Annotated in this window: 54 protein-coding genes (2 of these 54 only partly in view); 37 read left to right on the top strand and 17 right to left on the bottom strand. The window is 66.2% G+C overall.

All coding sequences use genetic code 11. The features are described 5' to 3' along the window. From AABA51_RS08830 to AABA51_RS08820, 3 genes are all read right to left on the bottom strand, one after another. On the bottom strand, positions 1-221 hold the beginning of the coding sequence (locus AABA51_RS08830) for a DUF5930 domain-containing protein (protein WP_338271392.1). Its footprint begins 1,120 nt before the window's first position; 221 of the gene's 1,341 nt are visible here — the first part of the coding sequence; its start codon is at positions 219-221; its stop codon lies beyond the left edge, outside the window. A gap of 180 nt (positions 222-401) precedes the next feature. Then, positions 402-1,217: a ferritin-like domain-containing protein gene (locus AABA51_RS08825; RefSeq protein WP_338276500.1), complete on the bottom strand. Its 816-nt coding sequence runs from the start codon at positions 1,215-1,217 to the stop codon at positions 402-404. Positions 1,218-1,287: 70 nt separating this feature from the next. Then, positions 1,288-1,749, bottom strand: a complete 462-nt coding sequence (locus AABA51_RS08820; RefSeq protein ID WP_338271391.1) for a peroxiredoxin — start codon at positions 1,747-1,749, stop codon at positions 1,288-1,290. A 127-nt stretch (positions 1,750-1,876) separates the two neighbouring features. On the opposite strand from AABA51_RS08820, the gene AABA51_RS08815 reads away from it, so the two are divergent. The 5 genes from AABA51_RS08815 to lpdA all read left to right on the top strand — a co-directional run bounded on the left by AABA51_RS08815 (position 1,877) and on the right by lpdA (position 9,758). Then, positions 1,877-5,167 (top strand): AsmA-like C-terminal region-containing protein, encoded by a 3,291-nt coding sequence (locus AABA51_RS08815; protein ID WP_338271390.1) that lies wholly within the window; start codon positions 1,877-1,879, stop codon positions 5,165-5,167. Beyond that, positions 5,168-6,223, top strand: coding sequence for a tRNA preQ1(34) S-adenosylmethionine ribosyltransferase-isomerase QueA (gene queA / locus AABA51_RS08810; protein ID WP_338271389.1), 1,056 nt, complete (start codon positions 5,168-5,170; stop codon positions 6,221-6,223). Positions 6,224-6,284: 61 nt separating this feature from the next. Then, the gene (locus tag AABA51_RS08805) at positions 6,285-7,598 is read left to right on the top strand and encodes an MFS transporter (RefSeq protein ID WP_338271388.1); all 1,314 of its coding nucleotides are present in this window, start codon (positions 6,285-6,287) and stop codon (positions 7,596-7,598) included. 14 nt (positions 7,599-7,612) lie between these two features. After that, positions 7,613-8,194 (top strand): DUF924 family protein, encoded by a 582-nt coding sequence (locus tag AABA51_RS08800; RefSeq protein ID WP_338271387.1) that lies wholly within the window; start codon positions 7,613-7,615, stop codon positions 8,192-8,194. 172 nt (positions 8,195-8,366) lie between these two features. After that, positions 8,367-9,758, top strand: a complete 1,392-nt coding sequence (lpdA, locus tag AABA51_RS08795; protein WP_338271386.1) for a dihydrolipoyl dehydrogenase — start codon at positions 8,367-8,369, stop codon at positions 9,756-9,758. Between the two features lie 64 nt (positions 9,759-9,822). Here lpdA and AABA51_RS08790 read toward each other — a convergent pair whose 3' ends face one another. Next, entirely contained in the window at positions 9,823-10,692 is an 870-nt protein-coding gene (locus AABA51_RS08790; protein WP_338271385.1) for a Hint domain-containing protein, read from the bottom strand. A gap of 172 nt (positions 10,693-10,864) precedes the next feature. On the opposite strand from AABA51_RS08790, the gene AABA51_RS08785 reads away from it, so the two are divergent. Beyond that, positions 10,865-12,001 carry an MFS transporter gene (locus AABA51_RS08785; RefSeq protein WP_338271384.1) on the top strand — a complete coding sequence of 379 codons (1,137 nt, stop codon included), beginning with the start codon at positions 10,865-10,867 and terminating at the stop codon, positions 11,999-12,001. A gap of 73 nt (positions 12,002-12,074) precedes the next feature. Next, complete coding sequence (uvrA, locus tag AABA51_RS08780; protein ID WP_338271383.1) at positions 12,075-15,008, top strand: excinuclease ABC subunit UvrA; 2,934 nt, start codon at positions 12,075-12,077, stop codon at positions 15,006-15,008. Positions 15,009-15,145: 137 nt separating this feature from the next. Here uvrA and AABA51_RS08775 read toward each other — a convergent pair whose 3' ends face one another. The 3 genes from AABA51_RS08775 to AABA51_RS08765 form a co-directional block, all read right to left on the bottom strand. Further along, complete coding sequence (locus AABA51_RS08775) at positions 15,146-16,207, bottom strand: YeeE/YedE family protein (protein ID WP_338271382.1); 1,062 nt, start codon at positions 16,205-16,207, stop codon at positions 15,146-15,148. 45 nt (positions 16,208-16,252) lie between these two features. Then, positions 16,253-16,555: an ArsR/SmtB family transcription factor gene (locus AABA51_RS08770; protein ID WP_338276498.1), complete on the bottom strand. Its 303-nt coding sequence runs from the start codon at positions 16,553-16,555 to the stop codon at positions 16,253-16,255. A gap of 157 nt (positions 16,556-16,712) precedes the next feature. Then, positions 16,713-17,093, bottom strand: coding sequence for a hypothetical protein (locus AABA51_RS08765; protein ID WP_338271381.1), 381 nt, complete (start codon positions 17,091-17,093; stop codon positions 16,713-16,715). A gap of 105 nt (positions 17,094-17,198) precedes the next feature. On the opposite strand from AABA51_RS08765, the gene AABA51_RS08760 reads away from it, so the two are divergent. The 13 genes from AABA51_RS08760 (at position 17,199) to AABA51_RS08700 (ending at position 28,760) form a co-directional block, all read left to right on the top strand. Then, positions 17,199-17,939 carry a cytochrome c biogenesis CcdA family protein gene (locus AABA51_RS08760; protein ID WP_338271380.1) on the top strand — a complete coding sequence of 247 codons (741 nt, stop codon included), beginning with the start codon at positions 17,199-17,201 and terminating at the stop codon, positions 17,937-17,939. Between the two features lie 44 nt (positions 17,940-17,983). Then, positions 17,984-18,565, top strand: a complete 582-nt coding sequence (locus tag AABA51_RS08755; RefSeq protein ID WP_338271379.1) for a thioredoxin family protein — start codon at positions 17,984-17,986, stop codon at positions 18,563-18,565. 110 nt (positions 18,566-18,675) lie between these two features. Continuing rightward, a complete protein-coding gene (soxX, locus tag AABA51_RS08750) occupies positions 18,676-19,155 on the top strand; it encodes a sulfur oxidation c-type cytochrome SoxX (protein ID WP_338271378.1) in 480 nt (159 codons plus the stop codon). Between the two features lie 42 nt (positions 19,156-19,197). Continuing rightward, positions 19,198-19,620 (top strand): thiosulfate oxidation carrier protein SoxY, encoded by a 423-nt coding sequence (soxY, locus tag AABA51_RS08745; protein ID WP_338271377.1) that lies wholly within the window; start codon positions 19,198-19,200, stop codon positions 19,618-19,620. 28 nt (positions 19,621-19,648) lie between these two features. Continuing rightward, on the top strand, positions 19,649-19,978 hold the full coding sequence (gene soxZ, locus AABA51_RS08740; RefSeq protein ID WP_338271376.1) for a thiosulfate oxidation carrier complex protein SoxZ: 330 nt from the start codon (positions 19,649-19,651) through the stop codon (positions 19,976-19,978). Positions 19,979-20,023: 45 nt separating this feature from the next. After that, positions 20,024-20,890, top strand: a complete 867-nt coding sequence (gene soxA, locus AABA51_RS08735; protein ID WP_338271375.1) for a sulfur oxidation c-type cytochrome SoxA — start codon at positions 20,024-20,026, stop codon at positions 20,888-20,890. An 84-nt stretch (positions 20,891-20,974) separates the two neighbouring features. Beyond that, positions 20,975-22,669, top strand: a complete 1,695-nt coding sequence (gene soxB, locus AABA51_RS08730; RefSeq protein ID WP_338271374.1) for a thiosulfohydrolase SoxB — start codon at positions 20,975-20,977, stop codon at positions 22,667-22,669. Between the two features lie 31 nt (positions 22,670-22,700). Then, on the top strand, positions 22,701-23,975 hold the full coding sequence (soxC, locus tag AABA51_RS08725) for a sulfite dehydrogenase (RefSeq protein WP_338271373.1): 1,275 nt from the start codon (positions 22,701-22,703) through the stop codon (positions 23,973-23,975). Position 23,976: 1 nt separating this feature from the next. Continuing rightward, positions 23,977-25,056 (top strand): c-type cytochrome, encoded by a 1,080-nt coding sequence (locus tag AABA51_RS08720; protein WP_338271372.1) that lies wholly within the window; start codon positions 23,977-23,979, stop codon positions 25,054-25,056. Next, positions 25,053-25,748: a c-type cytochrome gene (locus AABA51_RS08715; protein ID WP_338271371.1), complete on the top strand. Its 696-nt coding sequence runs from the start codon at positions 25,053-25,055 to the stop codon at positions 25,746-25,748. The genes AABA51_RS08720 and AABA51_RS08715 overlap by 4 nt, the downstream gene beginning before the upstream one ends. An 88-nt stretch (positions 25,749-25,836) precedes the next feature. Then, positions 25,837-27,102 (top strand): NAD(P)/FAD-dependent oxidoreductase, encoded by a 1,266-nt coding sequence (locus AABA51_RS08710; RefSeq protein ID WP_338271370.1) that lies wholly within the window; start codon positions 25,837-25,839, stop codon positions 27,100-27,102. Positions 27,103-27,171: 69 nt separating this feature from the next. Beyond that, complete coding sequence (locus AABA51_RS08705) at positions 27,172-27,603, top strand: DUF302 domain-containing protein (protein ID WP_338276496.1); 432 nt, start codon at positions 27,172-27,174, stop codon at positions 27,601-27,603. Positions 27,604-27,692: 89 nt separating this feature from the next. Beyond that, a complete protein-coding gene (locus tag AABA51_RS08700; RefSeq protein WP_338271369.1) occupies positions 27,693-28,760 on the top strand; it encodes a YeeE/YedE family protein in 1,068 nt (355 codons plus the stop codon). Here AABA51_RS08700 and AABA51_RS08695 read toward each other — a convergent pair. Both AABA51_RS08695 and AABA51_RS08690 read right to left on the bottom strand, forming a co-directional pair. After that, positions 28,748-29,491 (bottom strand): SDR family NAD(P)-dependent oxidoreductase, encoded by a 744-nt coding sequence (locus AABA51_RS08695; protein WP_338271368.1) that lies wholly within the window; start codon positions 29,489-29,491, stop codon positions 28,748-28,750. The genes AABA51_RS08700 and AABA51_RS08695 overlap by 13 nt on opposite strands. A 57-nt stretch (positions 29,492-29,548) precedes the next feature. Next, positions 29,549-30,283 (bottom strand): GntR family transcriptional regulator, encoded by a 735-nt coding sequence (locus AABA51_RS08690; protein ID WP_338271367.1) that lies wholly within the window; start codon positions 30,281-30,283, stop codon positions 29,549-29,551. A gap of 101 nt (positions 30,284-30,384) precedes the next feature. Here AABA51_RS08690 and AABA51_RS08685 point away from each other — a divergent pair, with 101 nt between their 5' ends. From AABA51_RS08685 to kynU, 13 genes are all read left to right on the top strand, one after another. Beyond that, a complete protein-coding gene (locus AABA51_RS08685) occupies positions 30,385-31,425 on the top strand; it encodes a Gfo/Idh/MocA family protein (RefSeq protein ID WP_338271366.1) in 1,041 nt (346 codons plus the stop codon). Continuing rightward, on the top strand, positions 31,422-32,432 hold the full coding sequence (locus AABA51_RS08680; protein WP_338271365.1) for a Gfo/Idh/MocA family protein: 1,011 nt from the start codon (positions 31,422-31,424) through the stop codon (positions 32,430-32,432). Before AABA51_RS08685 ends, AABA51_RS08680 begins: the two co-directional genes overlap by 4 nt. Further along, a complete protein-coding gene (locus AABA51_RS08675; RefSeq protein WP_338271364.1) occupies positions 32,429-33,535 on the top strand; it encodes a Gfo/Idh/MocA family protein in 1,107 nt (368 codons plus the stop codon). The genes AABA51_RS08680 and AABA51_RS08675 overlap by 4 nt, the downstream gene beginning before the upstream one ends. A gap of 34 nt (positions 33,536-33,569) precedes the next feature. Then, positions 33,570-34,826 (top strand): ABC transporter substrate-binding protein, encoded by a 1,257-nt coding sequence (locus tag AABA51_RS08670; protein WP_338271363.1) that lies wholly within the window; start codon positions 33,570-33,572, stop codon positions 34,824-34,826. Positions 34,827-34,829: 3 nt separating this feature from the next. Next, positions 34,830-35,879 (top strand): carbohydrate ABC transporter permease, encoded by a 1,050-nt coding sequence (locus AABA51_RS08665; protein WP_338271362.1) that lies wholly within the window; start codon positions 34,830-34,832, stop codon positions 35,877-35,879. A gap of 105 nt (positions 35,880-35,984) precedes the next feature. After that, the gene (locus tag AABA51_RS08660) at positions 35,985-37,037 is read left to right on the top strand and encodes a carbohydrate ABC transporter permease (protein ID WP_338271361.1); all 1,053 of its coding nucleotides are present in this window, start codon (positions 35,985-35,987) and stop codon (positions 37,035-37,037) included. A gap of 38 nt (positions 37,038-37,075) precedes the next feature. Then, complete coding sequence (locus AABA51_RS08655; protein ID WP_338271360.1) at positions 37,076-38,155, top strand: ABC transporter ATP-binding protein; 1,080 nt, start codon at positions 37,076-37,078, stop codon at positions 38,153-38,155. Positions 38,156-38,283: 128 nt separating this feature from the next. Further along, positions 38,284-39,234 carry a metal ABC transporter solute-binding protein, Zn/Mn family gene (locus AABA51_RS08650; protein ID WP_338271359.1) on the top strand — a complete coding sequence of 317 codons (951 nt, stop codon included), beginning with the start codon at positions 38,284-38,286 and terminating at the stop codon, positions 39,232-39,234. 8 nt (positions 39,235-39,242) lie between these two features. Beyond that, positions 39,243-40,055: a metal ABC transporter ATP-binding protein gene (locus AABA51_RS08645; protein WP_338271358.1), complete on the top strand. Its 813-nt coding sequence runs from the start codon at positions 39,243-39,245 to the stop codon at positions 40,053-40,055. Between the two features lie 3 nt (positions 40,056-40,058). Further along, positions 40,059-41,270 (top strand): metal ABC transporter permease, encoded by a 1,212-nt coding sequence (locus AABA51_RS08640; RefSeq protein WP_338271357.1) that lies wholly within the window; start codon positions 40,059-40,061, stop codon positions 41,268-41,270. A gap of 3 nt (positions 41,271-41,273) precedes the next feature. Continuing rightward, the gene (locus AABA51_RS08635) at positions 41,274-42,200 is read left to right on the top strand and encodes a metal ABC transporter permease (RefSeq protein WP_338271356.1); all 927 of its coding nucleotides are present in this window, start codon (positions 41,274-41,276) and stop codon (positions 42,198-42,200) included. A gap of 63 nt (positions 42,201-42,263) precedes the next feature. Then, the gene (locus AABA51_RS08630) at positions 42,264-43,094 is read left to right on the top strand and encodes a tryptophan 2,3-dioxygenase (RefSeq protein WP_338271355.1); all 831 of its coding nucleotides are present in this window, start codon (positions 42,264-42,266) and stop codon (positions 43,092-43,094) included. Beyond that, positions 43,091-44,278 carry a kynureninase gene (gene kynU, locus AABA51_RS08625; protein ID WP_338271354.1) on the top strand — a complete coding sequence of 396 codons (1,188 nt, stop codon included), beginning with the start codon at positions 43,091-43,093 and terminating at the stop codon, positions 44,276-44,278. Before AABA51_RS08630 ends, kynU begins: the two co-directional genes overlap by 4 nt. Before the next feature lie 3 nt (positions 44,279-44,281). Here the strand turns inward: kynU and AABA51_RS08620 are convergent, their stop codons facing one another. From AABA51_RS08620 to AABA51_RS08595, 6 genes are all read right to left on the bottom strand, one after another. Further along, positions 44,282-45,520: a CoA transferase gene (locus AABA51_RS08620; RefSeq protein WP_425328799.1), complete on the bottom strand. Its 1,239-nt coding sequence runs from the start codon at positions 45,518-45,520 to the stop codon at positions 44,282-44,284. Further along, the gene (locus AABA51_RS08615) at positions 45,520-46,398 is read right to left on the bottom strand and encodes an FAS1-like dehydratase domain-containing protein (RefSeq protein ID WP_338271352.1); all 879 of its coding nucleotides are present in this window, start codon (positions 46,396-46,398) and stop codon (positions 45,520-45,522) included. The genes AABA51_RS08620 and AABA51_RS08615 overlap by 1 nt, the downstream gene beginning before the upstream one ends. Continuing rightward, a complete protein-coding gene (gene sucD, locus AABA51_RS08610; protein ID WP_338271351.1) occupies positions 46,395-47,291 on the bottom strand; it encodes a succinate--CoA ligase subunit alpha in 897 nt (298 codons plus the stop codon). The genes AABA51_RS08615 and sucD overlap by 4 nt, the downstream gene beginning before the upstream one ends. A 12-nt stretch (positions 47,292-47,303) precedes the next feature. Continuing rightward, complete coding sequence (locus tag AABA51_RS08605) at positions 47,304-48,479, bottom strand: malate--CoA ligase subunit beta (RefSeq protein WP_338271350.1); 1,176 nt, start codon at positions 48,477-48,479, stop codon at positions 47,304-47,306. Positions 48,480-48,602: 123 nt separating this feature from the next. Then, positions 48,603-49,559: an HpcH/HpaI aldolase/citrate lyase family protein gene (locus AABA51_RS08600; RefSeq protein ID WP_338271349.1), complete on the bottom strand. Its 957-nt coding sequence runs from the start codon at positions 49,557-49,559 to the stop codon at positions 48,603-48,605. 22 nt (positions 49,560-49,581) lie between these two features. Further along, entirely contained in the window at positions 49,582-50,052 is a 471-nt protein-coding gene (locus tag AABA51_RS08595) for a hypothetical protein (RefSeq protein WP_338271348.1), read from the bottom strand. 141 nt (positions 50,053-50,193) lie between these two features. On the opposite strand from AABA51_RS08595, the gene AABA51_RS08590 reads away from it, so the two are divergent. The 4 genes from AABA51_RS08590 (at position 50,194) to AABA51_RS08575 (ending at position 54,450) form a co-directional block, all read left to right on the top strand. Further along, entirely contained in the window at positions 50,194-51,597 is a 1,404-nt protein-coding gene (locus AABA51_RS08590) for a helix-turn-helix domain-containing protein (protein ID WP_338271347.1), read from the top strand. 152 nt (positions 51,598-51,749) lie between these two features. Then, positions 51,750-52,859, top strand: coding sequence for a 4-hydroxyphenylpyruvate dioxygenase (gene hppD, locus AABA51_RS08585; protein WP_338271346.1), 1,110 nt, complete (start codon positions 51,750-51,752; stop codon positions 52,857-52,859). After that, positions 52,856-54,094: a fumarylacetoacetase gene (fahA, locus tag AABA51_RS08580; protein WP_338271345.1), complete on the top strand. Its 1,239-nt coding sequence runs from the start codon at positions 52,856-52,858 to the stop codon at positions 54,092-54,094. Before hppD ends, fahA begins: the two co-directional genes overlap by 4 nt. Then, positions 54,091-54,450: a Rieske (2Fe-2S) protein gene (locus tag AABA51_RS08575; protein WP_338271344.1), complete on the top strand. Its 360-nt coding sequence runs from the start codon at positions 54,091-54,093 to the stop codon at positions 54,448-54,450. The genes fahA and AABA51_RS08575 overlap by 4 nt, the downstream gene beginning before the upstream one ends. On the opposite strand, the gene AABA51_RS08570 is transcribed toward AABA51_RS08575, so the two are convergent. Continuing rightward, positions 54,447-55,940, bottom strand: a complete 1,494-nt coding sequence (locus AABA51_RS08570; protein ID WP_338271343.1) for a TRAP transporter large permease — start codon at positions 55,938-55,940, stop codon at positions 54,447-54,449. The genes AABA51_RS08575 and AABA51_RS08570 overlap by 4 nt on opposite strands. Continuing rightward, positions 55,937-56,371, bottom strand: partial view of a TRAP transporter small permease gene (locus AABA51_RS08565; protein ID WP_338271342.1) — the 3' portion only. 150 nt of this gene lie beyond the right edge of the window; 435 of the gene's 585 nt are visible here — the last part of the coding sequence; its start codon lies off the right edge, out of view; it ends in the stop codon at positions 55,937-55,939. Before AABA51_RS08565 ends, AABA51_RS08570 begins: the two co-directional genes overlap by 4 nt.

Raw genomic sequence — 56,371 nt, 5'->3', positions numbered from 1 at the left:
TGGTCGCGCCCGTTGCCCGCCGAGATCACGTCGATCAGGAAGATCGAGGTGACGATCACGGTCCAGGCCACGAAGGCGGAGGAGCCCAGAAAGATCGCCGCCTGTGTCACGGGCCGGAGCCGGACGAAGCGGGTTCCGTCATCGGATTTGAGAAACAACCGCTGCTCGGGCAGGCGGCGTTCAAGGCTGGCGTTCAACCGACCGATCAATCGTGAAAGCACGTGTCTTGCCCCATGTTCCCCCCTTTTATCTTGAACCGTGCCGGGTTTGCCCCGGTCGGATGCGGTTCCCCACGGGGGATAGCGGGGACCGTCCTTGGTCTCAACACAGTATCGCCAAGGGTGCGGGAAAGCACCGAAAAATGGCCCGGACAGGCGGAAATCCGCCGATTCGCGCAGGCGTCAATCGGCGAGCGGCCAGTAGAAATCGGGGGGAAGGCCCGCTTCGGCGCGTTTTTCCTCGTTGAAGGGCGGCTTGAGCGCGCCGTGGAAATAGCGCCGGACAAGGCCGTGGAATGCTTCCTTGGGGTCGAGTTCGTGGCGGCCGCACAGGAAGTGGAACCACTTGGAGCCATAGGCCACGTGATGGACCTCTTCGGAGTAGATCACCTCGAGCGCTGCGACGGCACCTGCGGCGGTCGGATCGTCCTTGGCGCGGCGGAAGATGTCGATCATGCCGGGCGTCACGTCGAGGCCGCGCGCCTCGAGCACCATGGGCACGACGGCAAGGCGGCCCATCAGGTCATGGGCCGTATCCTCGGCGGCGCGCCACATGTTGGCATGGGCCGCAAGCGCGCCATAGGCGCTGCCCATCGCCTCGAGGCAATCGGCCATCAGGTTGAAATGCTTGGATTCCTCATCCGCCGCCTTGACCCAGTCGTCATAGAAGCCCGCAGGCATGGGCGTGTCGGTGAAGCGGGCGATGATGTCCCAGTGCAGGTCGACGGCGTTGAGTTCGATATGGGCGACGGCGTGCAGAAGCGCCTTGCGCCCCTCGGGCGTGCCGGGGCGGCGGCGGGGCACGTCGCGGGGATCGAGGAGATCGGGTTTCGCGGGCCGGGACGGGCGGAGCGGCGGGGATGCGTGGCCCACGGGCGATGTTTCGCCTGCGGCGCGGGCCGCTTGCCACTGGGCCGCAAAGCGGCGCGAGAGCGCGGTTTTCTCGCGGGCATCGGCGGTGGTCAGGACGGCTTCGGCCATCTGCGCAAGGGGGAGCATGTCGGTCATGGGCGACGACATGCGCGGCCTGCGCCCCGCCGTCAAGCAGGGCGCGCGGCTGGCGTAAGGCTCAGAGCGCCTTGACGGCGGCCAGAACCTCTTGGGCGTGGCCGGGAACCTTGACCTTGGGCCATGCGGCGCGGATCGTGCCGGTGCCGTCCACGAGGAAGGTCGACCGTTCGATCCCCATGTAGGTCTTGCCATACATGGATTTCTCGACCCAGACGCCATAGCGTTCGCAGGTGTCGCTGGTCTCGTCCGAGGCGAGGATCACGCCCAACCCGTGCTTGGCGACGAATTTGTCATGCTTGGCGGCGCTGTCCTTGGAGATGCCGATGACGACGGCGCCTGCGGCTTCGAATTCGGCGGCCAGTTCGGTGAAGGCGATGGCTTCCTTGGTGCAGCCGGGGGTGTCGTCCTTGGGGTAGAAATAGACCACGACGGATTTGGGGCGCAGCGCCGACAGCGTGATCTCGCCGCCGCCATCGCGGGGCAGGGTGAAGTCGGGGGCGGCGGAGCCGATCTGGGTCATGGGAACCTCTGGTCTTGGCGGTAACGTCATTTCGGCGCAGCAACGCCGGGTGGTTTGCAAGCTAGGCGGATTGCGGCGAAGATAAAGGCCGGGCGGAGCGGAAGACACAAACAGGCACGGGCGCGTCATGGGCAGGGCGGATCACGATCAGGCGGAAGCGGGCCAAGGCCCGGCCCGGCGGCGGCGCTGGCCGCGTGCCGTGCTGTGGCTTGCCCTGTGCCTTGTGCTGGCGGGGCCGGTGGCGTTGGGGGGGATCTGGCTGCGGCTGGGGCTGTCACCGCTCCGGCTGCCCGATGCGGTGACGGCCGAGGTCGCGGCGCGGCTGGACGCGGCGATGACGGCCAATGGCGTGACGCTGGAGGCGATCGAGCTGGCGCGCCACGAGCCGGGGCGGCTGGACCTGCGGCTTGTGGGCATAAGGCTGACCGACAGGGACCGCGACGGCGCGCTGCGCGCGGCCTTTCCCGAGGTCACGGCCACCTTGTCGACGGCGGCGCTGGTTCGGGGGCGGCTGCATCCGGTGGGGGTGAGCCTGTCGGATGCGGGGCTGCGGCTGAGCCGGGATGCGGAGGGGCGGATCGATCTGGCGCTGATGGCGGGCGAGGGGGCGGAGGCCATCGCGCTGTCCGAGACGCTGGCGCGGCTGGACCGGATGTTTGCAAGCCCCGTCTTTGCCGATCTGGAAGGGGTCAAGGCGACGGGTCTGACGCTGGACATGGCCGATGCGATGACGGGCCAGATCCTGCGGGTGCGCGAGGCGCGGATGCAGCTTGACCGGACGGAGGCGGGGCTGACCGTGACGCTGGGCGGCGCGCTGGAGGGGAGCCGGGATGCGACGCTCGACATCGCCCTGTCGCGGATCAGCGCATCCGGCCAGACGGATGTCGCCATCGTCTTTGACAATCTGGCGGCACGGGATGTGGCGACGGTGGGGCCGGCGCTGGCCTGGCTTGACCTGATGCGCGCGCCGATCTCGGGGCAGATCGGCGGGGTTCTGGGCGATGACGGGAGCCTTGGCGATCTGCGGGCGCAGCTGGAGATCGGGCCGGGGCAGGTGCGCCCGGCGGATGGGGCGCTGCCGCTGCCCTTTGACCGGATGGCGAGCACGATCCGCTACGAGGCGGCGACCCGGCGGGTCTGGTTCGACAGCCTGTCGCTGGAGGCGCCCGGTCTGAGCCTCGAGGCGGAGGGGCAGGCCGATGCGGCCCCCGACGGGACAAGCTACACAGCGCAGTTCCGCCTGCGCGACATTCGCGCGGCGCTGCCCGAGCTTTACCCGCAGGGATTGGCGCTGGACCGGGCCATGGTCGATCTGCGGCTGGCGCTGGCACCTGCGCTGCGCGTGGAGATCGGGCAGGCGGTGATCGAGGATGGGGATCTGCGCCTGTCGGCGCGGGGCGAGGTTCTGGCGGTCGAGGGCGGTGTGGAGGTGGCACTCGATGCGCATCTGCCGGGGGGCGGTGTGCGCGAGATCCTGCCCTATTGGCCCGAGGCGCTGGCCGGGCGCACGCGGGGCTGGATCGAGGAGCGGCTGTTGGATGGGCAGGTGAGCGGCGTCGATGTCGCGCTGCGCGCGCGGCCCGGTGCCATGCCCGATTACGAGATGAGCCTTGATTTCGAGGGCGTGCGGTTGCTGGCCCTGCCCGAGATGCCACCCATAGAGGGGGGCGCGGGATATCTGCGGCTGAGGGGGGCGGAGTTCGTCTTGCGGCTGGACGAGGGGCAGATGTGGCGCGAGGGCGGTCTGGCGGTGGCGCTGGACGGGTCGCGGATGCACATCGCCGATACGCGCCAGCGCGGGGCGGAGGCGGTGTTCGACCTGTCGCTGGCGGGCGAGTTGCAGGACCTGCTGTCGATCCTGACGCGCCCGCCGGTCCGGCTGTTCCAGAACGGCACGATGACGCCCGAGCGGATCGGGACAGGCGGCGTGGTGGCCGAGGCGCGGATCGAGACGCGGCTGATGCGGCAAGAGGGCTTGGGCGACACGCGCTTTGCGGTCCGTGCGGAGGTGGGCGGTCTGGTCTCGGACGGATTGGTGCCGGGGCGGCGGTTGAGCGCGGAGCGGCTGGCGGTGACGGTCGACCCGGAGGGGATCGTGGTGTCGGGCGCGGCGGAATTCGACGGTGTGCCGCTCAATGGGCGTTGGACGCGCGCGCTCGGGCCGGGGGCGGAGGCCGTGAGCCGGGTCGAGGCGCGCGCGATGCTGTCGCGGGCGCGGCTGGCGGCGCTGGGTCTTGATCTGCCCGAATGGATGCTGCGCGGCGAGGCGGAGGCCGGGATCGACCTGAGCCTGCCCGATGGCGCGGCCCCGGTTCTGCGGGTGACATCCGATCTGGAGGGGATGGGATTGGCGCTGCCGCCCCTTGGCTGGCGGCTGGAGCCGGGCGCGCGGGGTGTGTTGGAGGCGGAGCTGCGGCTGGGGGATGATCCGGCGGTGACGCGGCTGGTGCTGCAGGGGGCGGGGCTGGACCTGTCGGGGCGCGTGGTTCTGGCGGAGGGCGGCGGGTTCGACAGGCTGGAGGCGCAAAGGTTCGCCTTGGGCGATTGGGTCGACGTGACGGGGGCCGTGATCGGACAGGGGGCGGGGCGGCCTGTCGCGATCCGGGTCGACGGGGGGCGGATGGACCTGCGCGGCGCGCCGCAAGGCGGCGGGGCGGCACCGGGGTCTGGCGGCGGGCCGATCACGGCGCGGCTGGACCGGTTGCAGGTGAGCGCGGGGATCGCCCTGACGGGCGTGTCGGCCGATCTGACGAGCGAGGGCGGTTTGTCGGGGCAATTCGCGGGCCAGGTGAACGGGCAGGCCCCCATCACGGGCACGCTGGTGGCGACGGAAACGGGGCCTGCCGTGCGCATCCGGGCCGAGGATGGCGGCGCGGTGCTGCGCGCGGCGGAGGTATTTCGCAGCGCCCATGGCGGGGCGATGGAGCTGGTGTTGCAGGCGACGGGGGCGACGGGCACCTATGACGGGACCCTGTCGATCGCGAGCCCGCGCCTGCGCAATGCGCCGGTGATGGCGGAGCTGTTGAACCTGATCTCGGTCGTGGGGTTGCTCGAGCAATTGAGCGGGGAGGGGATCAACCTCGGCGAGGTCGATGCGCGGTTCCGGCTGACGCCTGCGCAGGTGATCCTGAGCCAGGGCACGGCGGTCGGCCCGTCGCTGGGCCTGTCGATGGACGGGACCTATGACCTGGCGCGGCGCAGCCTGGAGATGCAGGGCGTCGTATCGCCGCTTTACGTGGTCAACGGATTGATCGGGGCCATTTTCGCCCCGAGGCGCGAGGGGCTGTTCGGGTTTTCCTACCGGTTGACGGGGCAGGCGGAAAACCCGCAGGTCTTCGTCAACCCGTTGTCGATTCTGACGCCCGGCGTGTTCCGCGACATCTTTCGCAGCCCGCCGCCCGATTTGAGTGGGAATTGAATGAAGCTTGATGATTTCGATTTCGATCTGCCCGAGCGGCTGATCGCGACCCGGCCTGCGCGGCCGAGGTCTTCGGCCCGGCTGCTGTTGGCGGAAGGCGCGATGACGCAGGACCGGCATGTGTTCGACCTGCCTAATATCCTGCGCCCCGGCGACCGGTTGATCCTGAACGATACCCGCGTGATCCCCGCGCGGCTGACCGGCCACAGGACGCGCCAGAGCGCGCAGGGGGCGGTGACGGCCAGGATCGAGGTCACGCTGATGGAGCCGCAGGCCGATGGCACATGGTCGGCGCTGGCCAAGCCGATGCGCAAGTTGGCCTTGGGCGAGACCATCGTCTTTTCCGACGCGCTGTCGGCGGAGGTTGCGGCGCTGGAGGGGGGATTGCGGTTGCGGTTCAACCTGATGGGCGAGGATTTCGACGCGGCGCTGAACGCATCGGGTGCGATGCCGCTGCCGCCCTATATCGCGGGCAAGCGCGCGCCCGACGAGCGCGACCGGGAGGATTACCAGACGATCTGGGCCAAGCGCGCGGGCGCGGTGGCGGCCCCCACGGCATCGCTGCATTTCGACGAGGCGCTGATCGCGGCGCTGGGGGCGGCGGGGGTCCAGTTCACCTTTGTCACGCTGCATGTGGGGGCGGGGACATTCCTGCCCGTGACGGTCGAGGATGTGACCACCCACAAGATGCATGCCGAATGGGGCGAGGTGCGCGTGCAGGCGGCCGAAGAGATCAACGCGACGAGGGCTGCGGGGGGGCGGATCATTCCGGTGGGCACCACGGCGCTGCGCCTGATCGAGAGCGCGGCGGATGAGGATGGCACGATGCGCGCCTATGAGGGGGAAACCGACATCTTCATTTATCCCGGCTACAGGTTCCGGGTGACGGATGGGTTGATGACCAATTTCCACCTGCCCAAATCGACGCTGATGATGCTGGTTTCCGCCCTGATGGGGGCGGAGCGCATCCGCGAGATCTATGCCCATGCGGTTGCGGAAAACTACCGGTTCTTTTCCTATGGTGACGCGTCCTTGCTTATTCCGTCGCAGGCGTGACAGACCGGGGGGGGCCCCCGCCTGATCGTGATCGGGCCAGACAAGCGAAAGGCCAGACGACATGATCCACGTTATCCGCAGCTCCTGGCCGCTGCTTTTGGGCATGTTCCTGTTGCAGATCGGCAATGGCGTGCAGGGCTCGATGATGGGGGTGCGCGGCGCGATCGAGGGGTTTTCGACCTTTCAGATCTCGCTCATCGCCTCGGCCTATTTCGTGGGATTCCTGGGCGGATCGCGATTCGCGCCGGTCTTTATCGCCAAGGTGGGGCATGTGCGGGTCTTTGCGGCGCTGGGCTCGCTCATTTCGGCGACGCTGATTTCCTATCCGGTTCTGACCGATCCCTATGCCTGGATGGTGTTGCGCGTGGTCCTGGGGTTCAGCCTGTCGGGGGTCTATGTGACCGCCGAAAGCTGGCTCAACGATGCCTCGACCAACGAGACGCGGGGGCAATCGCTGTCGGCCTATGTTCTGTGCCAGATGGTGGGGCTGGTGGCGGGGCAGGCGATCTTGTCGGCGGGGGATCCGAGCGGGTGGCTGTTGTTCGTCATCCCCTCGATCCTAGTGTCGCTGAGTTTCGCGCCGATCCTGTTGTCGGTGCAGCCCGCCCCAGCCTTTGACACGACGCGGCCCATGAGCCTGCGCCAGCTTTACCGATCATCCCCCTTTGGGGTGGTGGGGATGTGCCTGATGGGCGGGGTCTATGCGGGGCAGTTCGGGATGGCGGCGGTCTATGCCACGGAGGCCGGCCTGAGCCTGCAGCAGCTCGCGGCCTTTGCCTCGACCATCTTCATCGGCGGGATCATCTTGCAATATCCGATCGGCTGGCTGTCGGACCGGATGGACCGGCGGGTGCTGATCGTGGGCTCGGCGGCGCTGGCAGGTGTGGTCTGTCTCGTGGGGTTGTTCTTTGGGCATATCTACCCGGTGCTGATCGCGGTGGGGGTGTTGTCGGGGGGGCTGTCGCAGCCGCTTTACGCGCTGCTCATCGCCTATACGAACGACTACCTAGAGCCGCAGGAGATGCCCGCCGCCTCGGGCGGTTTGTTGTTCGTCAATGGTCTGGGTGCCATTGCCGGGCCGCCGGTCGTGGGTCTGGTGATGGGGCAGATCGGGCCGCAGGGCTTTTGGCTGGTTCTGGCCGCGATCCTGTTTGCGACATCGCTTTACGGTCTGTGGCGGATGACGCAGCGCCCGTCGGCCTATGCCGCCGAGGAAGACAGCTATGACGCCGTGCCCTATGCGAACCTGTTGCCCGGTGCGGCATCGCCTGTTGCGGTGGAGGCCGCGCAGGAGTTGTATGTGGAGGCGGCCGAGACCATGGCCGAGGAACAGCAGCAAGATGCGGACGAGGAGCCCCTGGCCCCGCGCCCGTGACGATTGGGGGCGCGATGCTCAAGACGACACCGAACCGCGCGGGCGAGGTCCTGACCTTCTGGGAGGAGGCGGGGCCGGAGATGTGGTACAAGCAGGACGACGGGTTCGACCGCACCATCCGCGACCGGTTCGGGGCGCTGTGGGACGCTGCCGCCGAAGGGGCCTGTGACGGCTGGGCGGCGGGGCCGAGGGGGGCGCTGGCGCTGCTCATCTTGCTCGATCAATTCCCGCGCAACATGTTCCGGCAAAGCCCGCGCGCCTTTGCCACCGATGGGCGGGCGCTCAGGATGGCGGATATGGCGCTGGGGCAGGGATGGGACCTGCGGATCCTTCCGCCGCTGCGGCAATTCTTCTACCTGCCCTTCATGCATTCCGAGCAATTGACGCATCAGGACCGGAGCGTGCGCCTGTTCAAGGCGCGGATGGAGGAGGGGGGCAACCTGCTGCATGCGCGCGCGCATCGCGAGGTGATCCGCCGCTATGGGCGCTTTCCCTATCGCAACGCCGCGCTGGGCCGGGTGTCGCGCCCGGAGGAGGAGGCGTTTCTGGCGGACGGCGGCTACGGGGCCATCGTGCGGGAGCTGGAGGGCGCCTGAGCTGGGCGGGAAAACCCGGGTTTTCCCGCCCGAAAAACCCGGGTTTTTCGGGCCCTTTGTCGTGCCGAGCCTTGCACGGGATGCAAACCTGCCTGCGACAGGGCGGCGATTGCCCGAAGCGCCGGAATTTGTTTAACGTTGAACAAATGGAATTCCGGGAGGAGATCGACCCGTGGCACAGACATTCGACGTGATCGTGATCGGCGCGGGGCCGGGCGGCTATGTCGCCGCCATCCGCGCCAGCCAGCTGGGCCTGAAAGTGGCCATCGTGGAACGCGAGCACATGGGGGGCATTTGCCTCAACTGGGGCTGTATCCCCACCAAGGCGATGCTGCGGTCCTCGGAAGTGTATCACCTGATGCACCGGGCCAAGGAATTCGGGCTGAAGGCCGACAATATCTCCTATGATCTGGATGCGGTGGTCAAACGCTCGCGCGGGGTGGCCAAGCAGCTCAATTCCGGCGTCGGCCACCTGATGAAGAAGAACAAGGTCACCGTCTTCATGGGGGCCGCGACCCTGCCCGCCAAGGGCAAGGTCGAGGTCAAGACCGACAAGGGCACCGAAGTGCTGGAGGCCAAGAACATCATCCTGGCCACCGGGGCGCGGGCGCGCGAATTGCCGGGGCTGGAGGCCGATGGCAAGCGCGTCTGGACCTACAAGCATGCGCTGGTGCCGCCGCATATGCCCAAGAAACTGCTGGTGATCGGCTCGGGCGCGATCGGGATCGAATTCGCGAGTTTCTACAACACGCTGGGGGCCGATACGACCGTGGTCGAGGTGCTGGACCGCATCTTGCCCGTCGAGGATGCCGAGATTTCCGCCTTTGCCGAGAAATCCTTCAAGAAGCAGGGGATGAAGATCATGGCCAAGGCCATGGTCAAGAAGCTCGACCGCGCGGCCGACAAGGTCACGGCCCATATCGAGGTGGGCGGCAAGGTCGAGACCCATGAGTTCGACACGGTGATTTCCGCCGTGGGGATCGTGGCCAATACCGAAGGTCTGGGGCTGGAGGCGCTGGGCGCCAAGATCGACCGCAGTTTCGTGGTGACGGATGAGTATTGCCGGTCGGGTGTCGAGGGGCTTTACGTCATTGGCGATGCGACCAACGGGCCGTGGTTGGCGCACAAGGCGAGCCATGAGGGCGTGATGGTGGCCGAGCTGATCGCGGGCGGCCATCCGCATCCGGTGAAGCCCGAGCAGATCGCGGGCTGCACCTATTGCCATCCGCAGGTGGCGAGCGTGGGCCTGACGGAGGCCAAGGCCAAGGAACGGGGATACGAGGTCAAGGTTGGCCGCTTCCCCTTCATCGGGAACGGCAAGGCGATTGCGCTGGGCGAGCCCGAGGGGATGATCAAGACGGTCTTCGACGCCAAGACGGGCGAATTGCTGGGTGCGCATATGGTGGGCGCGGAAGTGACCGAGCTGATCCAGGGTTACGTGGTGGGTCAGAAGCTGGAGACGACCGAGGCCGATCTGATGGAAACGGTATTCCCGCATCCGACGCTGTCGGAGATGATGCACGAGAGCGTGCTCGACGCCTATGGGCGGGCGATCCACATCTGAGGATCTGCGCCACGCATGGAAAAAGGGCGGTCCGGGTCGGGCCGCCCTTCTGCGTTTGGGGGGCTCAGGCAGCGTGGGGTGGCCCCAGGCGGATGCGGAGGGCCGTGGGGATTTGGCGCGCGCAGGTGATGCGGGGCAGGGGGAGTTCGGCCATGCCGCGATCCGCGCCGTAGAGCGCGAGGTATTCGGCGTGATTGTCGAAGGCGGCGCGGCCTGCATAGGAGATGAAGGTTTCGGTCGGCGCGCCATGGGCGAGGATCACGTCGTGGGCTTCGGTCTCGACATGGTAATTGGTCACGCTGGCGGGCAGGACGGAAAGGGCGAGGCGGGTGATTGTCGTGCCGTTCACGAGGGCGCCCGCGTTGATGACGAGGCCATCGAGGATCATGCCGTGATCGGCGGTCACGGTGAGGTCGCGGTGGGGCAGGCCCTGCCCCAGCGCGCCTGCCCGGATCAGGACAGGCCGCGCGCGGTCACCGGCGAAGAGTTTGGAGAGCGTCTGCCGCCCGATCCAGCGCACGGGGACGCTGCGGCCATCGGCGGTGAGGATGGGATCACCGATGGAAAGCCGCTCGACCGCCACCTCGCCCGCAGGCGTGGCGATGCCGGTGCCGGGGGCGAAGCAGAAGGCATAGGTGCCCGTGGTGGTGAAGCCGATATTCGCGCCGTCGGTCAGGGGGCTGTTGGAGACAAGATAGTATCTGCGCGACAACCTGAAGACGGGGTCGCCCGCAGCGGAAAAGCCTTCGAGCGTGACGGGGAAATTGAAGGCGGAATAATATAGCCGCTCACCGACACTGGCCGTCCCGTCGGTGTCGAATTCCTCGAGGTAACTGCCCCCGGTGGGGCCGTTGAAGGCTCCGACGGTGAACCCGGTTTCCGGACTGCCTGTCAGTTCCGCTAGGTAGGCATAGGTCTCGCGGGCCGGGGTCATGTGAGACTCACTCGTTAACCAATTACACGAGGGTTGGATATCCGAAGGGCGGATTGTGTAAAGGTAGGGAAAAGCGCCTTTTTCGGGCGGTTCGTCACGGTGTCGTGAGCGCCCCCGCTGCGCTGGGTGCGGTGCCGCTTGACCCCGGAGCCATCCCCGGCCAAGCAGGCGCATGGACAGGCCCATCCCCCATCTTGAGCATCGCACGCCCTGGGCGCTGGTGGCCGCACTTTACGGCGCGGGGCTGATCGCGGCGGGGCAATTCGCCAAGGTCTCGCTGACGCTGGGGCCACTGGCCGTCGCCTATCCCGGTTGGCCGGTGGCATTCGCGGTGTCGGCGGTGGCGGTGATCGGCATCCTGTTCGGGGTTCTGGCGGGGGGTGTCACGGCCAGCCTTGGGCCGCGCCGTGCGATCCTGATCGCGCTGGCGCTGTCGGCGCTAGCGGGGCTGGGGCAGGCGTTTTTGCCGCCCTTTCCGGTGCTGATGGGCCTGCGCATCGTCGAGGGGGCGGGGCACCTGGTGCTGGTGGTGGCGATCCCGACGCTGATGGCCGCGATTTCCGCGCCGCGCGACCGGGGGCTGGTGATGGGGCTCTGGGCCACGTTTTTCGGCGTGGGTTTCGCGCTGGCAGCCCTTGTCGTGGGCGAGGCGGCGGGGGCGGTTTTCGGCTGGCATGCGGGGCTGGCGGCGCTGATCGGTCTGGTTCTGTGGCGGATGCTGCCCCGGGGCATCGCGGCGGAACGGCGGGCGCTGCCGCGTCTGGCCGATCATGTCGCGATCTACCGTGCCCCGCGTCTGTTCGCGCCGGCGCTGGGCCATGGGATCTACGCCTTCGCCTTTCTCGCGCTGGTCACCTATCTGCCCGAGGCCTTGGGGGCGGCATGGCTGTCGCCGGTTCTGCCCGTGGTGGGGATCGCGGGATCGCTGGTGGCGGGGGCCTTGGCGCGCGCGATCGCGCCCGGTGCGCTGGTCGTGGGGGGATTTGTCGCCATGGCGGGGATTTTCGCGCTGGCGATGATCCTGCCGGGCCTTGCCGCGCCGCTGTCGGTTCTGGCGATGCTGGTCTCTGGCGTGGTGGCGGGGGGCGGTTTTGCCGCCGTGCCATGGCTCAATGCCGGGGATGGCGACCGGGCGCTGGCCAATGGGGCGCTGGCGCAGCTGGGCAATATCGGCACCTTTGCGGGCACGCCTGTTCTGGCCGCGCTGGGGGTGGGGGCAAGCCTGCCCCTGGCCATCGCGGTGGGCATTTTCGGGGCATTGGCCACGGGTCTGGCCTATCGCGCGGCCGCGCGGGGGAATGTTCGCTGAACGTTCCGATTTTTGGGTTGGAGACTCGGGGCGGCGGGACTATCTGTTGCGGGTCCGTTAACAGGGGTCGGTCATGCCGGAGCAGAAGCATATCGAGGTGCGCGGGGCGCGCGAGCATAACCTCAAGAATATCGACCTCGATATTCCGCGCGACCAGTTGGTGGTGATCACGGGCCTGTCGGGGTCGGGCAAGTCGAGCCTCGCCTTCGACACGATCTATGCAGAGGGGCAGCGGCGCTATGTCGAGAGCCTGTCGGCCTATGCGCGGCAATTCCTCGACATGATGGGCAAGCCCGATGTGGATCACATCTCGGGCCTCTCCCCCGCGATTTCCATCGAGCAGAAGACGACGAGCAAGAACCCCCGGTCGACCGTCGGCACGGTGACGGAGATCTACGATTACCTGCGCCTTTTGTTCGCCCGTGCGGGCACGCCTTATAGCCCCGCGACCGGCCAGCCCATCGAGGCGATGCAGGTGCAGGACATGGTCGACCGCGTGATGGCGATGGAGGAGGGGACGCGCGCCTATCTGCTGGCCCCCATCGTGCGCGACCGCAAGGGCGAGTACCGCAAGGAATTCATGGAGCTGCGCAAGCAGGGGTTCCAGCGGGTGAAGGTCGACGGCGCCTTTTACGAGCTGGAGGAGCCGCCCACGCTCGACAAGAAATTCCGCCATGACATCGACGTGGTGGTGGACCGGATCGTGGTGCGCGAGGGGATCGAGACGCGGCTGGCCGACAGTTTCCGCACCGCGCTGGACCTGGCGGACGGGATCGCGGTTCTGGAGGTGGTTTCGGGCGGCTCATCGGCGGCTTCCGCCGCCTCTTCGCGCGAGGAGGGCTCGGCCGAGGCCGAGGAGCCGGTGCGGATCACGTTTTCGGAGAATTTCGCCTGTCCCGTCTCGGGCTTCACCATTCCCGAGATCGAGCCGCGCCTGTTTTCCTTCAACGCGCCGTTCGGGGCCTGCCCGACCTGTGACGGGTTGGGGATGGAGTTGTTTTTCGACGAGCGGCTGATGGTGCCCGATGCGGCGCTCAGCCTCGAGGCCGGGGCCATCGCGCCCTGGCGCAAGGGCAAGTCGCCCTATTTCACCCAGACGATCGAGGCCATCGCGCGCCATTACGGGTTCAAGGCGAAGACGCCCTGGAAGGATCTGCCCCCCGAGGTGCAGGAGGTGTTCCTGCGCGGCTCGGGCGAGGAGGAAATCCAGTTCCGCTATGACGAGGGGGGGCGTGTCTACCAGGTGAAGCGGAGTTTCGAGGGGGTGATCCCCAACATGGAACGCCGCTACCGCGAGACGGACAGCGCCTGGATCCGCGAGGAATTCGAGCAATACCAGAACAACCGCCCCTGCGGCGCCTGCGGCGGCTACCGGCTGCGGGAGGAGGCGCTGGCGGTCAAGATCGGGCCTGCGACGGGTCCGGCCAATGCGCGGTTGCATGTGGGGCAGGTCGTCCAGATGTCGATCAAGGAGGCGTTGGCCTGGGTCGAGAGCGTGCCGGGCAGCCTGAGCGCGCAGAAAAACGAGATCGCGCGCGCGATCCTGAAGGAGATCCGCGAAAGGCTGGGGTTTTTGAACAACGTGGGTCTCGATTACCTGACACTGGCGCGCAATGCAGGCACGCTGTCGGGGGGCGAGAGCCAGCGCATCCGGCTGGCGAGCCAGATCGGATCGGGTCTGACCGGGGTGCTGTACGTGCTGGACGAGCCGTCGATCGGCTTGCACCAGCGTGACAATGACCGGCTGTTGGGGACGCTCAAGAACCTGCGCGACCAGGGCAATACGGTGATCGTCGTCGAACATGACGAGGAGGCGATCCGCGAGGCGGATTACGTCTTCGACATCGGGCCGGGGGCGGGCGTGCATGGGGGGCGGATCGTGGCGCGGGGGACACCGGCCGAGATCACGGCGGACCCTGCCTCGCTCACCGGGCAATACCTGTCGGGCGCGCGCGAGATCGCGGTGCCCGCCACGCGGCGCAAGGGCAGCGGCAAGAAGATCACGGTGGTCAAGGCCACGGGCAACAACCTGCGCGAGGTGACAGCGGAGTTTCCGCTTGGCAAGTTCGTCTGCGTGACGGGCGTGTCGGGCGGGGGGAAATCGACCCTGACCATCGAGACCCTGTTCAAGACGGCCTCGATGAAGCTGAACGGGGCGCGCCAGACGCCCGCGCCCTGCGAGACGATCAAGGGGCTGGAGCATCTGGACAAGGTGATCGACATCGACCAGCGCCCCATCGGGCGCACACCGCGGTCGAACCCCGCGACCTATACCGGGGCCTTCACGCCGATCCGGGACTGGTTCGCGGGCCTGCCCGAGGCCAAGGCGCGCGGCTACAAGCCGGGGCGGTTTTCCTTCAACGTGAAGGGCGGGCGTTGCGAGGCCTGCCAGGGCGATGGCGTCATCAAGATCGAGATGCATTTCCTGCCCGATGTCTATGTCACCTGCGAGACCTGCAAGGGCAAGCGCTACAACCGCGAGACGCTGGAGGTGCAGTTCAAGGGCAAGAGCATCGCCGATGTGCTCGACATGACGGTCGAGGATGCGCAGGAGTTCTTCAAGGCGGTGCCCTCTATCCGGGAAAAGATGGATGCGCTGGTGCGGGTGGGCCTTGGCTATATCAAGGTTGGCCAGCAGGCCACGACCCTTTCGGGGGGCGAGGCGCAGCGGGTGAAGCTGTCGAAGGAATTGGCGAAACGGTCGACGGGCCGGACGCTGTACATTCTCGACGAGCCCACGACGGGGTTGCATTTCGAGGATGTGAAGAAGCTCCTGGATGTGCTGCACGAGCTGGTCGAGCAGGGCAATTCCATGGTGGTGATCGAGCATAATCTCGACGTGATCAAGACCGCCGATTGGATCATCGACATCGGCCCGGAAGGCGGGGATGGGGGCGGCGAGATCGTGGCCACCGGCACGCCCGAGGAGGTGGCCGAGGTGGAGCGGTCCCATACCGGGCGCTACCTGGGGCCGATGTTGAAGCCGCGCAAGCATGCCGCCGAGTAGCGGGGCCGCTTAACTGGGCCGAGGAGCTGGGCCGAGGAGCTGGGCCGAGGCGCGGGGCGGCCGGGCCGGAGCCTCCGGCGGGCATATTTGGGGAAAGATGAAGGGGCGGTGGCGCGACGGGCCTTTGCCGCCCCCGGTCAGAATTCGCGGGCGAGGCCGTGGCCGAGGATGAGTTGGCGCAGGCCGATCCAGCCGCCGAGCCAGACGCTGGCCGCGACCACGGGCGCGTGGAAGGAGAGCAGCGAGAGCGCCGAGAGGCCCTGGCCGATCGAGCAGCCGGCGGCCAGAACCGCACCGAAGCCCATCAGGATCGCGCCGCCCATCTGGCGCTTGAGTTCGCGCGGATCCTCGCAGGCTTCCCAGCGGAACCCGTCGCGGATGAGCGAGCCGAGGAAGGCGCCGATCAGGACCCCGAAGACCGAGCCGATGGCGAAATCGGGTTCGAGCCCGGAGGAGGACATCGTGTAGCGGATCGTGTCGCCCACAGGCGCGGTGAAGCTGTGGGAATGGACGAGCCAATGTTCGAAGCCGGTATTGGCGACATGGGCCGTGCCCAGAAACCCGCTGCTGATGGCCATGCCCGCGACGAGGCCCCAGAACAATTCCTTGTGCCGGGCGTGGCGCAGGAGCGAGAGAGCTGCCGCGATCAGCACGACGAGGCCGAGCGTCAGGCCGATGGTCCAGCCGGGCAGGCCGGTCGTGGCGCCGAGGTAATGGGCCCAGCCCTGCGCGGCATCGGGGTGCTGGTCGATGGGAAAGAGCCGTTCGCGCAGCGCGGCCAGCGGGCCCGAGAGCATGGCATAGGCCGCGACCCCCATGACGAGGGCGATGACCATGGCGCGCAGATCGCCGCCGCCGAGCCGGGCCAGCATGCCGAAGCCGCAATTGCCCGCCTGCGCCATGCCATAGCCGAACATCAGGCCGCCGAGGGCAGCGCCGGCGAGCGTGAAGCCGTTGTAGAGATAGATCGCCTGGTGCAGGCGGATCAGGCCCGCGCCTTCGGCGGCGAAATTGACGGCCATCGCGGTGCCGAGCGCCACGACCCACATCCAGAGCCGGGTGCGGTCCTGGCCGAAATGGGCATCTTCGATCATGCCGAGCGTGCAGAAACGGCCAAGCCGCGCGGCGAGGCCGAGGAATACGCCGCCGATCAGGCCGATCAGGGTGATCGACCAGGCTTCGCCGAGGAGATCGAGCATGTTCCCTCCCTTCGACCCGACCAAGCGCCGGTCAGAGACGCGGGGTCAGGTGCAGAACAACTCGTAGACGCGTTCGATGATCAGGCGCGCCCGTTCGTCTGTCAAACGGTAATAGATCTGCTTGCCGTCACGGCGCGCGGTCACCAAGCCTTCGAGGCGGAGGCGCGAGAGCTGCTGGGAGACGGCGGCCTGGCGGGAGGCGAGCATCGTTTCGATCTCGGCCACGGATTTCTCGCCATTGGCCAGCGCGCAGAGGATCATCAGCCGACCCTCGTGGCTGATCGCCTTGAGGAAATCGGAAGCGGTCTGCGCATTGGTGCGGATACGGGTCCAGGTGGCGTCATCCATCGGCTCGTCGATGCGCGGCAAGATGGAGGACACCTGGGCGACCAGGTTGTTTTCGTCGATCTTCGACCTGTCGTGGTGCAGGCTCATGATACACTCCCGTGGGAGACACAAAGCATGCCGCGGCGCGGCGGGGCAAGGGGTCTGTGGCGGTCGGGGGTCATCCGTCGGCGTTCCGTGTCATCCATGCCGCATCGGCGCGGTCGAGCATCCGGCCGAGCAGGCCCCAGAAGAAATCTTCGCCCGGGTAGCCTTCGAGGCGGGAAATTTCGGTTCCATGGCGCATCAGGACGAAGGTCGGGGTGTAGACGGGGCGCGTGTCGAAGGTGAGGTCATCCGGCAGCGGCTGGCCGAGGTCGACGCGGCGCAGCGGCGCGAATTGCCCCTCGGGGGTCAGCGGGTATTCGGGGGCCACGTCACGGTTCCAGCGGGCGCAATAGACGCAGCCATGCTGTTCGATCAGCACGAGTTGCCAGTCCTGCGCGGCGGATGCGCGGGGCAGGGCGACCAGAAGCAGCACGGCGGCCAGCAGGGCAACCATGGCGCGTGTGATCCGTTGAAGATGCAACGTTGACGAAACTCTCATGGCCTCTCTAATATGAATTTCTGAATGTGAAGTCCACGCAAGCTTTATGCAGGGTTCCCGATGTTCGACATTTCTCTGACCGGGGCCTTTCTGGCGGGGCTTTTGTCGTTCCTGTCGCCCTGCATCCTGCCGATGGTCCCGTTTTACCTGAGCTACCTGGGGGGCATGAGTGCGGCGGAAGTGGCGCAAGGCGGGGCCATCACGCGGGCCACGCGGATCAGGGCGGTGACGGGGGCCGTGATGTTCGCGGCGGGTGTCCTGACGGTCTTTGTGGGGCTTGGGGCCTCTGCCTCGCTCTTCGGGCAGGTGTTGCGCGACTGGTTCGACGTGTTGCGCTATGTCGCGGCGGCCATGATCATCACGATGGGTCTGCATTTCCTGGGGGTGATCCGGATCGGGTTCCTGAACCGCAGCCTGCGGGCGGAGCCGGGGGATACCGCGAACCTCGGGCTTGGCGGGGCCTACATGATCGGCCTGGCCTTTGCCTTTGGCTGGACGCCCTGCGTGGGGCCGGTGCTGGCGGCGATCCTGTTCATGGCGGGCACGACGGATACGGCGGGGCAGGGGATGATGCTGCTGTTCGGCTACGGGATCGGGATGACGCTGCCCTTTGTTCTGGCGGCGGGATTCGTGGGGCCCTTCATGCGGCTGATGCGGCGGTTCCGGCGGCACCTGGGGACGGTCGAAAAGGTCATGGGGGGCGCGCTGGTGGTTTTCGGCATCCTGATCGCGACCAATGCGCTGCTCTATGTCGGGCAGTGGATGATCGAGACATTCGAGGTGTTCCAGACCATCGGGTAGGGCACATCGCAGTGTGGCAGCAGGGCGGAGGAGGCCCGGGAGACATGTTCGCAAGATTGACCGGAGTGGTGTTGGGGGCGGCGCTTGCCCTGGGCGGTGCGGCGCGGGCCGAGGTGGGGGATGACGGGCTGCATATCGCGCCCTGGATCGAGGAGACATTCCTCGACCTGCGCGAGGATCTGGCCGAGGCCACTGCCAATGGCCAGCGCCTGATGATCATGATCGAGCAGCGCGGCTGCATCTATTGCTCGCGCATGCACGAGGAGGTCTGGGTCGAGCCCGATATCCTGCGGATGCTGGAAGAGGATTTCTACGTCCTGCGCATCAACATGCATGGGTCGACCGAGGTCACCGATTTCGACGGCGAGACGATGGAGGAGCGCGAGATCGCGCGGCGCTGGCGCAACCTGTTCACGCCGACGATCCTGTTCTTTCCCGAAGACGTGCCCGAGGGCGTGACGGGAATCGAGGCGGCGGCGGTGGTGATGCCGGGCGCATTCGGCCGTTGGACGACGTTCAACATGTTGAACTGGGTGCTTGAGGAAGGCTATGAGGGCGAGGAAGATTTCCAACGATATCATGCCCGTATGTTCGCCGAGCAGGCGGCCGCAGGGGCGACGGAATGAGCTTGGCCGAGGATCACATGCAAAAATATGAAAGTGTTCTTGCAATCAAAGGGCGAGCAATACTACGGTATACCGGAGGCCGGTGACTCGGTCCCAAGGGAGGAACTACAGTGAAGCGCCAGATGCTTTTGGTGGCCGGCATTGCCTTGGCTGCGACGAGTGTTCAAGCCGATGTCATCGCCCCCGACGACGTGGTTATGAGCGAATATGGGGAAGTTTTCGAAAGCCTGACCGGGGCTCCGGGCGATGCAGCGCGCGGGGCGGAGATTTTCGCCAGCCGTTCGGGCGGCAATTGTCTTGCCTGCCACGCGGTCTCGGCTCTTTCGGATCAGCCGTGGCACGGAGAGGTCGGGCCGGTGCTGGACGGGGTGGCCACGCGTTGGGAAGAGCCCGCGCTGCGCGGTCTGCTGGTCAATGCCGACGTGACCTTCCCGGATTCGATCATGCCCGCCTTCTACAAGGTGTCGGGCTTCACCCGGCCCGGTGATGCCTTTACCACGCGCCCCGCGCCCGCCGATCTTCAGCCCATCCTCGAGGCGCAGCAGATCGAGGACATCATCGCGTTCCTGATGACGCTGACCGACTATTGAGCCGGTCGGCCCCGTAACCCCGAGACCAAGGAGACTGATCTCATGACCCAGACACGCAGGCAATTCGTCGGCTCCGGGCTGGCGGTCATTGCCGCCTTTGCCGGCCTGCCGCATCTCGCCAATGCCGCCACGCTCGACGAGGCGATCCAGGCTTTCACCTCCGGTGCCGACATGGGCGCCGATGGCATCACGCTGATCGCCCCCGAAATCGCCGAAAACGGCAACACCGTTCCGATCGAGGTGACCGCGCCCGGTGCGGCGGCCATCATGATCCTGGCCGCGGGCAACCCGCAGGCCGATGTCTGCACCTTCAATTTCGGTCCGGCGGCAGGGTCGCAGCTGGCCTCCACCCGGATCCGCCTTGCGGGCGAGCAGGAAGTGGTGGCCATCGCGCGGATGCCCGACGGCAGCTTCAAGCAGGCGCGCCAGAATGTGCGCGTGACCATCGGCGGCTGCGGCGGCTGAGCGAAGCGACAGGACAAGGAAAGAGATCATGGCAGAGAATGTCACACCCCGCGTCCGCGTTCCGCGCGATGCCACGGCCGGCGAAAGCGTGTCGGTCCGTACCCTGATCAGCCACCCGATGGAATCGGGTCAGCGCCGCGGCAGCGACGGCAACGTCATCCCGCGGCAGATCATCAACCGCTTCACCTGCGAGTTCAACGGCGAGATGGTGGTCGAGGTCGAGATCCATCCCGGCGTGTCGACGAACCCCTATTTCCAGTTCGACGCGGTCGTGAACGAAACCGGCACGTTCCAGTTCACCTGGTACGATGACGATGGCTCGGTCTACACGGAAACGGCGGATATCACCGTCGCCTGACCGGACCTGCCAGACCAAGCCGTCGCAAGGGAGGAAGTAACGGCCATGACAAGAAAAACGCTTCTTGGCGGAACATCGGCGGCGATCATCGCCGTCCTTGCCGCCGGGGTCGGCCTAGCCGACATCCGCACCGGGGGGGAGCTCGTCATCAATGGCGAGATCCCGATCGTGACGGAAACCGCAGCGCCCGAGCATCTCGCAGGGGCGCTCAACACGATCTATTCGGGCTGGGTGTTCCGCACCGACGAGACGCGGGCCATGCAGGCGGATGATTTCGACAACCCCGGCATGCTCTATGTCGAGCAGGGGATCGAGGCGTTCAACACCGCCATGGGCACCGAGGGCAACAGCTGCGCCTCGTGCCACGAGAACCCCGAAAGCCTTGCTGGGGTCCGGGCGACCTATCCCCAGTGGGACGAGGCGCATGGCGAAGTGCAGACCGTCGAGATGCAGGTCATCGAATGCCAGACCGAGCGCATGGGCGTGGCGGAACCCTATGGCTATGACAGCCAGCAGATGCGCAACATGGTTGCGTTGATCGCATCGGTTGGTCGTGGGCAGACGGTGAACGTGGCCATGGACGGCCCCGCCGCCGAGGCCTGGGAATTGGGTCGCGAGATCTATTACACCCAGTACGGCCAGATGGAGCTGAGCTGCGCGCAGTGCCACGAGAACAACTACGGCAACCTGATCCGGGCAGACCATCTGAGCCAGGGGCAGGTGAACGGGTTCCCGACCTATCGTCTGAAGAACGCCAACATCGTGTCGATCCACAACCGTTTCCGCGGCTGTATCCGTGACACGCGCGGCGAGCCCTATGCGATCGGCAGCCCCGAATTCGTGGCGCTCGAGCTTTACGTCGCTTCGCGCGGCAACGGCCTGACGGTCGAAGGTCCCGCCGTCCGCAACTGACATCAAGATCAGCGCCCCGGAGCGATCCGGGGCGGTGTTCGTTCTAATACATTCAAAAACTTGAATAACATCTGGGGTTGAACCATGATCTCGCGTCGCCATTTCGTTCAGGCCGCCCTGGCCACATCGGCCCTGTACGGCGCCTCGGGCTTCGGCAATTGGGCGCGGCTGTCCGCGCAGCAGGCGCTGACGCAAGACCAGCTGATCGGCGAAGGCGGTCCGGGCAACGTGACGCTGATCCACATCACCGACATGCACGCGCAGACCCAGCCGATCTTTTTCCGCGAGCCGGAATTCAACATCGGCGTGGGCATCCATGCGGGCCAGCCGCCGCATCTGGTGGGGGCGGAATTCCGGGCGCGGTTCGGCGTCGAGCAGGGCAGCGCGCTGGATTACGCGCTGACCTACAGCGATTTCGAGGCGATGGCGCGCAGCTATGGCCGGATGGGCGGGCTGGACCGCATCTCGACCGTGGTCAAGGCGATCCGCGCCCAAGCCCCCCATGCGCTGCTGCTGGATGGCGGCGACACCTGGCAGGGATCGCTGCCCAGCCTGCGCACGCGCGGCATGGACATGGTCACGCTGATGAATGCGCTCGGTGTCGAGGCGATGACCTCGCACTGGGAATTCACGCTGGGATCGGACCGGGTCAACGAGCTGATCGAGAACCATGCGAACCCCGCCTTTCTCGGGGCCAATATCTTTGACGCGGAATGGGACGAGCCGGTCTACGACGATTACAAGATCTTCGAGCGCAACGGCACGGCGATAGGCGTGATCGGCCAGGCCTTTCCCTACATGCCCATCGCCAATCCCGGCTGGATGTTCCCCGAGCTGAGTTTCGGCCTGCGCCGCGACCGGATCGCGGAAGTGGTCGAGGAGGTGCGGGCTGCGGGCGCAGAGGTTGTGGTTCTGTTGTCGCACAACGGGTTCGACGTGGATCGCCAGTTCGCCCGCGACATTCCGGGGATCGACGTGATCCTGACCGGACATACCCATGACGCGCTGCCCGAGCCGATCCAGGTCGGCAACACCTTCCTGATCGCGAGCGGAAGCCACGGCAAGTTCGTGAGCCGTGTCGATCTGGATGTGCAGGATGGCGCGATGCGCGGCATCAGCCACCGGTTGATCCCGATCTTTTCGGACGTGATCGCGCCCGACCCCGAGATGACGGCGCTGGTCGAGGAAACCCGCGCCCCCTATGCCGCCGAAATGTCCGAGGTCATCGGCACATCGGGGTCGCTCTTGTTCCGGCGCGGGAATTTCAACGGCACATGGGATGACGTGATCTGCGACGCGCTGATCAGCCAGCGGGATGCGCAGATCGCGCTCTCGCCCGGGTTCCGCTGGGGCGCGGCCGTGCTGCCCGGACAGGAGATCACGCGCGAGGACATCTACAACGTCACCGCCATGACCTATCCCAACGCCTACCGGACCGAGATGACGGGCGAGATGCTGCACACGATCCTCGAGGATGTGGCCGCCAACATCTTCAACCCGGATGCCTATTACCAGCAGGGCGGCGACATGGTCCGCGTGGGCGGCATGGGCTACCGGATCGACCCGGCCCAGCCACAGGGCAGCCGCATCACCGAGATGACGCTCCTGTCCACGGGTGAGCTTGTGCAGCCCGACCAATCCTATGTCGTGGCAGGCTGGGCCAGCGTGAACGAGGGCACCGAGGGTCCGCCGATCTGGGACGTGGTGGAAAACCACATCCGTGCGCAGGGCACCGTGACGCTCGAACCCAACAACTCCGTCGATGTCGTGGGCGGCTGACGCCCCTGCCTGACCAGAGAGGTATCGAAAAATGACCGACAGTCCGAAATTCACCCAATCGCGCCGGCAGTTCCTGGCAGGGGCCGCCGTGGCCACCGGGGCCGCCGCCACGGGCAAGTTCGCCCATGCGCAGGCTGCAGGCCCCGATCCGGCGATCACCCAGATGCAGCCCTGGCAGCAATATCTGGGTGCGGGGGTCGATGCCGCGCCCTATGGCGTGCCCTCGCCCCACGAGGCGCATGTGGTGCGCCGCAACGTGGAATGGCTGACCGCCGATACCGTCAGCTCGGTCAATTTCACGCCGCTCCACGAGCTGGAGGGGATCATCACCCCCAACGGCTTGTGTTTCGAGCGCCACCATTCGGGCGTGGCCGAGATCGATCCCGGCCAGCACCGGCTGATGATCAACGGTCTGGTCGACAATCCGCTGGTCTTCACCATGGAAGACCTGATGCGCTTTCCGCGCGAGAACCGGACCTATTTCCTCGAATGCGCGGCCAATACCGGCATGGAATGGCGCGGTTCGCAGCTGAACGGCGTGCAGTTCACCCATGGCATGATCCACAACGTGGTCTATACCGGCGTGCCCCTGCGGCTGATCCTCGAGGAAGCGGGTGTGCGCACCAATGGCAGCTGGATCCTGCCCGAGGGCGCGGATGCCAGCGGCATGACCCGCTCGATCCCGATGGAAAAGGCGCTCGATGATTGCATGGTCGCCACGCATATGAACGGCGAAAGACTGCGCCCCGAACAGGGCTATCCGCTGCGGCTGGTCGTGCCCGGTTGGGAAGGCAACATGTGGGTCAAATGGCTGCGCCGGATCGAGGTCGGTGACGCGCCCTGGCACCACCGCGAGGAAACGTCGAAATACACCGATCTTCTGGCTGATGGTCAGGCGCGCCGCTTCACCTGGGAGATGGACGCGAAATCGGTCATCACCAATCCCAGCCCGCAGGCGCCGATCCTGCATGGGCCGGGGCCGACCGTTCTGACCGGTGTCGCCTGGTCGGGTCGGGGCACGATCCCGCGGGTGGACGTGACGCTCGATGGTGGCATCAACTGGCACCGCGCGCGCATGTCGGGCCCGTCTTTCGACAAGTCGATGCACCGGTTCTACTTCGAATTCGACTGGGATGGGCGGCCGCTTCTGTTGCAGAGCCGGGCGCATGATTCCACCGGCTACGTCCAACCCACCAAGGATCAGCTGCGCGAAGTGCGCGGCCTGAATTCGATCTACCACAACAATGGCATCCAGACCTGGGCCATCAACGAACGCGGTGAGGCGGAAAATGTCGAAGTCGGTTGAAATGATGAAAACGCTCACGCTGTCCACGGCGCTTGTCGTCACCGCCAGCTTCGCCTTTGCGCAGGAAAACCCGGCCCCGAGCCGCGAGGGCGGTTTCGGCCTCGGGCGCACCGCCTTGCCCGAGGAAATCGCGGCATGGGATATCGACATCCGCCCCGACGGACAGGGCCTGCCGGTCGGATCGGGCGATGTCTACACGGGCGAAGAGCTCTACATCGATTATTGCTCGGCCTGTCACGGCGATTTCGGCGAGGCGGTGGGCCGATGGCCGGTTCTGGCGGGGGGCTTCGGCACGCTGGACGATGAAGATCCGCACAAGACGATCGGGTCCTATTGGCCCTATCTGTCGACCGTCTGGGATTACGTGCACCGCGCCATGCCCTATGGCGCCGCGCAATCGCTGGAAGATGACGAGGTCTATGCAATCGTCGCTTACCTGATGTATCTCAACAACATGGTGGACGACGATTTCGAACTGTCGAACGAGAACTTCCTCGAGATGGCGATGCCCAACGAGGATGCGTTTTTCATGGATGACCGGGCGGCGACGGAACTGACCGTTTTCGCCGGTGAGCCCTGCATGGAAAATTGCGCCGAAAGCATCGAGATCACGGCGCGGGCGACCGTTCTGAACGTGACGCCCGAGAGCGAGGAAGAGGCCACGGCGACGCCCGAGGCGACGCCAGCCGCCGCCGCGGCGGAGGTGGTCGAAACCGCAGCGGCCGAGCCCGAGGCACCGGCCGGTCCCGACCCGGAACTGGTCGCGGCGGGCGAGGGGCTGTGGCGTCAATGCGCCTCGTGCCACCAGATCGGCGAGGGGGCCACGAACCGCACCGGGCCGATGCTGAACAACACCTATGGCGCGCCAGTGGGCAGCCACGAGGGGTTCCGCTATTCGCCCGCCTTTGCCGAGGCCAATGCCGCCGGCATGGTCTGGGATGACGAGACGCTGACGGCCTATCTGCTCGATCCGCGCGGGTTCATTCCCGGCAATCGCATGGCGTTCCGCGGATTGCGGTCCGAGGAAGATGCCGCCGCAATGATCGCTTATATCCGGGCCGAGGGGGGTGACGCCGAATGACACCGGTGCGCGCGGGTCTTGCCGCGTTTGCCTTTGCGACACTGGCCGCGTCGACCTCCCCGGCGCTCGGTCAGGGTGACCCGGCACGGGGCGAGCCGCTGTATCGTCCCTGCCGGGCCTGCCACATGATCGGGGAAGGGGCCGTCCATCGTGTCGGCCCCCAACTCAACGGCCTGGTCGGACGCGCCATCGGGGCCGCGCCGGGCTATGAATTCTCGGATGATCTGGCCCAGGCCGGGGCCGAAGGGGCCGTCTGGAACGCCGAGACGCTGGACCGGTTCCTTGCCGGCCCGCGCGATTATTTTCCGGGCACGCGCATGGTCTTTCGCGGCATCCGCTCGGAACAGGACCGGGCCGACCTGATCGCCTACATGCTGGCAGAGGGAGGCCCCGCAGAGGAGGGCGCGCCCTTGGCCGATGTGGCCGTCGATCCCGAGGTCGCGGCCATCCTCGCCATCGCGGGCGACGTTCCCTACGGCGAATACCTGTCATCGGAATGCACCGCCTGCCATCAAGCCGACGGAGGATCGGATATCCCGTCGATCCGGGGGCTGGCACCGTCGGTCTTCATTGCCGGACTTGTTGCTTATCGCAACGGAACGCGCGAACATCAGGTCATGAACATGGTGTCCCGGCGCCTCGGAGACGAGGAAATCGCCGCGCTGGCCGCCTATTTCGCAAGCGCCGAGTGATCGGAACGGCATAGGGCAATCCAAAGGGGGGCTTTCAGACCGGCCCCCCGCGCAAGTCCCGGAAAACGGGGTTAAAAGGGAGGAAGACATGAGTATCAACAGACGCGTTTTTCTTGGAACGACCGCAGCCATTGCGGGCAGCCTGGCCGCGCCGATGATCGTCCGGGCGCAATCGGCGCCGCGCGTGGTCGTGGTGGGCGGCGGATCGGGCGGCGCCACGGCTGCGCGCTACATCGCGCGCGATGGCGCGGGGGCCGTTGACGTGACCCTGATCGAGCCGCAGCGGATCTATCACACCTGCTATTTCGGCAACCTCTATCTTGGCGGGTTCTTCGACTACGACGATCTGGGGCATTCCTACAGCACGCTGGCCTCGACCCATGGGATCAACGTGGTCCATGACTGGGCCGTGGGCGTTGACCGCGATGCCAAGACCGTCGCGCTGGCCAGCGGGGCGCGGGTGCCCTACGACCATCTTGTCCTGTCGCCCGGCATCGATTTCGTCGAGGACAGCGTGCCCGGCTGGTCGGTTACGGCCCAGGGCCGGATGCCCCATGCCTACAAGGGCGGCACGCAGGTCCAGCTTTTGCGCGAACAGATCGCGGCGATGCCCGAGGGCGGCACCTTCGCCATGGTCGCGCCCCCCAACCCCTATCGTTGCCCGCCCGGCCCCTACGAGCGTGTCTCGATGGTGGCCCATTACCTGCGCGAGAACAATCCGACGGCCAAGATCCTGATCGTGGACCCCAAGGAGAGCTTCTCCAAGCAGGGGTTGTTCGAGGATGCGTGGAACCGTCATTATTCGGGCATGATCACCCGGATCGGCCCCGACATGGGCGGCAGCACCTTCGAGGTGGATCCGGCGGCCATGACCGTCACCATCGACGGCGTGGTCGAGAACGTGGATGTCTGCAACGTCATCCCCGGCCAGCGCGCGGGCCAGATCGCCTTTGCCGCGGGCATCACGGATGGCAATTGGGCCCCCGTTTCGGCCTATGACATGACGAGCCGGATCGATCCCTCGATCACCGTTCTGGGGGATGCCGCAGCCCAGGGCGCGATGCCGAAGTCGGGCTTCTCGGCCAACAGCCAGGCCAAGGTCGCGGCCAATGCGATCCTTGCCGCGCTGACCGGGTCGCGGGCCTTCCCGGCGCGGTATTCGAACACCTGCTGGTCGCTGCTCGACACCGATGACGGCGTGAAGGTCGGCGCGACCTACGAGGCCAGCGACGAGGGCATCGTGAGCGTGGACAGCTTCGTGAGCCAGGTCGGCGAAACGGCGGATGTGCGGGCCGCGACCTATCGCGAAAGCCTCGACTGGTACCGGGCGATCACGACCGACATGTTCTCCTGAGACCCATGCCCCCGTGGGCGGCCCTGAGCCGCCTGCGGGGGATATCCCAACCCGGAGGTGTTCCCGATGCTGCGTTCCCTGTTCCTGGCCTTTGGATTGGCACTGGCCCCGCTTGCGGCAACGGCGCAGGAAGCGATTGTTTTCGAATATCCGGGCAGTTTCGAAGACGCGAGTTTCGGCATCGAGAATGCGATCATCAACCGGGGGCTCGTGATCGATTACACGAGCCATGTGGGCGAGATGCTCAACCGCACCGCCGGGGATGTGGGCGCCACCGAAGAGCTGTTCGACAACGCCCAGATCTTTCTCTTTTGTTCGGCGGCGGTGTCGCGCCGGGTGATGGAGGCCGATCCGATGAACATCGTGCATTGCCCCTATGGCATCTTCATCGCGGAAATGGACGGCGCGGTGACGATCGGCCATCGCGATTACCCCGACGGCCCCATGCAGGAGGTCGAGGCGCTTCTGGATGCCATCATCCTCGAGGCCATGGCCGACTGATCCGCCAGCCGCGCCTTGCGGCTTGATGCAGGTCAACGCATGCGCGGCTGCGACCACGCTAGAGCTGTGCCAGTTCAAGGACGCGGGCCATGTTTGAAACGCTTTTGATGACCTTTGGCGATCCCTTGGTGCTGGCCTTGGCCGGGGCGCTGACGGGTCTTGTATTTGGCTGGGCCGCCCAGCGGTCGCGGTTTTGCCTGCGCGCGGCAACCGTCGAAGTGGCGGAAGGCACGTTCGGGCCGAAGCTTGCCATCTGGCTGATCGTCTTTTTCACCGCGCTGATGCTGACGCAGGGGGGCATTGCGCTGGGTCTCTTCGAAGTCTCCTCCACCCGGCAATTGGCGGCCGAAGGCTCGGTCTCGGGTGCGGTGATCGGCGGCGTGATGTTCGGTGTGGGGATGGTGCTGGCACGCGGCTGCGCGTCGCGGTTGCTGGTCCTGTCGGCCACGGGGAACCTGCGCGCGCTGGTGACGGGCCTGGTGGTGACCTTGGTGGCGCAGGCCTCCTTCACCGGGGTGCTTGCACCCGCGCGGGAGGCGTTGACGGCGCTGTGGACGGTGCCGGGCGGGGCAGGGCGGAACCTGCTGGACGGGCTGGGTCTGGGGTCGGGGGCGGCCATGGTGCTGGCGGGTCTGGCGCTGACAGGCGCGCTGGTGCTGGGGCTGCGGCGTGGGCTTGGCGCGGGTGTCGTCATCGGCGCGGGCTTCGTGGGGCTGGCCGTGACCATGGGCTGGGCGCTGACCGCCTTGATCGCAGCCAACAGTTTCGAGATCGTGGCCGTGTCTTCCGTGACCTTTACGGGGCCTGCCACCGACACGTTGATGGCGCTGGTGACGGAACGCTCTGTCGCCCTGTCCTTTGGCATCGGGCTGGTACCGGGCGTCTTCGTGGGGGCGGGCGCGGCGGCACTGGCCTTCGGTGAATTCCGGCTGGAACGCTTCGGGGCCGATACGCCGATGGAGCGCTACCTGGTCGGGGCTGTCCTTATGGGGTTCGGCGCGATGCTGGCCGGGGGTTGCGCGGTGGGCGCGGGTGTCTCGGGCGGGGCGGTCATGTCGACCACCGCCCTGCTGGCCGTCTTTGCCATGTGGATCGGGGCCATGACGACGGTCCGCGTCATGGCCGCCTTTGCGCGCGGGCGCGCTCAGACCGTGTAGTTGAGGCCCAGCCGCCCGCCATCGACATAGATCGTCTCACCCGTCACGTAGCTGGCTTTCTGCGAGCAGAGAAAGGCCACCACGTCCCCTATTTCGCGCGCGGTGCCGACCCGACCGATGGGGGTGCGCGACAGGACGCGGGCCAGCGCCTCGGGCGAGGCATTCACGCCGGTCATCATCTCGGTATCGATGGAGCCGGGGCCGACCGCGTTGACGCGGATGCCATGGGGCGCCAGCGCCAGCGCCGAGGCCTTGGTCAATTGCTGCACCCCGCCCTTGGAGGCGCAATAGGCCGGGATCGCAGGGATCGCCACCACCGCGTTGATCGAGGACATGTTGACGATGGCCCCCTTGATGCCCGCCTTGATCATGCCGCCCGCCGCGCGCTGGGTCGCGGCAAAGACGCTGCGCAGGTTCAGACCGATGACCGCGTCGAAATCCGCGAGGCTGTAGCTCAGGAAATCGCCCGGTTTGGCGATGCCCGCATTGTTGACCAGGGCTGCGACCGGGCCTTCCTCGGCCTCGATCGTGTCGAAGAGCGCGATGAGCGCGTCGGCATCGGCCACGTCGCAGACAAAGCCGCGCCCGCCGATGCCCTTGGCCGCGTCATGGACGCTGTCCTTCACATCGGCCAGCATCACGCGAAAGCCGTCGGCGGCCAGCGCTTCGGCGCAGGCAAGCCCGATGCCCTGCGCCCCGCCCGTTACAAGCGCAATCGGTTGGTCGGCCATGTCGGATACTCCCAGTCGTTTGGTCCGGCGCGACCCTGCGGCGCGCGGCGCATGGTGTCAATTCGATCCGGGCGCGTCGTCGAAGAGGGCGGCGTGACGCGACTTGAGATCGGCAAGCGTGGTGAGGACGACGCGCAGATGGGCACGCATCGCGGCAAGGGCGGCCTGCGTGTCGCGGGCGAGGATGGACGAGAGGATGTCTTGGTGTTGGTCCAGCAGGCGCGCGATATGGTCCCCGTCCGAGAGCGAGAGGATGCGCAGCCGGTCCAGCGCCGATTTCTCGCGCACCAGGAGCGTCTCGGCCCTTTCATAGCCCGTGGCCTGTGCCAGCGCGACATGGAAGCCATCATCGAGGCTTTGAAACCTGTCCATGTCGCGCGCCGCGGCCGCGCGGGCCTGTGCATCGATGTTTTCGGTCAGCATCGCCTGCATCCGGGGCGAAAGGCCGATCTCGCAAAGCCGCGCCACATGGGCGAGTTCCAGCGCCTCGCGCAGGAATTGCGCCTGTCTCACCGCGCCCTCGGAAATGGCCGCGACATAGCTGCCGCGCGAGGGCCAGGTGACGATCAATCCGTCCTCCCGCAGCCGGGTGAAGGCGTCGCGCACGGGTGTGCGGCTCGCGCCGAAGCGTTGGCCCACCTCGGTCTCGGACAAAAGGCAACCGGGCGGCAGGATGCCTTGCAGGATTGCCGTCTTGAGCCCTCCGTGGATCTGGTCGGCCACGGGGCGCGCGGGATCCACCGGCTGCACGCTCAGGCGGGCGAGGGGATCGGGCGTGGCAGTGTCGGGCATGGCGGCCTCGAGTGGGTGTATCAATCCGTATACCGGTATACCGGTCCCTTGACAACGCCGCGATCCGGGCCTCAGGGTGGCCCCGCAGATCGGGGGGAGAGATGGCCAGAACCGCGCCGGACAGGGTGCTGAATGCCGTGCTGATCGGGGCGGGCATGGTGGCCGCGACCCATGCCGCCGCCTTGCGCGATGCTCCGGGTCTGCGCCTGCACGGCATCTGGTCGCGCAATCCCCAACGCGCGGAGCCATTGGCGGCACAGCATGACGCGGCGGTCTATCACGATCTGGCCGAGGTTGCCGCCGATCCCACCCTGGATTTCGCCATCGTGCTCACGCCGCCCGACGGTCGGGTCGGGCTGATCGATCCGCTTGTGGCGGCGGGCAAGCCCATCTTGATGGAAAAACCCGTGGCCCGTTCGGGGACGGAGGCGCGGCAGGTGGTGGATCAATGCGCCGCTGCCGGGGTCATGCTGGGCATCGTGTTCCAGCACCGGATGCGCGCGGCATCGCGCGCGGCGGCGCGTCTGGTGGCGGGGGGCGATCTGGGCGCGCTGGGTCTGGTCGAGATCGCGGTGCCGTGGTGGCGCGATCAATCCTATTACGACGAGCCGGGGCGGGGCACCTATGCACGCGACGGTGGCGGCGTGTTGATCAGCCAGGCGATCCATACGCTCGATCTGGCGCTGTCGCTGGCGGGGCCGGTGACAGCGGTGCAGGCGATGACGGCCACGACCCGGTTCCACCGGATGGAGGCCGAGGATTTCGCCACTGCGGGCCTGCGCTTTGCCAATGGGGCCGTGGGAAGCCTTGTCGCCTCCACCGCGAGTTTTCCGGGTGGGGCAGAGCGGATCACGCTGCATTTCGACCATGCGAGCCTGCATCTGGAGGCCGGCGTTCTGACCGTTCGGCACCGCGACGGGCGCATCGAAACCCATGGAGAGCCTGCCACGACAGGCGGCGGGGCCGATCCCATGGCCTTTACCCATGCCTGGCATCAGGCCGTGATCGAGGATTTCGCCGATGCCATCCGCCATGGCCGCGATCCGATGGTGACGGGACGCGCGGCCTTGCCCGTTCATGACCTGATCGATGCCATCACCCAATCGGCCCGGACGGGCCAGACCACCGAGGTTGCCCTATGAAATTCGCCGCCATCGGCATCGATCACCGCCACATCTTCGGGATGGCCGCGAACCTCATGGCCGAGGGGGCGGAATTCGTCGGCTGGTGGACCGATGGCGATCCCGAGCCGCTTGACGGATTCATCAAGCGCTTTCCCGACGTGCCCCGCGTGGCCGAGGCCCAGGTGCTGCTCGATGACCCCGAGATCGCCTTGATCTGCATTTCCTGCATCCCGCGCGATCGGGCGGCTTGGGCCGTGCGCGCGATGGAGGCGGGCAAGGATGTGATGACCGACAAGCCCGGCTGCACGACGCATGCGCAATTGGCCGAGCTGCGGGCAGTTCAGGCGCGGACCGGCCGCATCTGGTCGGTGGATTTCTCGGAACGGTTCGAGGTGCCCAGCGTGACGAAAGCCGCCGAACTGGTGGCCGAGGGGGCCATCGGGCGGGTGATCCAGACCGTGGGGCTTGGGCCGCATCGCCTCAATCGGGCGACCCGGCCTGCATGGTTTTTCGACCGCGACGCCTATGGCGGCATCCTGACCGATATCGCCAGCCACCAGATCGACCAGTTCCTGTTCTTCACGGGCTCGACCGGGGCCGAGATCACGCTGGCCACCGCCGCGAACCTTGCCCATCCGGGCGATCCCGGCCTTCAGGATTTCGGAGAGATCGCGCTGCGCTCCGACCGCGGCCATGGCTATATCCGGGTCGATTGGTTCACGCCCGATGCCCTGCCCACATGGGGCGACGGGCGGCTGACCATCCTTGGCACCGAGGGCTATATCGAGCTGCGCAAATATGTCGATGTGGGGCAGGACGGCACCGATCACCTGATCCTCGTCAATGGCACGCGCTGCGAAAGGATCGATGCGAGCGGCGCGGGGATGCCCTATTTCGCGCGGCTCATCGCCGATATCCGCGACCGGACCGAAACCGCCATGCCGCAGGCCCATGCCTTTACCGTGATGGAGTTGGCGCTGACCGCGCAGGCCATGGCCGAGGGCAAACCGGGGTCGCGCGCATGATCGGGGTGGCCATCATCGGGGCAGGCATCGGGCGCGAGCATCTGGCGGGCTATCGCGCCCTGGCCGCGCGGTTCGCCGTGCGCCGTCTTGTCGATCTCGACATCGGGCGCGCGGTCGAGATTGCGGGGGGCGATAGCGACATCAGGATCGGCGCGGATATTGCCGAGGCCTTGGCCGATCCCGCCATCGATCTGGTCGACATCTGCCTGCCGCCGCATCTGCATGTGCCCATTGCGCTTCAGGCCCTGCAGGCGGGCAAGCATGTTATCCTCGAAAAACCCATCGCGCCCTCGCTGGCCGACTGCGACCTGCTGGCGGCGGCGGAGGCTGCCTCGGGCCGGCGCCTGTTCCCGGTGTTCCAGTATCGTTACGGGCCGGGGACGGCGGCGCTTGATGCGCTGATCGCGGAGGGCTTGGTGGGCAAGCCGCAGGTTGCCGCGCTCGAAACCCACTGGAACCGGGGGGCCAGCTATTACGCCGTGCCGTGGCGGGGCACATGGGCGGGGGAACGCGGCGGCGCGGTTCTGGGCCATGCGATCCACAACCACGATCTGTTGTGTCGCTATTTCGGCGCGCCCGCAGGCGTCAGTGCCCAGGTGGCCACCCGCATCAATCCCATCGAGACGGAGGATTGCGCGGCCATCCTCATCCGGTTCGAGACGGGCGCGCTGGCCACATCCTCGGTCACGTTGGGGGCGGCGGGCGACAAGACGCGGCTGCGCCTTGTCTTTGAGCATCTGACCGCGACCTCGGGCGATCTGCCCTATGCGCCCGCCGATGGCGCATGGAGTTTCACCGCCCGCGACCCGGCGGACCAGCCAAGCGTCGATGCCGTTCTGGCAGGATTGCCCAAGCCGAGATCGGGTTTTGCAGGCTATCTCGAGGCGATTGCCGATGCGCTCGACGGCGCGCCGGGGCGCGAGGTGACCCTGACCTGCGGTCGGCGGTCCATCGAGCTTGTGACGGCGGTTTACGCAGCGGCGCGCGACGCGAGGGAGGTTGCGCTTCCCCTGCCGCCTGACGCAGAGTTCTATCACGGCTGGCTTCCCGGAGAGATGCCCGAAACGGGCGCGGCGGGGCTGGCGGAGAACGACCCAAGATGACCAACAGGATCATTCACATCAGGGAGGATAAAGAATGACCCAACTGAAACTGCTTGGCACCACGGCACTGGTGCTGGGGCTGGCGGCCCCTGCCATGGCGCAGGAAATCCGGTTCATGTGCTATTCCGACGGCAATGAATGCGAGGTCTATGACGATGTCCTGACCCGGTTCGAGGCCGCGAACCCCGGCGTGGACGTGATCGTCGACGTGGTGCCCTACCAGGCGATCCTCGAAAACCTGCCCGTGCAGTTGGCCGCAGGCACCGGCCCCGACATCGCCAAGGTCACCGATCTGGGCGGTCTGAACCAGTATTACCTCGACCTCACGCCCCATATCGACACGGGCTATTGGGACGCGAGCTTTGGCGGGACGCTGGATTGGTACCGCGTGGGTGACCGTCAGGGCTACTACGGGTTGCACAGCCAGCTGACCATCACGGGCGCTTTCGCCAATGCCACGCTCTTTGAGCAGGCCGGGATCGAGATGCCGGGCGATGGCGCGACCTGGGAAGATTGGGCGGCCGCATCCCGCGCCGTGGCCGAGGCGACCGGCACCCCCTTCCCGATGGCGATCGACCGTTCGGGCCACCGCGTGGCGGGCCCCGCGATCAGCTATGGCGCGCAGTATTTCGATGCTGAGGGCAATGGCAGCTTCGCAGGCTTCGAACCCTTTGCCGCGGCTTTCGTCGGCTGGAACGAGGATGGCACCTTCGCCCGCGACGTCTGGGCCAGCCAGGGTGGCGCGACCTACCAGGACGCGGCGCAGGAATTCATCAACGGCCAGCTCGTGTTCTACTATTCGGGCAGCTGGCAGGTTGGCCGGATGGACAGCCAGGTCGGTGATCTCTTCGATTGGCAGGTCGTGGGCAGCCCCTGCGGTCCGGCAGGCGCGTGTTCGGGCATGCCGGGCGGTGCGGGCATCGTGGGCTTCGAGCAGTCCCAGAACCCCGAGATCGTGGCAGCCGTGATCGACTTCCTCGCGCAGGAAGACGTCTATGCCGAAGTCGCGGCGCGCACCCGCAACCTGCCCGCGCATCTGGGCGTGGCAGCGGCGGGCGTCGAGTTCGAGGGCGCATCGCCCGCGGCACAAGCGGCGCTCAACGCCTTTGCGGGCGATCTGGCCAATGTCTCGCCCATCGCCTTTGCCTACCAGGGCTATGCCGGGAACCGGGCCATGTTTGGGATCACGGTCGAGCGTCTGAGCCAGGCCATCGTGGGCGAGCTGAGCGTCGAGGATGCGGTGGCGCGCATGGGCGAGGATCTGGCTGCCGCCATGGCCGAGAGCCGCTGACCCATGGCCGAGACAACGGGGCAGGGCGCAAACGCGCCCGCCCCGACCCATGGACGAGATAGCGGTGCCTCCCGCGATGGGCTGGCGCTACGGCTGATTTCACCCGTGATGCGGCTGGTGGAAATCCCCATGCTGTTCTTGCAGCGGCTGTTGGGGATCAACCGGCTGGCTTGGGTGTTTCTCTTGCCCAATCTTGTCCTCTTCGGACTTTTCGCCTTTCTCCCCGTCATCTTGAACATCGCCTATGCGGCGACGGGCGGGGACAACGTGCTTTTGGCCGACCGCCCCTATGTGGGCGCGCGCAATTTCGTGACGCTTGGCGATTGTGCGAGCTACCTTGACCCCAATTCCTGCCGCGAGGACAAGTTCTGGCGCGCGGTCTGGAACACCGCGTGGTTCGTGACGCTGCAGGTCGGCATCATGGTGGGCTTTTCGCTTCTGACCGCCATTGTCCTGAACCGCGAGATCCGCGCGCGGGGCTTTTTCCGGGCGGTGTTCTTTTTCCCCGTTCTTCTGTCGCCCGTGGTCGTGGCGCTGATCTGGAAATGGATCTTGCAGCGCGAGGGGGTGTTGAACGCCTTTCTCGATTGGACGGGGGTGGGCGGCTACAACTGGTTGGTCGATGCGGATTGGGCGTTCGGCTGGTCGGTGTTTCTGTCGGTCTGGGCGCATATGGGGTTTTATACGCTGATCCTGCTGGCCGGATTGCAGGCGATCCCGCGCGATGTCTACGAGGCGGCGACGATGGACCGCGCTTCGCCTTGGCGGGTGTTCCGGCGCATCACGCTGCCGCTGTTGTCGCCCACGATGCTGGTCGTGCTGGTGCTGGCGCTGATCAAGGGCGTGCAGACCTTCGACGAGGTCTATGCCTTTACCGGGGGCGGGCCGGGGACGGCCACGACCTTCATCATCCAGTATATCTACGAGGAAGGGTTCGCCGGGGCGCCGCGCCTGTTCGGTTTGGCGGCCGCGGCCTCGCTTCTGGTGGCAGGGGTTCTGGTGGTGCTGACGCTGGTGCAGCTCTGGCTCAACCGGAGGTCGGCGGATGGGTGATGTGACGATCTGCAGAAGCGGGCGTTTTGCTGCAGCAAAACGGGTGGGAAAACTGCAGTTTTCCCGCCCGGAAAACGCGCGTTTTCCGGCGCGGGGGCAAAGACCATGAGCCGGACCCTCGCCTTTCTCACCGCCACGCGGGGCGGCGCGCGGTTGCACTGGACCGATTGGGCGAGCTACGGCTACCTTTTCCTTGGCGTCTTCCTGATGTTCTTCCCGGTCGTGTGGCTCGTCCTGTCGAGCTTCAAGACCGAGGCCGACCTGCAACGCTACCCGCCCACCTTTCTGCCCTATCAGCAGCAGACCATCACGCTGGAGGGTCACACCGACCCCCTGCCGCTCTTCGAGATCACCGGGGGCGAGCATGAGGGCAAGATCCTTGCCCAGCTGCGCCGCGTGGGCCTGCGCGCGCAGATGGTGGACCCTGCCGATCCCGAGACGCGGCTGACCATCGACATCGCCGACCGGGTGCCGGTCGAACGCTTCACGCTCGCGACCGAGAATTACCGCGACCTGTTCGGGCGGTTCAATTTCCTGCTCTATTTCTGGAATTCGACCTTCATCACGGTCACGGCCACGCTGATCATGCTTTTGACCAATTCGATGGCGGCCTTTGCGCTGTCGAAGTACCAGTTCCGGGGGCGGACATTGGTGCTGCTTCTGGTCATCGGCACGCTGATGATCCCGCAGACCGTGGTTCTGGTGCCCTTGTTCCTGATCGTGACGGAACTGGGCATGTTCAATTCGCTGTGGGGCGTGATCATTCCGGGGGCTGCGACCCCCACGGGGGTCTTCTTGCTCCGCCAATACATGCTGACCATTCCCGACGAGATCCTGGATGCTGCGCGGATGGACAAGGCATCGGAATGGAAGATCTATTGGCGCATCATCTTGCCGCTTTCGGCGCCCGCCATCGCGGTTCTGGCGATCCTTGCCATCATGTGGCGCTGGAACGATTTTCTCTGGCCGCTGATCGTGCTGACCCAGTCGGAGAATTTCACCCTGCAGCTCGCGCTCAATTCGTTCCAGGGCGAGTTGCAGACGCAATGGTCCTCGCTTCTGGCGATGACGGTGCTGACGCTTCTGCCCATCGCCATGGTCTTCATGTTCTTGCAGAAATACATCGCCACGGGCATCGCCTCGACGGGTGGCAAATGACAGCCGCGCATCGGCACGCGACGGGAGGGAAGTAGATCATGGCGGCCATCGAACTGAGGGACGTGCGCAAGGTCTATGGCGCAGCCGAGGTGATCAAGGGCATCGACCTGTCCATCGCGCATGGCGAATTTTGCGTTTTTGTCGGGCCGTCGGGCTGCGGGAAATCCACGTTGTTGCGCATGATCTCGGGGCTCGAGGAGATCTCGGGCGGGGATATCGCCATCGGGGGCGAGGTGGTCAACGACATCCCCGCCGCCGACCGGGGGCTCGCGATGGTGTTTCAATCCTACGCGCTTTACCCGCATATGACCGTGCGCCAGAACCTGTCCTTTGGCCTCGAGAACATCAACACGCCCAAGGCCGAGATCGCCGCCAAGGTGGGCGAGGTGGCCCGCATGCTGCAGATCGAGCAGCTTCTCGACCGCCGCCCCAAGGATCTGTCGGGCGGGCAGCGCCAACGGGTGGCCATCGGGCGGGCCGTCGTGCGCGAACCGCGGGTGTTCCTGTTCGACGAGCCGCTGTCGAACCTTGACGCGGAATTGCGCGTCGACATGCGGGGCGAGATCGCGGCGCTGCACCGCCGTCTGGGCAACACGATGATCTATGTCACCCATGACCAGGTCGAGGCGATGACCATGGCCGACAAGATCGCGGTCCTGCGGCTTGGAAAGCTGGAACAATTCGGACGGCCGCTGGACCTGTACAACCGGCCCGCGAACCTGTTCGTGGCGGGTTTCATCGGCAGCCCCAAGATGAATTTCCTGACCGGCCAGGTCGACCCCGGCGACCGGACGCTGTTGCATCTGGATACCGGCGAGATGCTGCGCCTGCCCGATGCGGGCTTTGCGCAGGTCGCGGGGGAAAGGGTGACGCTGGGCATCCGCCCCAACCATTTGCGCGTGGCCGAGGATGGGCCGGTCACGGTTCATGTGCGCTCGGTCGAGCAACTGGGCGGCGAAAGCTATGTCTATGGCGCGACCGCGACCGGCGCGCCTGTCACCGTCCATAGCCCGGGCCAGACCCGGATCGCCATGGGCGAGACCATCCGCGTCGGCGGAGAGGCGGGGGATATCCATCTTTTCGACAGCGAAAGCGGCCTGAGCCTGCGCGAGGATTGAGGGCGCGGGTTCAAGTCTTTCTTGCGACTAAGTCGCAACTTCCTTGACTTTCTGCGAATGCGTCGCAATATCCCAACGTGACGGCACGGACCGCGCCCGGTCGCGCGGACAGGTTACAGGGATACCCGATGTTGACCCGACGTGTTCTTTTCGCGCTTGCAGCTGCCGCGGCCCTCGCCACGCCGGCAGCGGCACAAGATCGCCTGAACGTCATCGCCACCACCGGCATGATCGCCGATGCCGCCCGGTCTGTGGGCGGTGATCTTGTCTCCGTCACCGCGCTGATGGGGCCGGGCGTCGATCCCCATTCCTATCGTCAGACGCGCAGCGACATCGTGGCCACCGCGCAGGCCGATCTGGTTCTTTGGAATGGACTCTACCTCGAGGCGCAGCTGGAGGAGTTTCTCTTGGAACTGGGCGAAACCCGGCCCGTCGTCGCCGTGGCCGAGGCGATCCCCGACACCCAGCTGATCGGGTCGGAGGAGTACGAGGGCCGGTTCGACCCCCATGTCTGGATGAACCCCAATCTCTGGTCGCGCGTGGTCATGGCGACCCGCGATGCGATGATCGAAACCGCGCCCGAACAGGCCGACGTCTTCACCGCCAATGCGGCGGCGCATCTGGCCGAGCTGTCCGAGCTCGCCGTTTATTCGCAATCCGTTCTGGCCTCCATCCCCGCCGACAGCCGGGTTCTGGTGACGGCCCATGACGCGTTCAACTATTTTGGCGCGGCTTATGGGTTCGAGGTCGTGGGCATCCAGGGCATTTCCACGGAAAGCGAGGCAGGCTTGCAGCGCATCAGCGAATTGGTCGACATGCTGGTTGCCCGCGACATCCGCGCGGTTTTCGTGGAAAGCTCTGTCTCTGACCGCAACATCCGCGCGCTCATCGAAGGGGCGGCCGCGCAGGGCCACGAGGTGGTGATCGGTGGCGAGCTCTATTCCGACGCGATGGGCGCGCCCGGCACTTACGAGGGCACCTATCTTGGGATGATCGACCACAATGTCACGACGATTGCGCGCGCCCTTGGCGGTCAGGCCCCCGAACGGGGCCGGATCGACGAACTGGCGATGAATTGAGGGGAGACATGGGCGAAACGCTGACACTCGCGGCAACGGATGGGCAGGCGACGGGCCGGGGGGGCGATCCCTCCAGCCCGCTTGCCCTGCGCGGCCTGACGGTCAGCTATGGCGAAAAGCCTGCGCTTTTCTCGGTCGATGCGACCTTTCCGGCGGGGGCGATGTCGGCCATCATCGGCCCGAACGGCGCGGGGAAATCCACGCTGCTCAAGGCTTCTCTCGGCCTGATTGCGCGTGTCTCGGGGCAGGTCACGGTCTTTGGCCAGCCGATGGAGGCCGCGCGCGACCGCATCGCCTATGTGCCGCAGCGCGCCAGTGTCGATTGGGATTTTCCCACCACGGTTCTCGATGTCGTGCTGATGGGCCGATACCGCAAGCTGGGCCTGTTCGGTCGCGTGAGCCGCGCCGAGCGGGCGCTTGCGACAGGGGCGCTTGCCCGCGTGGGGATGGAGGGGTTCGCCGACCGCCAGATCGGGCAATTGTCGGGCGGCCAGCAGCAACGCGTGTTCCTGGCCCGCGCCCTTGCGCAGGAGGCTGATCTTTACCTGCTCGACGAGCCCTTTGCAGGCGTGGATGCCGCGACCGAGCGCGCCATCATCGACGTGCTGAAAGACCTCAAGGCGCAGGGGAAATCCGTCATCGCGGTGCATCACGACCTGTCGACGGTGACGGCCTATTTCGACCATGTGTTTCTTGTGAATGTCCGCGCCATGGCCGAGGGGCCGGTCGCCACGACCTTTACCCCCGCAGCGCTGGCCGAAACCTATGGCGGGCGGCTGGCCGCGACGCAGCTTGCCGATCTTGCCCTGACCACGGGCTGAGGCATGGCGGCTTTCCTTGACGCGCTGACGCTGCAGGCGGGCTACAACGCGGCCCTTGTCGCCATCGGGGCGGCGCTTTTGGGGTTTGCCGCGGGGACTGCGGGAACCTTTTTGTTCCTGCGCAAGCGCGCGCTCGTGTCCGATGCGGTGGCCCATGCGACATTGCCCGGTGTCGGCATCGCCTTTCTGGTCATGGTGGCACTGGGCGGCGAGGGGCGGAGCCTTCTTGGTCTCCTCGTCGGCTCGGCCATCAGTGCCTGGGTCGGATTGCTGCTGGTCGACTGGATCGCACGCCGCACGCGTCTGGCCGAGGATGCCGCCATCGGGGCGGTTCTGTCGGTCTTTTTCGGCTTTGGCGTCGTGCTGTTGACCGTGATCCAGACGCTGGATCGCGGGCGGCAGGCAGGGCTTGAGGATTTTCTTCTGGGCTCGACCGCGGGCATGCTGATGCAGGATGCGCAGATCATCGCCATCGGCGGCGCGCTGGTGGTGGCGCTGATCTGGATGTTGCGCCGCCCCATGACGCTTGTCAGTTTCGATGCGGGGTATGCGGCAACCATGGGTGTCGATACGCGGCGGATCGATCTGGCCATGATGGCGCTGGTCATGGCCGTGACCGTGATCGGGCTGAAGCTGGTGGGGCTGATCCTGATCGTGGCGCTTTTGATCATTCCAGCGGTCACCGCGCGGTTCTGGACCAATCGGGTAGAGCTCGTGCTGTGGACGGCGGGGGCCATCGGGGGCCTGTCGGGCTTTGTCGGTGCCGCGCTGTCGGCCTCGGCACCCGACCTGCCGACCGGGCCGATCATCGTGCTGATCGCGGCGGGTTTTTTCGCGCTCTCCCTGATCCTTGCGCCCGCGCGGGGTGTTCTGGCGGCGGGCTTGGCCCATCGCCGGTTCCAGGCGCGGGTGCATCGTCGGCAGGGGCTCTTGGCGCTGGTCAGGGGCGAGCCGATCCATGATCCCCTGACCCTGCGCATCCTGCGGGCCGAAGGGGTGATCCGCGCCGATGGGGTCGCCACCGACAAGGGCAGGGCGCTTGCGGCCAAGATCGCGCGGGATGAACGCCGCTGGGACGTGGCGCGGCGTGTCCACCAGGATACGAGCCTGACCGGGCGCTACGACGGTCTGACGCCCATCGAAGAGGTGTTCACCGCCGACCAGATCGCCGATTTCGACGCGCGGCTGGGGCCGCCGCAGCCGGTGGCGGGCTAGGTCATGGGGGCTGAATTCGTTCAGTTTTCCCTCGCGCCGATCCTGATCGGGGTTCTGGCCTCTGTCGCCTGCGCGCTGCCGGGGAATTTCCTGATCCTGCGGCGGCAGGCGCTGATCGGGGATGCGATTTCGCATGTGGTTTTGCCCGGGATCGTGGTGGCCTTTCTGGTCACGGGCACGGTTGCGGCCTTTCCCATGCTCATGGGGGCGGGGATGGCCGCGCTGGTCGCGGTCGTGCTGATCGAGGCGATCCGCCGTCTGGGCGGGATCGAGCCGGGGGCGGCGATGGGTGTTGTTTTCACATCGCTTTTTGCCGGTGGCGTGCTGCTGTTGGAGCAATCGGACACAAGCGGCGTGCATCTCGATGTCGAACATGCGCTGATGGGCAATCTGGAAACGCTGATCTGGCTCAGGGCCGAGGGATGGGGGAGCCTTTTCGATCCCGTGGCCTTGGCGGGCCTGCCGCCGGAATTGCCGCGCATGGCCGTGGTTGCGGCGTTGATCGGCTGTCTGACCTGGGTTTTCTGGCGTCCCCTGAAGCTGTCGACCTTTGACGAAGGCTTTGCGCGCGCCATCGGCTTGCCGGTCTCGGCCATCTCCCTGGGGCTGGTCGTGACGGCGGCGGTGGCGGCGGTCGCGGCCTTTGATGCGGTCGGATCGATCATCGTGATCGCGATGTTCATCTGCCCGCCCGCCGCCGCGCGGTTGATGACCGACAGCCTGTCGGCGCAGGTCTGGTGGTCGCTTGGCTTTGCGATCCTGTCGGCGATTTTGGGTTATGTTCTCGCGGGTTACGGGCCGATCTGGTTGGGTTTCGCCAATTCCGTGAGTGCGGCGGGCATGATCGCCACGGTCTCGGGCGTGATCCTTGGACTGGCCTGTCTGGTCGGGCCGCGCCGCGCGCGCGTGGGCGTGTCGGCCGGGGCGTGACGGGTTGCGCGCGGCCAAGGCTCGGGGCAGGGTGAACCATCGCATTTGCAACGGAACCCTGCCATGACCGACGCCTATGATCCCGCCTCTGACGGCGCGCAGATGTCCTATGCGCGGGAGATGAGCTACGGCGATTACCTTGCGCTCGAAGGCTTGCTGGAGGGGCAAAAGCCGCTGTCCGATGCGCATGACGAGATGCTGTTCATCATCCAGCACCAGACGAGCGAATTGTGGATGCGGCTTGCGATCCATGAATTGACGGCGGCGCGCGCGGGTCTTGCGGGTGGTGAAATAAGGCCTGTTTTCAAGATGTTGACGCGGGTGGCGCGGATATTCGAGCAGTTGAACGGGGCCTGGGACGTGCTCAGGACAATGACACCGTCCGAATACACGGCCTTTCGCGACGATCTGGGAAAATCCTCGGGATTCCAGTCACATCAGTATCGGCGCATCGAATTCATGCTGGGCAATCGCAACATGGCGATGCTGAAGGTGCATGAACACAGGCCCGCGCTTCATGCCGCGCTGGTGGCGGAAGTGGCGGAAAAATCCCTTTATCATGTGGCACTTGACCGGCTTGGCGCGGCGATGGAGCAGGATTTTTCGGAGCATTACCGGATGGAGGCCCCGCATCAGGCCCAGGACGCGATCCGGGACGCCTGGGCGCGGGTCTACGAGGCGCCGCAAGAGCAGTGGGAACTCTACGAGCTGGCCGAGAAACTCGTTGATCTGGAAGACTATTTTCGGCGTTGGCGGTTCAATCACGTGACCACGGTGGAGCGGATCATCGGCTTCAAACGGGGCACGGGCGGGACATCGGGGGTGCAATATCTGCGGCGGATGCTGGAGGTGGAGCTGTTTCCCGAGCTTTGGCAGGTCAGGGGGCAGCTATGACGATCTTGCGCAAACATCTGTTCGATATCCCCGAGGGGATGATCTATCTGGACGGCAACTCCTTGGGGCCATTGCCGAAATCGGTTCCGGCGCGGCTGGCGCGGGCGGTGACGGAGGAATGGGGCGCGCATCTGATCAAGGGGTGGAACCTTGACGGGTGGATGGCGCAGCCGGCCCGGGTTGGCGATGCGGTCGGGCGGCTGATCGGGGCGCCTGAGGGCAGCGTGGTGATGGGCGACACGCTGTCGATCAAGGTTTACCAGGCGTTATCGGCGGCGCTCCAAATCTCACCGAAACGTAAACAGATCCTGTCAGATCTTGGGAATTTCCCAACGGACCTCTACATCGCAAAGGGTTTGTTAACCCATCTGGATCAAGGCCACGAGTTGCGGCTGGTCGAGCCCGAAGATGTCGCCGATGCGATCACCGAAGAGGTCGCGGTGGTGATGCTGACGCAGGTCGATTACCGCACCGGCCGGATGCATGACATGGCGGCGATCACGGCGCGCGCGCATGCGGTTGGCGCGGTGGTGATCTGGGACCTGGCCCATAGCGCGGGCGCGGTGCCGGTCGATCTGGCGGGATGCGGCGCGGAATTCGCGGTGGGCTGCAGCTACAAGTATCTCAACGGCGGTCCCGGCGCGCCGGCCTTCATCTATGTCCGGCCCGATCTGGCCGATAGGGTCCGGCCCGCGCTGGCGGGATGGTTGGGGCATGAAGCGCCCTTTGCCTTCGATCTGGATTATCGGCCCGGCCCCGGGGTGGCGCGGATGCGGGTGGGCACGCCGCCTGTCTTGCAGATGACCGCGCTGGAAGCGGCGCTGGAGGTCTGGGAGGGCGTGGAGATGGCGGCGCTCCGCGCGGCCTCGGTCGCCTTGTGCGAGACCTTTATCGCGGAGGTGGAGGCGCGCTGCCCGGAGCTGGTGCTGGCGAGCCCGCGCGATGCCGCGATGCGGGGCAGCCAGGTGTCGTTCCGGTTCGAGCAGGGCTATGCCGCGATGCAGGCGTTGATTGCGCGGGATGTGATCGGGGATTTCCGCGCGCCCGATATCATGCGGTTCGGCTTTACCCCGCTTTACGTCTCGGAAGACGAGGTGATCCGCGCGGCCTCTATCCTCGAGGAGGTCATCCGGGACAGGTTGTGGGACCGTCCCGAATACCGCGCGCGGCAGGCTGTGACGTGAGGCTCAGGAGGCGCGGCGGAGCGCCTCCCGCCCCGGTTGGGTGACGATGCCCTGATCGAACAGCTCAGCGATCTCGTGGTCGGGCAGGCGCGCGACATCGGCAAGCACGGCTTCCGTGTGTTGGCCCAGAAGCGGCGCGGGGGTGACGGTTTCGCGCTCGTGACCGGAAAAGCCGAAGGGCGTGCCGGGGACGAGGAAGCGGCCAAGGCCCGGTTGGTCGATCTGCGAAAAGATCGGGTTGTCGGGCGACAGGTCGGGGTCTTCCTCGATCGCTTGGGAAAAGCTGCGGAATTCGGACCATGTGACGCCTGCGCGGTCGAAGCTTTCGGCGAAATCGGCGACACTGCGGGCGGCGAACCACGGGGAAAGGATCGCGGTGATCGCGTGGCGGGCGTGCCAGCGCGCGCCCTCGTCCCGGAAATCGGCGCCGAGGGCCGTGGCGAGCGCTGCCATGGGTTCGGACAGCCCGGTGACCTTGAGGAGGTTCTGCCATTGCCGCGCGGTCAGGCCGATGACCATGACGCGCCTGCCGTCGGCGCATTGGAAATCCTGACCATAGGCCCCGTAAAGGCTGTTGCCCGCGCGCCCCCGGGTTTGGCCTGTCAGCGCGTGTTCGGCGATGATGCCCAGATGGCCGAGCATGGCCGCGGCCACGTCTTTCAGCGTCAGATCGACGGCCTGGCCCGTGCCGTGGCGGAGCCTGTGGCGTTCAGCGGCGAGAAGTCCCGAGACGACGAGCCCGCCCGCGATGGCATCCCATGCGGGCAGCGCATGGGCCACCGGGTCGGTCGATCCCTCAGGGCCGGTGGCCATGGGAAAGCCCACGGCGGGATTGACGGTGTAATCGACGGCGGGCCGCCCGTGGCGGTCGCCGCGCAGCGTGACCGAGACCAGATCGGCGCGGCGAGCGGCAAGGGTCGCGTGATCGGTCCAGCCGGGCGTTGCGAGATTGGTGATGAAAAGCCCCGCGTCGTCGCCCGGGGCGCAGATGATTTCCTGCGCGATTTCGCGCCCGCGCGGCGTTTTCACGTCGATGGCGATGGAGCGTTTGCCCTTGTTCATGCCCGCCCAGAACAGGCTTTGGCCGTTCGGCGCGATGGGCCAGCGGGTCGCATCCATGCCGCCCGTAGGCAGGTCGAAGCGGATCACCTCGGCCCCCATCTGCGCCAAAGTCATGCCCGCCAGCGGCACGGCTACGAAGGCGGAGGATTCGACGACGCGCATACCGTTGAGAACGCCCATCAATCCCACTCCGCCTGTGCGGTCATGCCAAGATAGCCCTCGGGCGTGGCGGTGCCGAGTTCCATGGTCTTGCCATTGGGGGCAAGCTTGCCCTGCAGGCGCAGGTCGTGGTTGTGGAACATCGGATGGACCCCCCGGAAGCTGAAGCGCCTGGGCGGCACGCCGGTGTGGCGCTTGGCCGTTTCCATCAGCATGATCGCCTGCATCGGCCCATGGGTGACGAGGGCGGGGTATTTTTCGACCTGTTGTGCATAGGGCAGGTCGTAATGGATGCGATGGGCGTTGAAGGTGGCCGCCGAAAAGCGGAAGAGCCGCGCCTCGGTGATGGCCACGGTTTCGTCGAAATCGGGATTTTCCAGTTCGGGGAGGCGTTTGGGGGGCGTGAAGACCTCGGGGATATGGAGGTAGACGATATCTTGCCGTTCCTCGACGAAACTGCCGGTTTCGCCTTCGACCTGGTGGTCGACGGTGACGAAGACCATGTCGCCCGTGGCCCCCGATTTGGGCGTGACGGAGCGGATGGTGGATTTGCGGCGGAGCCGTTCCCCGATGCGCAGGGAGCCGTGAAAGGTCAGCGCGCCCGCCGCCCACATGCGGCGGCGAAAGGCCAGGGGCGGCAGGAAATCCCCCAGTTCGGGGTGGCCGTCCTGACCCAGTTGGGCGAGCGGCACGAATTCGGGGAAGGCCGCCCAATGCCAGAGCCGGGGCAGAAGCCCGCCCCGCCGCGTGTCGCGCGGCAGGGACAGGGGATGGGAGACCGCCGCCGACATCATGCCCGCCAGTTCCGGCGTCAGGCAGCCCCAGCGTTCCTCGGTCCGGCCGATCCAATCCTCGGCGTCGCGCAGGGTCGCCATGGCGAAGGATTCCACGCGGCTCATGCCGCCACCTTGTGGCCGAGCATCCGGGCCACGGTGTCGCCCATGGAGGAGGGGTTGGGCGCGACCATGATCCCCGCATCTTGCAAGATTTCGACCTTTTCCTGCGCGCTTTCGCCAAAGGCCGAGATGATCGCGCCCGCATGGCCCATCTTGCGGCCCTTGGGGGCGGAGAGGCCCGCGACATAGGCCGCGACCGGTTTTGTCATGTGGTCGCGGACGAATTGTGCGGCCTCCGCCTCCTGCGGGCCGCCGATTTCGCCGATCATGATCACGGCATCTGTGTCCTCGTCATTCTCGAACAGCTCGAGGATGTCGCGGAAGGAGGAGCCGTTGATCGGATCGCCCCCGATGCCGATGGAAGACGAGACGCCGATGCCGAGGGCCGACATCTGGGAGGCGGCCTCGTAGCCGAGCGTACCCGAGCGGCCCACGATGCCGACGCGGCCCTGTTTGTAGATATGGGGCGGCATGATGCCCATGAAGCCGATGCCGGGGCTGATCATCCCTGCGCAATTGGGGCCGATGAGGCGCATCTTGCGCTCGCGCGGGTAGCGTTTGAGGAAGCGTTTGACCTTCATCATGTCCTGGGCGGGCAGGCCATCGGTGACGCAGACGGCGGTTTTGATGCCCGCATCGGCGGCCTCCATCATCGCGTCGGCGGCGAAGGCGGGGGGCACGAAGAGGAGGGAGGCATCGGCGCCCGTCGCCTCCACCGCCTCGCGGACGGTGTTGAACAGCGGGCGGCCGAGAAGCGTTTCGCCGCCCTTGCCCGGCGTGACGCCGCCCACGACATTCGTGCCATAGGCGATCATCTCCTCGGCATGGAATTGGCCGATGCGGCCGGACATGCCCTGGATGATGACGCGGGTATCCCTGGTGATCAGAATGGCCATGGTCTGGGGTCCTTATTCGGCGGCAAGGGGGGTGGGACGGGCGCGGACGGCCAGTCTGGCGGCCTCGGCCAGCGTGTCGGCGGAGAGGAGGGGCAGGCCGGATTGGCGGATGATCTCGCGCCCTTCCTCGACGTTCGTGCCCGAGAGGCGGACGATGACGGGAAGGGTCAGGCCGACCTCCTGGTAGGCTTGCACGACGCCCTTGGCGATCCAGTCGCAGCGGTTGATGCCCGCGAAGATGTTGACGAGGATCACGCCGACATTGGGATCGGTCAGGACGGTGCGAAAGGCGGTGACGACCCGTTCGGGCGAGGCGCCGCCGCCGATGTCGAGGAAATTGGCGGGCGCGCCGCCCGCGAGCTTGATCATGTCCATCGTGGCCATGGCGAGGCCTGCGCCGTTGATGATGCAGCCTATGTCGCCGTCGAGGCCGACATAGGCCAGACCGTTGTCATGGGCGCTTGCCTCGCGCGGGTCTTCCTGCCCCGGATCGCGCAGCGCTGCGACCGTGGGGCGGCGGTAGAGGGCGTTGGTGTCGAAGGACATTTTCGCGTCTAGCGCGACCAGATCGCCCGCGCCCGTGATGGCGAGCGGGTTGATTTCGACCATCATCGCGTCGAGATCGCGATAGGCGCGGTAGCAGGCGCGCAAGGTGGTGACGAATTGGCCGATCTGCTTGCCCGAAAGGCCGAGGCGGAAGGCCAGTTCGCGGGCCTGGTAATCGACAAGGCCTGCGGCGGGGTCGATGACCATGCGCACGAGGCTGTCGGGATCGGATTCCGCCAGATCCTCGATCTCCATCCCGCCGTGGCCGGAGGCGACGATCATGATGCGCTCGGATTTCCGGTCGAGGACGAAGCCGAGGTAGATTTCCTGCGCGATGTCGGTGGCTTCCTCGATCCAGAGGCGTTCGACGATCTTGCCTGTCGCGCCTGTCTGTTTCGTCACGAGGGTCTTGCCAAGGAGGGAGGCGGCGAAGCTGCGCACCTCACCCTCGGTCTGGCAGAGCCGCACGCCGCCTGCGGCCCCGCGCCCGCCGGAATGGATCTGCGCCTTGACCACGCAGGGGCCGCCGAGTTGACGGCTGGCATGGGCGGCCTGTTCGGGGCTGAAGGCGAGATGGCCGCGCGGCACGGGGACGCCGAAATCGGACAGGATGGATTTGGCCTGATGTTCGTGGATGTCCATGGGCGAGGTCCTTTCTGGGCGGGTGGTTGGCGGGGGTGGGCCGGGGTGGTGGGCGGGGGTGGTGGGCAGATTGCCCACCCTACGGGGCAGCGGGGGATGGGTGGTTTGGGGGACGGGGCCGGGTCATTCGGCGGCGAGGGGGGCGCGGGCGGCGATGGCTTCGGCCATGTCGATCACGTTTTTCGCCATCTTCTCGGAGGCGGCGTCGATCATCTTGCCGTCGAGGCTGGCGGCGCCCTTGCCCTGCGCCTCGGCGGCCTTGAGTTCCGCGATGATGCGGCGGGCCTTGGTCACCTCGGCCTCGGGGGGGCTGAACACCTCGTTGGCCATGGCGACCTGGCTGGGGTGGATGGCCCATTTGCCCTCGCAGCCAAGGGCGGCGGCGCGGCGGGCACCGGCGACATAGCCGTCGGGGTCGGAGAAATCGCCGAAAGGTCCGTCGATGGCGCGCAAGCCATAGGCGCGGCAGGCGATGACCATGCGCGTGATCGAAGCATGCCATTGATCGCCGGGGTAATCGGGGTTGAGCCCGCCGATATTGGTGGTGCGCGCGCGCATGGAGGCCGCGTAATCGGCGACGCCGAAATGGAGCGCCTCGAGCCGCCCGCCGAATTGGGCGATGGCCTCCACATTGGCCATGCCGAGCGCTGTTTCGATCAGCGCCTCGATCCCCACGCGGGTTTCAACGCCAGTGCCCTGTTCGATCTGGTTGACCAGTGCCTCGACCATGTAGAGATCGGCGGGCACGCCGACCTTGGGCACGAGGAGCGTGTGGACCCGGTCGCCCGCCTGTTCCATCACGTCGACCACGTCGCGATACATGTAATGGGTGTCGAGCCCGTTGATGCGGACCGAGACGGTCTTGCCCAAGCCGGCCCAGTCGATGTCGTTGAGCGCCTCGATCGCATTCTTGCGGGCCTGCGTCTTTTCGGGGGGTGCCACGGCATCTTCGAGGTCGAGAAAGACGTAATCGGCGGCGGAGGTCGCGGCCTTGTCGATCATCGTGGGGTTGGAGGCGGGAACGGCCAGTTCCGAACGCTGCAGGCGCTGGCGGCGGAGGGGGTGGAGCGTGTGGGACATGTGCGGGGTCCTTGGAGCGGGGTTATTCGGCGGCGAGGCGGGCGAGGCCCGCGCGCGGATCGGTCAGGACGATATCGGCATGGGCCCCGGCCAGATCGGGGGCAGGTGCTTTGCTTGCATCGACAAGGAGGAGCGCGTCGTGGAAGGCGGTGTCGAGGGCTGCGCGCACCACATGGGGGTCCACATGGTCCGCCACCACAAGCACGGCCTTGAGCATTCCGAAACGATCCGCGCCGATGCGGCGGGCGATGGTCTTGGGGGTCGGGGTTTCGAGCAGTTCGACCCTGAGACCGGCCTGATGGGCGATCTGGCCCCAGGCCCGCGCGGCCCCGTCGCTGCCCAGCACCACAACCCTGTCACGGGGGGTGAGGGCCGTGGCGAGGATGGCTTGCCAGGCGGTTCCTGTGGCGCAGGGGAAAATGCGGATTTCGGCACAGTGACCTGTTGGCTGGGTGGTCACATACGGGCCAAGGTGGCGCTGGCGGCTGGGCATCCGGACTTCCTCCATGCGGGATGTGGGAAGACCATGCCTTCGGCCCGGCCGGTTTCAAAAAGCTTCCGGGTCCTGCTGTGAATGCGAGAATTTACATGTTATGATTTCCGTGAACTTGTAAAATCCACGGTATACAACGGCATGAAAACCTTCATCGGTCCGAGGCTGCGGCGGTTGCGCGTCGATCATGGCCAGACGCAGGCCCAGATGGGCAAGGCGCTGGGGATTTCGACATCCTATGTCAACCTGTTGGAAAAGAACGAAAGGTCGGTTTCGGTTCCGGTCCTGTTGAAGCTGTTCGAGACCTATGGCGTCGATTGGCGCGATCTGGCCGATGACGAGGATACCGCGCATCTGGCCGATCTGCGCGCGGCGCTGGCCGATCCCTTGTTCGACGGGGAGCGGCCCGATCTGGCGCAGATGCGCGCGGCGCTGAGCCATGCGCCGGATCTGGCGGCCTGTTTTCTGCGGTTGCATCGGTCGTGGTTGGCCACGACCGACCAGTTGATGAGCGTGGTGGAGGCGGGCGACGGGGCGCGGGCCTTGCTGCAAGCCTCGCCCGAGGAGGCGGTTCACGACTTCTTTCGCAAGAACAGGAATCACTTTCCGGCGCTGGAACAGGCGGCAGAGGCGTTTTGGGACGGAGCGGCGCCTGCGACGGATGATGTCTATGCGAGCCTCAAGCAGCGGCTGATGGCGCGGTTGGGCTTGCGGGTGCAATTGGTGCCGGTGGCCGAGATGCCGCGCACCTTGCGGGAATATGACGAGGGGCGGCGGCTCATTCTTCTATCAGAAGCCCTGGACCATCCCAACCGGGTGTTCCAGCTGGTGCATGTGGCGGGATTGATCGAAGAGCGCGATATTTTCGACGCGCTCCTGTCGGAGGCGGGTCTGGCCGATGCGCATGACCGGGCGCGCTGCCGGGTGGAATTGGCGAATTATTTCGCCGCCGCCGTGTTGATGCCCTATGGCCCGTTTTTGGCCGAGGCGCTGGCGTCGCGCTACGATTTCGACCATCTGGCCACACGCTTCGGGGTCAGTTTCGAACAGGCCTGCCACCGGGCCACGACCCTGCAACGGCGGGGCGCGCAGGGGGTTCCGTTCTTTTTCCTGCGCATCGACAAGGCGGGGAATGTCACGAAGCGGTTCAATTCGACCGATTTCCACCTGGCCGAACATGGCGGGGCCTGTCCGCGGCTGGAGGTGCATATGTCGTTTCGTACGCCGGGGCGGATCGTGCCGCAATTGGTGGAGATGCCCGACCAGAGCCGGTTCATGGTGTTCTCGCGCACGGTCGACCGGCCGAGTTTCGCACGCCATACGCAAGATGTGCGGCTGGCCGTCGCCATGGGGTGTGCGGTCGATCATGCGGCGGCCATCGGCTATGCCGATACGCTGACCGCCGCCGGCGCGCCCGTGACCGAGATCGGGATCAATTGCCGGATCTGCCCGCGCAGCCAATGCGATCAGCGCGCCCATCATGCTTTGGTCATGGCCGAGCCACTGGACGAGCGGCGGCGGGGGGCCACGCGCTATTCGGCCTGAGAGGGTCATCGCATTTGCAACGAATATTGACAGGGGCCGCGCCCGCATGAGACAAGCGGGCTGGGCAGGGGGCCGACCCTTGCCCCCCGCGGGCCGGGATTGTTTCGCTGCGTGAAGGGCACGTACACGCAGGCCAGACAAGGGAGGACCGCATGGGACCTTTTCCCCATGATGCCCCGAAAGCGACCATAAACGCCCTGAACATCGCAGGCACGGACGGGTTCGAATTCGTCGAATTCGCCCATCCCGAGCCGGAGGAGCTGGAAGAGCTCTTCACCGCGATGGGATATGTCGAGGTGGCGCGGCACAGGTCGCGCGACATCTCGCTCTACCGGCAGGGCGACATCACCTATCTGCTGAACCGCGACCCGGACGGCCATGCGGCGGCCTTTGTCGCCGAACACGGGCCTTGCGCGCCCGCGATGGCCTGGCGGGTGGTGGATGCAGACCACGCGCTGAAATGTGCGCTGGACTATGGGGCGGAGGAATATTCCGGCCCCGGCAAATCGCTGGATGTGCCCGCCGTGGTGGGCATCGGCGGATCGCTTTTGTATTTCGTCGACACCTACGGGGAGGCGGGCAGCCCCTATGCAGCGGAGTATGACTGGTTGGGAGAGCCGGACCCGAGGCCCGAGGGGGCGGGGTTCTATTACCTCGACCACCTGACGCATAACGTGCAGCGCGGGAACATGAGCACCTGGTATGATTTCTACGCCAAGGCGTTCAATTTCCGCGAGATCCGGTATTTCGACATCAAGGGGCAGCAGACGGGCCTCTATTCCCGCGCGCTGACAAGCCCCTGTGGCAAGATCCGCATCCCGATCAACGAAAGCGCCGATGATACGAGCCAGATCGAGGAATATCTGAGGGAATACAAGGGCGAGGGGATCCAGCATATCGCGGTGGCCACGCGCGACATCTATGCCAGCGTCGACAAGATCGCGGCCAATGGGATCGAATTCATGCCGCCCCCGCCCAAATCCTATTACGCGATGAGCCACAAGCGCGTGCAGGGCCACGAGGAACCCATCGCGCGGATGATGCAGCACGGTATCCTGATCGATGGCGAGGGGGTCGTGGACGGGGGGATGACGCGGATCTTGCTCCAGATCTTCTCCAAGACCGTGATCGGGCCGATCTTTTTCGAATTCATCCAGCGCAAGGGCGATGACGGCTTTGGCGAGGGGAATTTCAAGGCGCTGTTCGAGTCGATCGAGCGCGACCAAATCGAGCGCGGTGTGCTGAAGGCGGCGGGCGAGTGACGTTGAACAAGACGCATGATCCGGCGCGACGGTCCTGGGTCGAGAGCGCCAATGCGGCGGGCTGCGCCTTTCCGATCCAGAACCTGCCCTGGGGCGTGTTTTCGCAAGGCGGGGGCGCGGCCCGGGTGGGGGTGGCCATCGGGGAGATGATCCTTGACGTGAGTGCGCTGGAGGAGGGCGGGCTGGTCGTGCCCGCGCCGGGGCGGTGTGTGTTCGGGGCGGGTGTGTTGAACCCGTTCATGGCGCTGGGGCCTGCGGCCTGGTCGAAGGTGCGGGGCGCGTTGGTGGGGCTGCTGGATGCCGAGGGGGGGCGGCGGGACCTGCCGCTTGTCGCGCAGGCGGATGTGGTGATGCATCTGCCGATTTTCGTGCGCAGCTACACGGATTTCTACGCCTCGCGCGAGCATGCGACCAATGTGGGGACGATGTTTCGCGGGCCCGAGAATGCCTTGCCGCCGAATTGGCTGCACATGCCCATCGGCTACAACGGGCGGGCGTCGACGGTCGTGGTGTCGGGCACACCTGTGCGCCGGCCCTTGGGGCAGCTGAAGGGGGCGGGCGAGGTGCTGCCCCGCCTTGGGGCGAGCGAAAGGCTCGATTTCGAGCTGGAACTGGGGGCGGTGATCGGGACGGGGAGCGGGATGGGGCAACCTGTGACTACGGCCGAGGCCTGGGAAATGATTTTCGGCTTTGTCCTGCTCAACGATTGGTCGGCGCGGGATGTGCAGGTCTGGGAATACCAACCGCTCGGGCCGTTTCAATCCAAGGCTTTCGCCACGAGTATCAGCCCATGGGTGGTGACGCGCGAGGCGCTGGAGCCCTTCCGGGTCGCCCCGCCCGCGCGGGAGGTGGATTTGCTGCCCTACCTGGCGGAGGGGGAGGATCGGAACCTCGACCTGCATCTGGAGGTGGCGCTTGCCCCCGAGGGGCAGGCGGCGCGGACCATCGTGCGGACGAATGCGCGGCATCTCTATTATTCCGCCGCGCAGCAGGTCGCCCATCACGCGATATCGGGCTGCGCGATGGAGGTGGGCGATCTGATCGGATCGGGCACGATTTCGGGGCCAATCCCGGAGAGTTGCGGGTCGCTTTTGGAGCTGACCGAGAACGGCAAGAGGGGCGATTTCCTGCAAGACGGGGACGGGGTGGTGTTTCGCGGCTGGTGCGAGGGGGGCTATTCCCTGGGCTTCGGGACGTGCGAGGGGGTGATCCTGCCCGCGCCGGTGGCGCCGTGAACCACGACGCATGGCGCGATTTTCCGGGGGCACCGGGGGCGGGCGCGCGGATCTGCCGGGCGGTGGATGTGCCGGTTTCGGGTGTGGCAAGCCATGATCTGGACGGGTTCCCCGTGCTGCTCGTGGCCAGTGCCGAGGGGGTGCGGGCCTATGTGAATGCCTGTCCGCACCAATACCTGCCGCTGGATTGGCGGTCGGGGAATATCCTGTCTGCGGATGGCGCGACCTTGCGCTGTTCCAACCATGATGCGGGATTCGATGCCTGCACCGGGCAGGGGCTGGACGGGCTGGGGCAGGGTTGCGCGCTGGACCCTGTGCCGGTGCATATCGCGGGCGATTGGCTGGTGATCGGTTAGCGCAAAAGGAACAGCGTGATCGAGGGGAAGGCCACGAGCACGGCCACCCGGATCACGTCGGAGGTGACGAACCACAGAACCGCCCTGTAGGTCGCGGTCATGGGCGTGGATTTGTCCATCGCGTTGATGATGAACAGGTTCATGCCCACGGGCGGCGTGATCAACCCCACCTCGACCACGATCAGGACCAGGATGCCGAACCAGATCGCGGTGAGCGTCTGGTTGAAATCGGCATGCATGGCCTCGGTCACCGGGCGCAGGCCGAGGGCGCGGAATTCGTCGCGGGTGAGCGCCACGCCTTCGGCCAGTTTCGCCTGTGCCTGTGCCAGCAGGTCGGGGGCCATGGCGATGCCGTCGGCGATCCCTTCGGCCAAGCGCGCCGCCTGCATGTCTAGGAGCGAGATCAGGCCGAAATCCATCTGCGCCATGACCGGCCAGAAGATCGGGATGGTCAGGAGGATCATCGACAGGCTGTCCATCAGGCAGCCCATGATCAGGTAGAAGACAAGGATCAGGATCAGCACGGTCAGGGGGGCGAACCCCTGTCCCACGACCCACATCGACAATTCCTGCGGCATCTGGGTGAGCGCGAGGAAGGAATTGTAGAGTTTCGCGCCCAGCACGATGAAGAAGATCATGGCCGAGGATATGGCCGTGGTGATCACGCTTTCCTTGAAGAGCGCCCAGGTCATGTTGCCCTTGAGAAGCGCCAGAAGGCCTGTGCCGGCCGCGCCCACGGCGGCCCCTTCGGTCGGTGTGAACCAGCCCGCGTAGATGCCCCCCACGACAAGGCCGAAGACGAGGATGACCGGCCAGATCTCGGCCAGCGCCTTGAACCTTTCGGAATAGGGGACGCGCTCGCGCAGGCCCGCGCTGTCGGGGTTGAGGCGGACATAGATGGCGATGACGATCATGTAGCCGATGGCCGCCAGAATGCCGGGAACGAAGGCCGCGAGAAACAGGCTTGCGATGTTCTGTTCGGTCAGGATGGCGTAGATCACGAGGATGACGGAGGGCGGGATCAGGATGCCGAGCGTGCCGCCTGCGGCCAGTGTCGCGGTGGAAAAGCCGCCCGAATAGCCGTAGCGGCGCAGTTCGGGGAGCGCCACGCGGCTCATCGTGGCCGCGGTCGCAAGCGAAGATCCGCAGATCGCGCCAAAGCCCGCGCAAGCGCCCACGGATGCCATGGCGACGCCGCCCTTGCGGTGGCCGAGCCAGCCTTCGGCCGCCTTGAAGAGCGCGCTCGACATGCCCGAGAGGGTTGCGAATTGCCCCATCAGGAGGAACATGGGGATGATCGAGAGCGAGTAGCTGGAAAAGGTCGAATAGCTTTCGGCCTTGAGCAGGTTGAGGCCCATGGTCGGGCTGCCCGTGGCAAGCCAGAGCCCGCCGAGGCCCACGGTGAACATGGCCGCCCCGATGGGCGCGCGCAGGAAGATCAGCGCTAGAAGCACCGGGAAGGACCAGAAACCAAGGGCGAGCGCGCTCAATGCCCCGATCCTTCGGCTTCGGAGCCGGGCAGATGGGAGCGGCCCGTCAGCCCCTCGGCCACCCGCGCGGCGGCGCAGTAAAGCCCCACAAGGCCCGCCACGATGGCCGCGACAAGGCTTGCGCCATAGGCCCACCAGATCGGGAATTGCAAAAGGAAACTGGTCTGGCCGTTGTCGAGTTTCTCGAGAAAGCCCGCGTAAAGCCGCCAGCCGATCACGATGACGACAAGCGCGAGGACGATTTCCCAAAATGCGGTGAGAAAGCGGTTCACGCGGGCGGGCATGAGGCCGGTGAAGACATCGACCGTGGCATGGGCCGCCATCAGCTGGCAGATCGGCAAGAACGCGAAGACGGCGAAGGCGATGCCCGCCTCGACCAGTTCGTAATCGCCGCGCACGGGGCCGAAGCCCGTGAGCCATGCGGCAAGGGC

Origin of the sequence: Roseicyclus marinus (assembly GCF_036322625.1) — a bacterium.
Classification (GTDB): Bacteria; Pseudomonadota; Alphaproteobacteria; order Rhodobacterales; family Rhodobacteraceae; genus Roseicyclus; species Roseicyclus marinus_A.
Note: the sequence above shows the minus strand (reverse complement) of the source record. Positions and strands in the feature narration are given on the sequence as shown.

What these genes read in the sequence shown, in the direction of transcription:
- AABA51_RS08825 (WP_338276500.1), bottom strand. Translation starts at nt 1,217, where the DNA reads ATGCTCCCCCTTGCGCAGATGGCCGAAGCCGTCCTGACCACCGCCGAT.
- AABA51_RS08820 (WP_338271391.1), bottom strand. Translation starts at nt 1,749, where the DNA reads ATGACCCAGATCGGCTCCGCCGCCCCCGACTTCACCCTGCCCCGCGAT.
- AABA51_RS08815 (WP_338271390.1), top strand. Translation starts at nt 1,877, where the DNA reads ATGGGCAGGGCGGATCACGATCAGGCGGAAGCGGGCCAAGGCCCGGCC.
- queA (WP_338271389.1), top strand. Translation starts at nt 5,168, where the DNA reads ATGAAGCTTGATGATTTCGATTTCGATCTGCCCGAGCGGCTGATCGCG.
- AABA51_RS08805 (WP_338271388.1), top strand. Translation starts at nt 6,285, where the DNA reads ATGATCCACGTTATCCGCAGCTCCTGGCCGCTGCTTTTGGGCATGTTC.
- AABA51_RS08800 (WP_338271387.1), top strand. Translation starts at nt 7,613, where the DNA reads ATGCTCAAGACGACACCGAACCGCGCGGGCGAGGTCCTGACCTTCTGG.
- AABA51_RS08790 (WP_338271385.1), bottom strand. Translation starts at nt 10,692, where the DNA reads ATGACCCCGGCCCGCGAGACCTATGCCTACCTAGCGGAACTGACAGGC.
- AABA51_RS08785 (WP_338271384.1), top strand. Translation starts at nt 10,865, where the DNA reads ATGGACAGGCCCATCCCCCATCTTGAGCATCGCACGCCCTGGGCGCTG.
- uvrA (WP_338271383.1), top strand. Translation starts at nt 12,075, where the DNA reads ATGCCGGAGCAGAAGCATATCGAGGTGCGCGGGGCGCGCGAGCATAAC.
- AABA51_RS08775 (WP_338271382.1), bottom strand. Translation starts at nt 16,207, where the DNA reads ATGCTCGATCTCCTCGGCGAAGCCTGGTCGATCACCCTGATCGGCCTG.
- AABA51_RS08770 (WP_338276498.1), bottom strand. Translation starts at nt 16,555, where the DNA reads ATGGATGACGCCACCTGGACCCGTATCCGCACCAATGCGCAGACCGCT.
- AABA51_RS08765 (WP_338271381.1), bottom strand. Translation starts at nt 17,093, where the DNA reads ATGGTTGCCCTGCTGGCCGCCGTGCTGCTTCTGGTCGCCCTGCCCCGC.
- AABA51_RS08760 (WP_338271380.1), top strand. Translation starts at nt 17,199, where the DNA reads ATGTTCGACATTTCTCTGACCGGGGCCTTTCTGGCGGGGCTTTTGTCG.
- AABA51_RS08755 (WP_338271379.1), top strand. Translation starts at nt 17,984, where the DNA reads ATGTTCGCAAGATTGACCGGAGTGGTGTTGGGGGCGGCGCTTGCCCTG.
- soxY (WP_338271377.1), top strand. Translation starts at nt 19,198, where the DNA reads ATGACCCAGACACGCAGGCAATTCGTCGGCTCCGGGCTGGCGGTCATT.
- soxZ (WP_338271376.1), top strand. Translation starts at nt 19,649, where the DNA reads ATGGCAGAGAATGTCACACCCCGCGTCCGCGTTCCGCGCGATGCCACG.
- soxA (WP_338271375.1), top strand. Translation starts at nt 20,024, where the DNA reads ATGACAAGAAAAACGCTTCTTGGCGGAACATCGGCGGCGATCATCGCC.
- soxB (WP_338271374.1), top strand. Translation starts at nt 20,975, where the DNA reads ATGATCTCGCGTCGCCATTTCGTTCAGGCCGCCCTGGCCACATCGGCC.
- soxC (WP_338271373.1), top strand. Translation starts at nt 22,701, where the DNA reads ATGACCGACAGTCCGAAATTCACCCAATCGCGCCGGCAGTTCCTGGCA.
- AABA51_RS08720 (WP_338271372.1), top strand. Translation starts at nt 23,977, where the DNA reads ATGATGAAAACGCTCACGCTGTCCACGGCGCTTGTCGTCACCGCCAGC.
- AABA51_RS08715 (WP_338271371.1), top strand. Translation starts at nt 25,053, where the DNA reads ATGACACCGGTGCGCGCGGGTCTTGCCGCGTTTGCCTTTGCGACACTG.
- AABA51_RS08710 (WP_338271370.1), top strand. Translation starts at nt 25,837, where the DNA reads ATGAGTATCAACAGACGCGTTTTTCTTGGAACGACCGCAGCCATTGCG.
- AABA51_RS08700 (WP_338271369.1), top strand. Translation starts at nt 27,693, where the DNA reads ATGTTTGAAACGCTTTTGATGACCTTTGGCGATCCCTTGGTGCTGGCC.
- AABA51_RS08695 (WP_338271368.1), bottom strand. Translation starts at nt 29,491, where the DNA reads ATGGCCGACCAACCGATTGCGCTTGTAACGGGCGGGGCGCAGGGCATC.
- AABA51_RS08690 (WP_338271367.1), bottom strand. Translation starts at nt 30,283, where the DNA reads ATGCCCGACACTGCCACGCCCGATCCCCTCGCCCGCCTGAGCGTGCAG.
- AABA51_RS08685 (WP_338271366.1), top strand. Translation starts at nt 30,385, where the DNA reads ATGGCCAGAACCGCGCCGGACAGGGTGCTGAATGCCGTGCTGATCGGG.
- AABA51_RS08680 (WP_338271365.1), top strand. Translation starts at nt 31,422, where the DNA reads ATGAAATTCGCCGCCATCGGCATCGATCACCGCCACATCTTCGGGATG.
- AABA51_RS08675 (WP_338271364.1), top strand. Translation starts at nt 32,429, where the DNA reads ATGATCGGGGTGGCCATCATCGGGGCAGGCATCGGGCGCGAGCATCTG.
- AABA51_RS08670 (WP_338271363.1), top strand. Translation starts at nt 33,570, where the DNA reads ATGACCCAACTGAAACTGCTTGGCACCACGGCACTGGTGCTGGGGCTG.
- AABA51_RS08665 (WP_338271362.1), top strand. Translation starts at nt 34,830, where the DNA reads ATGGCCGAGACAACGGGGCAGGGCGCAAACGCGCCCGCCCCGACCCAT.
- AABA51_RS08660 (WP_338271361.1), top strand. Translation starts at nt 35,985, where the DNA reads ATGAGCCGGACCCTCGCCTTTCTCACCGCCACGCGGGGCGGCGCGCGG.
- AABA51_RS08655 (WP_338271360.1), top strand. Translation starts at nt 37,076, where the DNA reads ATGGCGGCCATCGAACTGAGGGACGTGCGCAAGGTCTATGGCGCAGCC.
- AABA51_RS08650 (WP_338271359.1), top strand. Translation starts at nt 38,284, where the DNA reads ATGTTGACCCGACGTGTTCTTTTCGCGCTTGCAGCTGCCGCGGCCCTC.
- AABA51_RS08645 (WP_338271358.1), top strand. Translation starts at nt 39,243, where the DNA reads ATGGGCGAAACGCTGACACTCGCGGCAACGGATGGGCAGGCGACGGGC.
- AABA51_RS08640 (WP_338271357.1), top strand. Translation starts at nt 40,059, where the DNA reads ATGGCGGCTTTCCTTGACGCGCTGACGCTGCAGGCGGGCTACAACGCG.
- AABA51_RS08635 (WP_338271356.1), top strand. Translation starts at nt 41,274, where the DNA reads ATGGGGGCTGAATTCGTTCAGTTTTCCCTCGCGCCGATCCTGATCGGG.
- AABA51_RS08630 (WP_338271355.1), top strand. Translation starts at nt 42,264, where the DNA reads ATGACCGACGCCTATGATCCCGCCTCTGACGGCGCGCAGATGTCCTAT.
- kynU (WP_338271354.1), top strand. Translation starts at nt 43,091, where the DNA reads ATGACGATCTTGCGCAAACATCTGTTCGATATCCCCGAGGGGATGATC.
- AABA51_RS08620 (WP_425328799.1), bottom strand. Translation starts at nt 45,520, where the DNA reads ATGGGCGTTCTCAACGGTATGCGCGTCGTCGAATCCTCCGCCTTCGTA.
- AABA51_RS08615 (WP_338271352.1), bottom strand. Translation starts at nt 46,398, where the DNA reads ATGAGCCGCGTGGAATCCTTCGCCATGGCGACCCTGCGCGACGCCGAG.
- sucD (WP_338271351.1), bottom strand. Translation starts at nt 47,291, where the DNA reads ATGGCCATTCTGATCACCAGGGATACCCGCGTCATCATCCAGGGCATG.
- AABA51_RS08605 (WP_338271350.1), bottom strand. Translation starts at nt 48,479, where the DNA reads ATGGACATCCACGAACATCAGGCCAAATCCATCCTGTCCGATTTCGGC.
- AABA51_RS08600 (WP_338271349.1), bottom strand. Translation starts at nt 49,559, where the DNA reads ATGTCCCACACGCTCCACCCCCTCCGCCGCCAGCGCCTGCAGCGTTCG.
- AABA51_RS08595 (WP_338271348.1), bottom strand. Translation starts at nt 50,052, where the DNA reads ATGCCCAGCCGCCAGCGCCACCTTGGCCCGTATGTGACCACCCAGCCA.
- AABA51_RS08590 (WP_338271347.1), top strand. Translation starts at nt 50,194, where the DNA reads ATGAAAACCTTCATCGGTCCGAGGCTGCGGCGGTTGCGCGTCGATCAT.
- hppD (WP_338271346.1), top strand. Translation starts at nt 51,750, where the DNA reads ATGGGACCTTTTCCCCATGATGCCCCGAAAGCGACCATAAACGCCCTG.